A 56,520-nucleotide genomic window follows, 5' to 3' on the forward strand; every position below is an offset into this window, starting at 1 on the left:
GGCGGCCAGCACCCAGCCCCGCTCGATCCAGGCCACCGCGATGTCCTGCCCGATCTCCTCCGTCGCGTCGACCAGGTCCGGGGTGATCAGCGCCCGGGCCGCGGCGATGTCGGAGACGAAGGCGTACCGCTGGCCGACCGGACCGAGCAGCTCGGGCATGTGCTCGCGCTGGAACGGGGTGCTGGGCACCCACAGCTCGAGCACCACCGGGTGCACGCGCTTGCACTGCACGGCCGCGACCACCACGTTGATCCGACCACCGGCCTCGAGGTCGAACACGAAGACCTTCCGCCTGCCGTCGGCGGTGAAGGTCGAGCCGGTGACGACGTCCTTGGCCACGCCGTCGCCGTAGTAGGCCACGGCGCCGCCGGTCCACTGCTTGGGCAGGGCCGGATCGGCCTCGGTGAACTGCCACCCGCGCAACGCCGCCCACCGCCTGCGTTCGCGGTTTCGGGAGGTCAGCCGCGCCCGATCGCGCAGCAGGAACAGGCCGCCCCCGACACCGGCGACGACCGCGACCACAAACCAGAACCACGCGGGAATGCCCACGTAGGGCAGCGTAGTCGCCCGCTGCCCATGTTCAAGATCACGGCCCCGACCACGACCGGTGTGTCGCGAACGGGTTTTGCGAACGGGTTTCACGGGTGGGTCCGGCGAGCGCGCCGCCGGACCCACCCGAGCCGGCCGCTAGGCGCTCGCCCGGGCCACGACCAGGCCCGAGTTGTCGTCCGCGATGTCCACCTCGACGGTGTCCCCGTCGCGGATGTCGCCGGACAGCAGCTGCTTGGCCAGCTGGTCGCCGATCGCCGACGACACCAGCCGCCGCAGCGGGCGGGCGCCGTAGACGGGGTCGAAGCCGTTGAGCGCCAGCCAGTCGCGGGCCCCGGTGGAGACCGACAGGGTGAGCCTGCGCTGGGTCAGCCGCCTGCCCAGCTTCGCGACCTGGATGTCGACGATCGCGGTCAGCTCCTCGGTGGCCAGCGAGTGGAACACGACCACGTCGTCGAGGCGGTTGAGGAACTCCGGCTTGAAGTGCCGCTGCACCACGGCCATCACGGCGTCGTGGCGGCCCCGGTCGTCGAGGCCCGGGTCGGTGATCGACTGGGAGCCCAGGTTGGAGGTGAGCACCAGGATGGTGTTGCGGAAGTCGACCGTGCGGCCCTGGCCGTCGGTCAGCCTGCCGTCGTCGAGGACCTGCAGCAGCACGTCGAAGACGTCCGGGTGGGCCTTCTCCACCTCGTCGAGCAGCACCACGGTGTAGGGCCTGCGGCGGACCGCCTCGGTCAGCTGGCCGCCCTGGTCGTAGCCGACGTAGCCGGGGGGCGCGCCGACGAGCCGGGCCACGGAGTGCTTCTCCGAGTACTCGCTCATGTCGACGCGGACCATGGCGCGCTCGTCGTCGAACAGGAACTCCGCCAGCGCCTTGGCCAGCTCCGTCTTGCCGACACCGGTCGGGCCGAGGAACAGGAACGAGCCCGTCGGCCGGTCCGGGTCGGCGACGCCCGCGCGCGCCCGGCGCACCGCGTCGGAGACCGCGCGCACGGCCTCAGCCTGGCCGACGACCCGCGAGCCCAGCGCGTCCTCCATGCGCAGCAGCTTCTGGGTCTCGCCCTCCAGCAGCCTGCCCGCCTGGATGCCGGTCCACGCGGACACGACCTCGGCGACGTCGTCCGGCCCGACCTCCTCCTTGAGCATCACCGCGCCGGGGGTGGGGGCCGCCGTGGCCGCGGTGGCCACCTCGAGCTCCTTCTCCAGCGCGGGGATGCGGCCGTAGCGCAGTTCGGCGGCGCGGCCGAGGTCGGCGTCGCGCTCGGCGCGCTCGGACTCGCCGCGCAGCGACTCCAGCTGCTCCTTCAGCTCGCGGACGCGGTCGATGGAGCCCTTCTCGTTCTGCCAGCGGGCGGTCAGCGCGGACAGCGCCTCGCGGCGCTCGGCCAGTTCGGCGCGCAGGGCGGCCAGGCGCTCCTTGGAGGCCAGGTCGTCCTCCTTGGCCAGGGCCATCTCCTCGATCTCCAGCCTGCGCACGGCCCGCTCGACCTCGTCGATCTCCACCGGCCGGGAGTCGATCTCCATGCGCAGCCGGGACGCGGCCTCGTCGACCAGGTCGATGGCCTTGTCCGGCAGGAACCGGGCGGTGATGTAGCGGTCGGAAAGGGTGGCGGCGGCGACCAGGGCGGTGTCGGTGATCCGCACGCCGTGGTGGACCTCGTAGCGCTCCTTGAGCCCGCGCAGGATGCCGATGGTGTCCTCCACCGACGGCTCACCGACGAACACCTGCTGGAATCGGCGCTCCAGCGCGGGGTCCTTCTCGATGTGCTCGCGGTACTCGTCGAGGGTGGTCGCGCCGACCATCCGCAGCTCGCCGCGGGCCAGCATCGGCTTGATCATGTTGCCCGCGTCCATCGCGCCCTCGCCGGTCGCGCCCGCGCCGACGATGGTGTGCAGCTCGTCGATGAAGGTGATCACCTGGCCCGCCGAGCCGGTGATCTCCTTGAGCACCGCCTTGAGCCGCTCCTCGAACTCGCCGCGGAACTTCGCACCGGCCACCATCGAGCCCAGGTCGAGCGCGACGACCCGCTTGCCGCGCAGCGACTCGGGCACGTCACCGGCCACCACGCGCTGGGCGAGGCCCTCGACGATGGCGGTCTTGCCGACGCCGGGCTCGCCGATGAGCACCGGGTTGTTCTTGGTGCGCCGGGACAGCACCTGCACGACCCGGCGGATCTCGGCGTCGCGGCCGATCACCGGGTCCAGCTCGCCCTTGCGGGCCCGCGCGGTGAGGTCGACGCCGTACTTCTCCAGCGCCTGGTAGGTGCTCTCCGGGTCGGGGCTCGACACCCTGGCCGAGCCGCGGACCTTGGTGAACGCCTCGCGCAGCGCGTCCGGGGTGGCACCGTGCCTGGTGAGCAGGCTCGCCACGTCACCGCCCTCGGCGGCCAGGCCGACCAGCAGGTGCTCGGTGGAGACGTACTCGTCGCCCAGCTCGGTGGCCAACTTCTGCGCGTGGGTGATCGCCCGCAGCGCCTGCTGCGACAGCTGCGGGGAGGACACCGTGGCGCCGGTGGCCGACGGCAGCGACCGCAGCAGCGGCTCCAGTTCCTTGCGGATCACGGTGGGGTCGACGCCGACTGCGGTGAGCAGCGGCGCGGTGAGCCCGTCGGTCTGGTCGAGCAGCGCGACGAGCAGGTGGCCCGGGCGGATGTCCGGGTTGCCCGCCGCGGAGGCCGCCTGTGCGGCCGTGGAGATCGCCTGCTGTGTCTTGGTCGTCGGGTTGAACGCGTCCATCTCCCACCTCGGTGTCGCACGCTCTTGTCACCACACACAACGTCAGAAAAGTTGAGTCTGTTCCACTCAACTAGAACCAACTCTAGGCCCTCTCCACCCCCACCGGGTGAACAGCGCGGGTATGGCCACCCGAACCCGCTCCGATCACCCAGCGGGGTGACGCGAGCACGCGGTCACCCACATGTCGCAAGCCAGCTATCCACACAAGTAATCCACTTGTCCACAATCCCCAGGTGCTTGTCCACAGGTCGGTGGACAACCGGGGCCGCGGCCCACCGGAACCCGGCACGCGGGTGGTGACCAGCGCCGATCCGCATCACACGGTCAGGTTAACGACGGGTAGCGCGGTCCGACTTTGTGCGCGCGATCACAAGCTCCGCCCCCCGCACTACAGGTCGTTGTTGAACCTGCCGAGCAACCGGGACAGGTCCACGATGTCACGCGTCGACCACTCCGACAGGCTCTCCCGCAGCCTGCGGCGGCGCAGCACCTGCACCTCGGCCAACCGCGCCGTGCCCGTCTCGGTCAACTGGACCAGCCGGGCGCGGCCGTCGGACGGGTCGGGCACCCGCTCGACCAGCCCCAACTCCTCCAGCCGGGCGATCTGCCTGCTGACCGTCGACTTGTCCAGCCCGGTGTGCTCGACGACGTCCGCGGCGCGCAGCGGGCCGATGCCGCTGAGGTGGACCAGCAGCACGTAAGAGGCGCCGTCGAGCCCCGGGTGCACCTTCGCCGCCAGCGCCAGCGAATAGCTGCGGACCCGGCCGAAGAGCTTGGCCAGCTCCCGCTCCAGGTCCTGCGCCGCGACCTCGTGGTCACCCTGCTCAGCCTGCCCGTCCGACACCCCGCGCCCCCTCCCCGCCACCGTGCGCGGAACGCTAACCGGACATCCCCGGCGCCGGGTGCGGGGGTGCGCTTCTCAGCCTGCCACGGCGCGGCTGTGCAGGTACGCCTCGGTCACGTCCACGACCACCCAGCGCTGGACCTCGCCGCCGGTCGGCAGCCCCCACCGCCGCGCCCCCGGCTCGGTCGCGTCGACCACCCGCGCCCGCCCGTTCACCTGGAGGCCGACCGCGCCCCGACCGGTCGCGCCCCGACCCGCGTCCACCATGAGCAGCCCGATGTTCGGGTTGACCCCGAGGTTGCCCAGGCCGGGCAGCGGATCGGGCGCGGCGCACGCGATCCGGCGGTCGTCCAGCACCCGGATGAACCCGGGCGGCCCGGACCAGAGCCCCGAGTCGCACTCGCCCTCGGCGTCGGCGGTGGCCACGAACGCGGTCCGCTGCCGCACCGCGAACTCGACCATCGACCCGGTCAGCCGGTCCCGCCCGACCGCGCCGCGCGGCTGCGGCGGCTGGGGCGGGCGGTGCCCGGACGGCTCGCGGGGGCCCACCGGGCACACCGTGGCGGGCGGCGGTTCCGCCGTGCCGAGCCGGAGCAGGTCGGTACCAGCGGGGCGCGTCTGGGGCATGGGGTCGACGGACACGCACGACACGGTTTCACGGGAAACGGCTGTTGCGTAGCCCACACGACCGATGTACCCCATTGGACGGATGCCCGGGCACGGGCAGTTACCGAGAATGACACGAAGGTGTGATGAGGGCAGTCAACCCGCCAAATCCGGTCTACTGTCCACACAGTCGGGGGATCAATGCGCGAATACCGTGATGACAGCCCTAACGGGCGCCAGAGAGGTGGAATCAACCCCCCGATCATGACAGCGAACGCAATGGTGAGTCCGATCCCGACCTCGCAGGCGCGTACCGAGTCACCCACCGCGGTCTCCACCATGGTGCGCCTGGTCCGCGAGAGCTTCGCGGTGGTCGAACCGGTCTCCGACCAGGTCGGACAGTTCTTCTACGGGATGTTGTTCAGCATCACTCCCTCGGCCAGGGAGATGTTCCCGGCCAACATGCAGGTCCAGCGCTCCCGCCTGCTGCGCGCGCTGGTGCACGTCGTGCAGATGGTCGACCGGCCGGAGGACCTGGTCCCGTTCCTGCGCCAGCTCGGCCGCGACCACCGCAAGTTCGGTGTGGTCAGCTCGCACTACGAGGCGGTCGGCATGGCGCTGATCGCCGCGGTCAAGAAGTTCGCGGGCGACCACTGGACCGACGAGGTCGAGCGCGCCTGGGCCGAGGCCTACACGATCATGGCCCGCGCGATGCTCGACGCCGCGGCCGCCGACGAGGGCCCGGCGTACTGGACCGCGGAGATCATCGACCACGAGCGGCTGGGCTGGGACCTGGCCGTCGTCCGGCTGAAACCGGACTACCCCCTGCCGTACAAGCCGGGCCAGTACGTCAGCGTCGAGGTGCCCCAGCGGCCCCGGCTGTGGCGGTACTTCACCCCGGCCAACGCGCCGCGCGCCGACGGGATCGTGGAGTTCCACATCCGGGGCGTGGAGAACGGCTGGGTCAGCCGGTCCGTGGTGGCGCACGCCAAGGTCGGCGACAAGTGGCGCATCGGCCCGCCGATGGGCCGCATCGGGGTCGACCGGCACGCGGGCCGGGACGTGCTGATGATCGCGGGCGGCACCGGCCTGGCGCCGATGCGCGCGATCATCGACGACCTGGCGCAGTGGGGCGAGAACCCGAGGGTCCACTTGTTCCTCGGCGGTCGGACCCGGACCGACCTCTACGACCTGCCCTACCTGCGGGCGGTCACCGCGACCAACCCCTGGCTGACCGTGACCGCGGTCGTCGAGTCCGAGCAGGACGCGGCGGTGCACGGCCTGGAGCACGGCACGCTAGCCGACGTGGTCACCCGGTTCGGCACCTGGGAGGAGCGCGACATCCTGGTGTCCGGCTCCCCGTCCATGATCCGCTCGACGGTGTCGCGGATGCTGGTCGCGGGTACGCCCCTGGACCGGATCAGCTACGACCCGTTCACCCTGGACTGAGTCACCACCCCAATCGAAGAAGCAGGTGCGGCCGGGTCGCCGTAGCGGTGCCGCGCGCCCCGGGGAACCGGCGGACCCGCGTACCGATACCCGCCGGACCCGGTGTCCGGGCAAACCAGCCTGTATACGGCTTACCTGCGGCAACGGCCACGCAGGCGGCAACCGTCCCTGAGTCCGCTACCCCGACGTCCACCCCCAGGGGTAGGGAGAACCTCAGGGCGGAGTCGGGGGCGTCCCCGATTCCCGGCACCACCCGGCGGACCTAGTTTTCGTGGCATAGCAGGTTTCTCGCCGAGGGGTGTGTGATGGGGCAGCGGAGAGTCGTAGTGGGGGTGGCCGTCGCGGGGGTGGCGGTCCTGATGTCTTCGCTCGGGGCGTGCTCGCTCGCGAACCAGCGGTTCACCGACGACGCGGGGGTCGACCAGACCATCCGCACCGTCCGGATCGCCACGGACGCGGGCGCGGTCACGCTGCGGACCGGCACGTCGACCACGGTGCGGCGCACGGTGTCGTACCGGGACGACAAGCCGGGGGTCACGCACCGGGTCGAAGGGGACGCGTTGGTGCTGGGCTCCTGCCCGGTGCGCCACTGCGAGGTCGACTACGAGGTCGTCGTGCCTGCGGGGGTGTCGATCTCGGGGGAGGTCGACGCGGGCGCGGTCGACCTCGAGGGCGCCTCGGCGGTGAACCTGCGTTCGGGGGCGGGGGAGGTGAAGGTGCGCAAGGTGTCGGGCTCGGTGAACGTCGTGGCCGACGCGGGCCGCGTCGACCTGGTCGGCATCGGGGGCGCGGTCGCGGTGGAGTCGCAGGCGGGGGCCGTCTCCGTGCGGGACGTCGCGGGCGACGCCACCGTGCGCGCCGACTCCGGGAAGGTGGAGGCGCTGGGCATCGCGGGCAAGGTCGACGCGCGGTCCAACGCGGGCGGCGTCGAGGTGCGCACGACCAAAGCGGGGGAGGTGCGGGCGGAGTCGGACTCGGGGGCGATCACGATCACGGTGCCCAGGGGGAGCGGGTACCGGGTCGAGGCGGGCAGCGACGCGGGGCACGTCGACAACCAGATCGGCAACGACACCTCCGCCGCGTACCTGGTGCACGCCACCACCAACGCGGGCGACGTCGTGGTCAGGTTCGGCTGAGCCATGACCAACAACGACGCGTACCGGGGTGACAACGCCCGACCCGTGGTCCACGAGCGGGCCGACGCCGCGCGCAACCGCAGGCGGATCCTGATCGCCGCGCGGGGGCTGTTCGCCCAGCGCGGGGTGGACACCGTGACCATGGACCAGATCGCCGCGGCGGCCGGGGTGGGCAAGGGGACCCTCTTCCGGCGCTTCGGCGACAAGTCCGGCCTGGCCGCGGCGCTGGTCCAGGAGGGGGAGCGGGACCTGCGCGACCGCGTGGCGGCCGGTCCGGCGCCGCTGGGGCCGGGGGCGGCCCCGGCGCGGCGGCTGCACGCGTTCTTCGACGCGTACCTGGGTTTCCTCGCCGACCACCTCGACCTCGTGCACCTGGCGGAGACCGCGCGGCCGGGCACCCGGTACCGGATCGCGGCCTACCGGACGTGGCACGACCACGTCGCGGACCTGCTCGGCCAGGCGCGGGTGCCGGGCGACCGGCGCGCGCTGGCGCACGTGCTGCTCGCCGCCGTCGCGGCCGACCTGCAGCGCGCCGTGCGGGGCGAGGTCCCCGCCGAGCGCATGCGCGAGTCGGTGCTGTGCGTCGTCGACGCGACGCTGGCGCAGGCCGCGCTCAGCGCCACCGGCAGTGCCGCATGCGCGGTGAACATCGCTTCCACCAGCGCGAACGTCCCTCCCGCCGCAGCGGACACCGCCGCGCCCGCGAGCCAGGGAGTGACCGCGCTCACGCCGGGAACACCGAGCCGGGGTGCCGCGTTGTGGGTGCAGGAAGGTTGAGCGGGTAGGGCTCAAGTTCCCAAGCTGAGTCCGGTAGACTCAACTTCAGCGGGCAACCGCACCACAGGCAATCAAGGCATCGGTCAACAGGAGGAAACAATGGCGCGAGCGGTCGGCATCGACCTGGGGACGACCAACTCCGTCGTCGCCGTCCTCGAAGGCGGTGAACCGACGGTTATCGCCAACTCGGAGGGCTCCCGGACCACCCCGTCCATCGTGGCGTTCGCCAAGAACGGTGAGGTGCTGGTCGGCCAGCCCGCCAAGAACCAGGCGGTCACCAACATCGACCGCACGGTCAAGTCGGTGAAGCGGCACATCGGCACCAACTACAAGACCGAGGAGATCGACGGCAAGGCCTACACCGCGCAGGAGATCAGCGCCCGGGTGCTGATGAAGCTCAAGCGCGACGCGGAGGCCTACCTCGGCGAGCCGATCACCGACGCGGTGATCACCGTGCCCGCCTACTTCGAGGACGCCCAGCGCCAGGCCACCAAGGAGGCCGGGCAGATCGCGGGCCTCAACGTGCTGCGGATCGTGAACGAGCCGACCGCGGCGGCGCTGGCCTACGGCCTGGACAAGGGCGCCAAGGAGCAGACCATCCTGGTCTTCGACCTCGGCGGCGGCACCTTCGACGTGTCCCTGCTGGAGATCGGCGACGGCGTCGTCGAGGTCCGCGCGACCTCCGGCGACAACCACCTCGGCGGCGACGACTGGGACCAGCGGGTCGTCGACTGGCTGGTGGAGAAGTTCAAGGCGTCCAGCGGCATCGACCTGACCAAGGACAAGATGGCGCTGCAGCGGATCCGCGAGGCGGCGGAGAAGGCGAAGATCGAGCTGTCCAGCTCGAACAGCGCCAACATCAACCTGCCGTACATCACCGTGGACTCCGACAAGAACCCGCTGTTCCTCGACGAGACGCTCTCCCGCGCCGAGTTCCAGCGGATCACCTCCGACCTGCTCGACCGCACCCGCACCCCGTTCAACAACGTGGTCAAGGACGCCAACGTCTCCGTCGGCGAGATCGACCACGTGGTGCTGGTCGGCGGTTCCACCCGGATGCCCGCCGTGGCCGAGCTGGTCAAGGAGCTGACCGGCGGCCGCGAGCCGAACAAGGGCGTGAACCCGGACGAGGTCGTCGCGGTCGGCGCGGCGCTGCAGGCCGGTGTGCTCAAGGGCGAGGTCAAGGACGTCCTGCTGCTCGACGTGACCCCGCTGTCGCTGGGCATCGAGACCAAGGGCGGGGTGTTCACCAAGCTCATCGAGCGCAACACCACCATCCCGACCAAGCGCTCCGAGATCTTCTCCACCGCGGACGACAACCAGACCACCGTGGGCATCCAGGTGTTCCAGGGTGAGCGCGACTTCGCCGCGGACAACAAGAAGCTCGGCACCTTCGACCTGACCGGGCTGCCGCCCGCGCCGCGCGGCGTGCCGCAGGTCGAGGTCACCTTCGACATCGACGCCAACGGCATCGTGCACGTCAGCGCGAAGGACCTGGGCACCGGCAAGGAGCAGTCGATGACCATCACCGGCGGCTCCGCGCTGCCGAAGGACGACATCGACCGGATGGTCCGCGACGCCGAGGCGCACGCCGAGGAGGACCGCAAGCGCCGCGACGAGGCCGACGTCCGCAACCAGGCCGAGACGCTGGTCTACCAGACCGAGAAGTTCGTCAAGGACAACGAGGACAAGATCCCGGCCGAGACCAAGGAGAAGGTCGGCGCCGCGATCACCGAGGCCAACGAGGCGCTCAAGGGCACCGACATCGCCGCGATCAAGTCGGCGATGGAGAAGCTGGCCACCGAGTCGCAGGCCATCGGCTCCGCGCTCTACTCCAACACCGGCGCGGGTGCCGAGGCCGGTGCGGGTGCGGGTGCGGGTGCCCCGGGCGGCGAGGGCGCGCAGGCCAAGCCGGGCGCCGACGACGTCGTGGACGCCGAGATCGTGGACGAGGACAAGAAGTGACCTTCCCTCTGTCCACGACGAACACCGGCGAGGTGGCGCAGTGAGCGAGCAGCAGGGCGGCCCCGAGGAGCCGCAGGTCGTGGTGAACGACCGACGCCGGATCGACCCGGAGACGGGCGAGGTCCGGGACGCGGTCGAGGAGGTGCCCGCCCCGGCGGGCACCCACGCACCGTCCACACCGGAGTCCGCGGTGGGCGAGCCGGAGATCGATCCGGCCGCCGCGCTGAAGGCCCAGTTGGACGAGCGCACCGCGGACCTGCAGCGCCTGCAGGCCGAGTACGCCAACTACCGCAAGCGGGTGGAGCGCGACCGCGAGGCTGTGGTCGCCTCCGCCAAGGCGCAGGTCGTCACCGACCTGCTCTCGGTGCTCGACGACGTGGAGCGCGCGGCCGCGCACGGTGACCTCACCGGTGCGTTCAAGGCCGTTGCCGAGAAGCTGACCAGCTCGTTGCAGAAGACGGGTCTCGAACCGTTCGGCCACGAGGGCGAGCCGTTCGACCCGTCGGTGCACGAGGCGGTGCAGCACAACACCTCCGCCGAGGTCTCCGGGCCGACGGTCACCGGCGTGCTGCGCCGGGGCTACCGGTTCGGCGACCGGGTCGTGCGCGCCGCGCTGGTCGCGGTCACCGACGCGGACCCGGACGCCGTGGCGGGCACCCCCGCCGCGGCGGGCTGACGAGAGGAGGGGACGTCCGGTGAGTGCCAGGGACTGGATCGACAAGGACTTCTATCGCGAGCTGGGCGTCTCCTCCGACGCCTCGGACGCCGAGATCAAGAAGTCGTACCGCAAGCTGGCCCGCGAGCTGCACCCCGACGCGAACCCGGGCAACGCCGACGCCGAGGCCCGGTTCAAGTCGGTCTCCGAGGCCTACGGCGTGGTCGGCGACCCGGAGAAGCGCAAGCAGTACGACGAGGCCCGCTCGATGTTCGGCTCCGGCGGCTTCCGCCCGGGCGGCTTCGGCGGCGGTGGCGGCTTCGAGTTCAACGACGTTTTCAACCAGCAGGGCGGCTTCGGCGGCGGTGGGGGCGGCGGACTGGGCGACCTGTTCGGCAACCTGTTCAACCGCGCCCGCGGCGGCGGTAGTGGTGGTGGCGGTGGCGGCCGGGCTCGTCGCGGCGCGGACGTGGAGACCGAGGTCCGCATCGACTTCGTCGAGGCGGTCAAGGGCGCCACCGTCCCGCTGCGGCTGTCCAGTCCGTCCACTTGCGACACCTGCCACGGCTCGGGCGCCCGCCCGGGCAGCACCCCGCGCACCTGCGCCACCTGCGGCGGCGTCGGCCTGGTCAGCCGCAGCCAGGGCGCGTTCGCGTTCAGCGAGCCCTGCCGCGACTGCCGCGGCACGGGCCGCATCATCGACGACCCCTGCCCCGACTGCGCGGGCGAGGGCGTCAACACGAAGACCCGGACGCTGACCGTCCGCATCCCGGCCGGGGTGCAGGACGACCAGCGCATCCGCCTCGCGGGCCAGGGCGAACCCGGCTCGGGCGCCGCGGGCGCGGGCGACCTGTACGTGCGCGTGCACGTCACCCCGCACCCCGTCTTCGGGCGCGACGGCAACGACCTGACGCTGAAGGTGCCGGTCACCTTCCCGGAACTGACCCTGGGCACCACCCTGACGGTGCCCACCCTGGACGGCACGGTCTCGCTCCAGGTCCCCCCCGGCACGTCCTCCGGCCGCGTCTTCCGCGTCCGCAACAAGGGCGTCGCCCGGCGGGACGGCCAGGTGGGTCACCTGCTGGTCACCGTCCAGGTGGCGGTGCCCGGCAACCTCGACCAGGGGGCCAAGGACGCCCTGGAGGCCTACGCCACGGCCACCGCCACCCACGACCCGAGGCCTGAACTGACCGCACTGGTGCAGAAGGCGAGGCAATCGTGAACCCGTTCCCCCCCGGCACGGACGAAGACACACCCGTCTTCGTCATCTCGGTGGCCGCCCAACTCTCCGGTCTCCACGCCCAAACCCTCCGCAGCTACGACCGCCAAGGCCTGGTCTCCCCCGGCCGAACCCCGGGCGGCGGCCGGCGGTATTCGGTGCGCGACATCGCCCTGCTGCGGGAGGTGCAGCGGCTGTCGCAGGAAGCGGGCGTCAACCTGGCAGGCATCAAGCGCATCATCGAATTGGAGAACGAGGTCGACGCGCTGCGCGTCCGAGTGGCGGAACTGACGGAGGAACTGGCGGCGGCGTACGTGGCAGCGGAACAGGCCGCGGCGGCGATCCACAAGTCCTACCGGCACGACCTGGTCCCGGTCCGCCAACAGACCGCGCTGGTCGTCTGGCGCCCCCAAAAGCGCGGCTGACCCCAGCCCCGCACAAGGCCCGCTCGCCGTTCGGCAGCGGGCCTTTTCACGCACTCCCCAGCGACCTGCGCGCACTGTCGATCAGCTGCTTGTAGGTCATGACGTCGATCCGGCTGAGGTGGCTCACGTAGGTCCGCAGGGCCTCGTTGACCTGCTGCTCGGTGAACGCCGTGTCGAAGTCGGGCTGCCCCACCACCACGGTCGCGCTCGCCCGACGGGCATCGAGCCCGAACTTCTCCTGGATCAACTGCCGTTGCTCATCGAAGTCCCGCAGGTAGTTGGCCACCTGCGCCACCGCGTCGTGCACCTCCGCCGAGGGCACGGGGTTGTCCCGGGACAGCTTGACCGTCTGCACGTTGGCCCTCGTCAGTTCGACAACGTGCAACACGCCATCCGGACGCACCAGGGCGATATCGACTTCGTTGCCCGGCGACAGCCGACGAACCCCAGCCTCCGCGTGCCACGCACTCGTTGCGTTGACCGTGTACTCAAGCATCCGGACCCTGTCCTGCCCGGAGTTGTCGTACAACCGGTACTTGTTCATGAGATCGTCTTCCAGAACTCGCCCTTCGGCGTAGGCGATCGCGTCAGCGATCCCACTCCGCACGGACAGGAGGTCAGGTTCCCCGCCCCTTGCGGCAGGCAAGACGCCGGAACCAGTTGTTGATCTTAGCCGCGGCTGGGCCCCTGATCAGGTGGACAACGACGAAGAAGCCGGGGCCTTGACCCCAGCGCAACCGTCCCCCAGGGCACGGCTCGCAGCTCACACGTCGTGGGCAAACACCACAGACAGAACGGCTCACACGGAGGCGGCGCGCCGAACTCGTGGGACGAGGGTGGCTCAACACGGGCGGCAAGGTCCTGCACCTCGCCGACTTCCGGGGCAAGGTCCTGCTGCTCGACTTCTGGACCTTCTGCTGCCAGTAGGTCAACTTCTCCACGCGCGAACGGTGCTCACACGCCGCGCTTCAGCTGCGAACCCGGGGCAGCCGTTGCCTTCGTTGCCGAGGATGTCGAGTAGCTCGTCGACGGAACGCGGGTGCTTGCGGTGTCTGGATACCTGTCGCTGAAGAGCGGCTGACACCAGTCGCGGGGCGAGGATCGAGTTGATCTTGGAGGAACTCGTCTTGGTGCACAGCCGTGATGCCGTAGCGGTCCAGCACGTTCTGGGGAATTCCTTCAGGTTCTCGGTCACCAGCGAGGCCGCCGCGCCACGGACAGCCGCCGCGAGGATGTGGCGGTCCTTGGGGTGGTTCTCCATCGCAACGACGAGGTGCTCGTAGCCGGCGACGTTCGCGTCCGGGAAATGGCGGGTCATCTGCTCGATCCGGTGACTCACCTGCGTGTCGGACAAGCCCCGCTTGATGAGGTTCCTGGCCAGCTCGTCCAAGACGCCCCTGGACCACAGTGGGCGGAACAGGCCGGATTCGGCGATGGTCAGCAGCGTGTCACACACGTAGGGCTTGAGGAGGACGCAAGTGTCGAGAAAGGCGGGGTACAAGTCTCACTCGTGGGTGTCGTCATCCAGTGGGGTTCGCTCGAACGGTGCGTCTGAAGGCAGGTCGTACAGACCACCGTCTTCGCCGCTGCGGACCATGCCATCCAGCCCGGAGGCACGTGCTCGCCGAGCGCGTTCCTGGTAGGCGAGCACGTCCGCCAAGCGCACCCTGCGGTGTCGGTTCGGCTGCTCGAAGGGGATGTCCCCGGCTTCGAGCAGGCGCACCAGCGTTGGGCGTGAGACGCCCAGCAGGTGCGCGGCCTCGCTCGTGGTCAGCACCGTGTGCTGCGGCGCTACGGTGATCGCCAGTCCCTGCGACATGGCGACGACGACGTCGCGGAGGATGTCGAAGATTTCAGCGGGGAACTCCAGCGCGGTGCCGTCTGGCGCGGTGAGCGTGGCGGTCCTGCCGCTCGACTGCGTCAACGCCCGCACCCATGGAGACAGGACCTCCGGGCTCGCCGGAGGAAGCACGGTCCGCTCACCCGCGATAGCCGTCATGCTGCCAGCGTACCGCGAAACGAACAAAACGAACGGAAATGTGACGGGTGGTGGGCATCGGAACACGTCGCCCTGAGCTGGTGTTGGATCCGGAGGTGACCACAGCACAACCCCGTCGTCTGTCCCGTGCCCCCGAGTTGGTGGGGCGGGGGTGGCTCAACACCGGGGGCAAGGACCTGCACCTCGGTGACTTCCGCGGCAAGGTCCTCCTCCTGGACTTCTGGACCTTTTGTTGCATCAACTGCCTGCACGTCCTCGACGAGCTCCGGCCGGTCGAGGAGGAGTTCTCCGACGTGCTGGTCACCGTCGGGGTGCACTCGCCGAAGTTCGTGCATGAGGCGGATCCCGTGGCGCTCAGGGCGGCGGTCGAGCGGTACGACGTGCACCACCCCGTGCTCGACGACCCTGACCTGACTACGTGGCAGGCGTACGCCGTCAAGGCTTGGCCCACGTTGGTGGTTGTTGATCCCGAGGGCTACGTGGTGCACATCGCGGCCGGTGAGGGGCATGCGGAGGCTCTGCGCAGGGTCATCGGCGAGGTGGTGGCCGAGCACGAGGCCAAGGGGACGTTGCACCGGGGGGACGGGCCCTATGTGCCGCCGGTGGCGGAGGCTACGGAGTTGAAGTTTCCGTCCAAGGCGACGGTTACCGCGGTGGGGACGCTCTTGGTTGCCGACGCCGCTCACCATCGGGTTGTGGAGTTGGATGGTGAGACCGTTATTACCTCCTACGGGACCGGTGAGCGTGGTCGGCAGGACGGTAAGGCGGCTACGTTCTCCGAGCCCTCGGGGGTTGCGGTCCTTCCGGACGAAGTGGCGCAAGAGGTCGGGTATCACCTCGTAGTGGCCGATACGGTCAACCACCTACTCCGGGGCATCAACACCGACAACGGTGACGTCACGACCATCGCGGGCACCGGTCTTCAGTGGCGAAATGGGCCTACCGACGGGCCTGCCGACGAAATCGATCTCACCAGTCCGTGGGATGTCGTCTGGTGGGAACCTGCTGGTGGAGTGGTCATTGCCATGGCCGGAAATCACACGATCGGGTTGTTCGACCCACGCACCAAGACCGTCTCCCGGTTCGCGGGGACGACCGTCGAGGGGCTCAAGGACGGCCCCGCCGCGGACGCCTTCTTCGCCCAGACCTCCGGGCTCGCCGTCGACGGGGACCGGCTGTGGCTGGTCGACTCCGAGACCTCCGCCCTGCGCTGGATCGACACCGACCGGACCGTGCACACCGCCATCGGCACCGGGCTCTTCGACTTCGGCCACCGCGACGGGGCCGCCGACCAGGCACTCCTCCAGCACCCGCTCGGTGTCACCGTGCTCGCCGACCACTCGGTGGTCGTCGCCGACACCTACAACGGGGCCATCCGCCGCTACGACCCGGCGACCGGCGAGGTCACCACGCTGGCCACCGGGCTGGCCGAGCCGTCCGGGGCGGTCCTGCTCGACGGGGACCTGGTCGTCGTCGAGTCCGCCGCGCACCGGCTCAGCCGCCCGGTCGCCGCCGCGCACCTGGTCGACGGGGCCGCGCACCAGGTGCGCAGGCCGTCGACCGACATCGCGCCGGGGGCTCTCGAGCTGACGGTCGTCTTCACGCCCCCGCCCGGCCAGAAGCTGGACGAGCGGTGGGGTCCGTCGACCCGCCTCGAGGTCACCTCGTCCCCGCCGGGGCTGCTGGTCGAAGGCGCGGGCGTGGGCACCGAGCTGACCCGCCGGATCGTCATCGCCGAAGGGGTGTCCGAGGGCGTGCTGGGGGTTGTCGCACAGGCCGCGAGCTGCGACGACGACGGCACCGAGCACGGCGCCTGCCACCTGACCCGACAGGACTGGGGCGTCCCCGTTCGGGTGACCTCGGACGGGGTGCGACGGCTACCCCTGGTGATGGGCGGTCTGGACGAGGGGGCCTGATTCCGGCGGTTACGATTCTGCGGTGCCGGAACCCAAGCTCGAGATCCAGATGCTGCACGACCGGGTCCTCGTGCGGCTCACCCCCGAGGAGGGCGAGCGGCGCAGCACCGGCGGCATCGTCATTCCGGCCACCGCCCAGGTCGCCAAGCGGCTCGCCTGGGGCGACGTGCACGGTGTGGGTACCAGCGCGCGGACGGTGCGGGTCGGCGACCGCGTGCTGTTCAACCCCGAGGACCAGCTCGAGGTCGAGGTCCACGGGCAGGCCTACCTGGTGATGCGCGAGCGGGACGTGCACGCCGTCGCCACCGAGCGCAGCACCGAACACGGGACCGGGTTGTACCTCTGAGGGGAAGGTGAGCCGTGCCGGACGACCAGAACTGGCCTGGCGGCGCCAGATGGCCGGAGTCGCACGCCGAGCAGACCGACCTGCTGCCGCGCGCGGCGTTCACCGGGATGCTGGACAGCCCGACCGAGAAGATCAACACCACCGGGCTGGGGTTCGGCACACCGCCGGAGCCCGCACCGGAAGCGAAGCAGAAGAGCCTGCGCAAGCCCGCGATCATCGCGGGCTCGGTCCTCGGCGGACTGGCCCTGCTCTACGGCGTCGACCTCGCGCTCAGCAGCGGTGAGGTGCCCCGCGGCACGACCGTCGCGGGCGTCGAGGTCGGCGGGCTGTCCCACGACGAGGCCGAGAGGGCGCTGCGCGAGAAGATCGAACCGCGGCTGACCCAGCCGATCGCGCTCAAGATGGGCGCGGTCGAGGAGAAGCTGGACCCCACGACGTCCGGGCTGAAGCTGGACTGGGCCGCCACCCTGGACCAGGCGGGCGACCAGCCGCTCAACCCCTTCACCCGGTTGACCTCGCTCTTCGGGGGGACCCGCGAGGTCGGCGTGGTCACCACCACCGACAACGCGGCCCTCGACGCCGCCGTCGACGGGCTCAAGGGCAAGGCCGTGCGCACCCCGGCCGAGGGCGGCATCAGGTTCGAGGGCATCACCCCGGTCGCCGTCGAGCCGGTGCTCGGCCAGGAGCTCGACGCGCCGGGCGCCCGCCAGGCGATCCTCGACGGCTGGGTGATCGGCGAGCCGCTCGACCTGCCGGTGAGCACGGTCCCGGTCAAGACCACCACCGAGGGCGTGCACGCCGCGCTCGACCAGTTCGCCAAGGTCGCGGTGTCCGCGCCGGTGACGGTCAAGGGCGAGGGCAAGGACGCGAAGATCGATCCCGCGGTGATCGCGGGCGCGCTCAGCTTCGAACCCGCCGACGGCGGCGGGCTCACCCCGAAGGTCGACAACAACAAGCTCACCGAGGCGGTCCGCCCGCAGCTGGCGTCGACCGAGAAGGAGGGCAAGGACGCGCAGGTCGTCTTCGAGGGCGGCGCGCCCGCGGTGACCCCGTCCGTGGACGGCACGGGCATCAAGTACGACACCGCGTTCGCCCCGATGCTCGAGGTGCTGAAGAAGGCCGACGGCCGCGAGATCAAGGTCGAGTACACCAAGACCCCGGCCAAGGTGACCACCGAGCAGGCCAACCAGCTCGGCATCAAGGAGGTCGTCGGCGAGTTCTCCACCAAGGGCTTCGCCGTGGACTCCGGCGTCAACATCCGCCAGGTCGCGGCCAAGGTCAACGGCGCCATCGTCAAGCCGGGCGAGACGTTCAGCCTCAACGGGTTCACCGGCCCGCGCACCGCGGCGCAGGGCTACGTCGAGGCGGGCGTGATCAAGGACGGCGCCCCCGGCCGCGAGGTGGGCGGCGGCATCTCGCAGTTCGCCACCACCCTCTACAACGCGTCGTACTTCTCGGGTCTGAAGGACGCCGGGCACAAGGAGCACAGCTACTACATCTCGCGGTACCCACCGGCTCGCGAGGCCACGGTGTTCCAGAACCACGACGGCAGCAGCGTCATCGACCTGAAGTTCACCAACGACTCGCAGACCGGCGTGGCCATCCAGACGATCTGGACCTCGTCCTCGATCACGGTGAAGATCTGGGGCACCAAGCACTACACCGTCGAGTCCATCCCCGGCAGCCGCACGGCGGAGACGCCGCCGCAGGAGAAGCCGGGCCCGACCACGGGCAAGTGCACGCCGAGCAACGGTGCCCCGGGCTTCACCACCTCGGACACCCGCGTCCTCAAGGACGTCGCGACCGGCCACGAGGTCCGCCGCGACACCCGGACGGTCAAGTACAACCCGCAGCCGAAGATCGTCTGCGCCCCGGCACCACCCCCGCCCCCGGCAGGCTGATCCCCTGGGAAAAGGGCCACGGACACCGTGGCCCTTTTCCCATGCGCGGATGGTTCCGAGTCGGAGGTCGACAGCGGCTTCCGCCGGTACGACGGCCAGCACGAGCAGGTCCCCGTAGCCCCGACGAATCCGCCCTGGGCGGTGGTGAGCGCCGGATACCGCTCGCCACCGATCACGAGCGTCGCCGTTGTCGGACTCGTCTCGGCGGCGTCGAGGCGAAGGGGGCTCGGGTTTGAGAACGGACGTCCGGTGACATCTCGCCTCTAGTGGGTGACAACTGGAGGAGGGCTGATGGCCACCGCCACTGACGCTGGGCGACGGGCTCGGGATCATGGGACCGTCAAGGTGCTCGGGCGGGTCGGGATGGGGTGCTTCGGGGCGGTCTACGTGATCGTCGCCTACCTCGCCGTCCAGGTCGCGGTGGGCGGGGGTGGCCAGGAGGCTGACCAGACCGGTGCCCTGCAGGAGATCGCGGGGACGTCGTTCGGCGCCGTTGTGCTGTGGGTGCTGGCGGTCGGGTTGCTGGCCTTCGGTGTGTGGCAGCTGCTGATGGCGGGGTTCAGCTTCCAGTGGGTGGACAAGCAGCACAAGCGGATCTTCAAGAAGATCGGCGCGGGCGTGCGCGGTGTCGTGGGCATCTCGCTGGCGATCGCTGCCATCCGCATCGCCACCGGCAGCGGGAGCCAGAGCGGTGACCAGAAGCAGAAGGAGATGACCGGTCAGCTGATGGAGCTGCCCGCGGGTCGGCTGCTCGTCGGCTTCGGCGCCCTCGTGGTCATCGGCGCCGGGGTGGCCAGCATCGTGTCCGGTGTCCGCAAGTCGTTCATGCACGACCTCGACCCCTCCGAGCTGCCCAACGGCTCCCGCCGGTGGGTCGAGCGGCTGGGCATGGTCGGTTACGCCGCCAAGGGCGTCGGCATCGGCATCATCGGCGTGCTCCTCGGCGCCGCGGCCATCGACTCCGACGCGGGCGAGGCGGGTGGGCTCGACTCGGCCCTGCGCACCCTCGCCGAGCAGCCCTTCGGCACCGCGCTCCTCATCGCCGTCGCCCTCGGCTTCGCCGCCTTCGGCATCTACTGCTTCGCCGCGGCCCGCGCCCACCGCACCTAGAAGTGGTACTCCAGGACGTACGCCGCCGCGTCCAGCACCATCTCGTTGACCTCGACAGCCGCGTCGTCGGCCTGGTAGGCGGTCCGGGTCACGTGGATGACCGGGACCGCCTGCCCCAGCCGCAGCACCTCGCGCTCCTCGTGGCTCGGCATCCGCGAGCGGAGTTCCTCGCGGAACCGCACCGGCGCGGACCCGAGTTCGGCCAGCCGGGCGTACGCGCCGCCGGGCCCGGTCTCCGGTTCGGCGATCGCGCTCTCCCGCACCAGCTCGGCCGGGTAGTACGTCCACGCGAGCTGGATCGGCCGCTCCTCGACCAGGTAGACGCGGCGGCGGACCAGGGCGAGGGCGTCCGCGTCGAGGCCGAGCGCCTCCGCCACCCTCGGCGGCGGCACCTCCTCCGCGACCACCAGGTCACTGACCACCGGTGGGCGGTCCGGGTCGTCCGCCGCCCAGACGGATCGCGCCCGGTCCCGGAGTCGACTCGGGCTGACGCGGCGATAGGGCTGGAAATCCCGATCGGTCATGCCTGACAAGGCTCCTCCGATCGGCCCCGAAACCCAAGGAGGCCCGCCACGGGTCGTGGCGGGCCCCTTCGGTCGGGTGGCTCAGAAAGCGGCTTCGTCCAGGTCCATGAGGTCGTTGTCGGCGGCTTCGACGATCTTGCGCGCGGCCGACAGGTCGGGCAGCACGTTCTTGGCGAAGAAGGACGCCACGGCGACCTTGCCCTCGTAGAACGCCTTGTCCTTGCCCGCCGCGCCCGCGTCCAGCTTGGCCAGCGCGATCTCCGCCTGGCGCTGGAGCAGCCAGCCGACCAGCAGGTCGCCGGTGGCCATCAGCAGCCGGACGCTGTGCTGGCCCACCTTGTAGATGCTGCGCGGGTCCTCCTGCGCCGCGGTCAGGTAGCCGACCAGCGCGCCGAGCATGGCCTGGACGTCCTCAAGGCCCTGCTTGAGCAGTTCCCGCTCGCGCTTGAGCCTGCCGTTGCCGCCCTCGGCCTGGATGAACGCCTGGATCTCGCCCGCCACGTGCGCCAGACCCTGGCCCCGGTCGCGGACGATCTTGCGGAAGAAGAAGTCCAGCGACTGGATCGCGGTCGTGCCCTCGTACAGGGAGTCGATCTTGGCGTCGCGGATGTACTGCTCCAGCGGGTAGTCCTGCAGGAAGCCGGACCCGCCCAGGGTCTGCAGCGACTGGACCAGCTGCTCGGTCGCGCGCTCGGAACCGACGCCCTTGACCACCGGGAGCAGCAGGTCGTTGACCTGACCGGCCAGCTTGACCGCGTCCGCGCCGCCCTCGCCGGTCCAGATCTGGTCCTGGAAGGTGGCCGCGTACAGGTACACCGCGCGCAGGCCCTCGGCGTAGGCCTTCTGCAGCATGAGGCTGCGGCGCACGTCCGGGTGGTGGGTGATGGTCACGCGGGGCGCGGACTTGTCCACCATGTTCGGCAGGTCGGCGCCCTGGACGCGCTCCTTGGCGTAGGCCAGCGCGTTGAGGTAGCCGGTGGACAGGGTCGCGATGGCCTTGGTGCCGACCATCATCCGGGCGTACTCGATGACCTGGAACATCTGCGCGATGCCGTTGTGCACCTCGCCGAGCAGCCAGCCCTTGGCCGGGGTGCCGTGCTGGCCGAAGGTCAGTTCGCAGGTGGTCGAGACCTTCAGGCCCATCTTGTGCTCGACGTTGGTCACGAACGCGCCGTTGCGCTCGCCCAGCTCACCGGTCTCGGTGTCGAAGTGGAACTTGGGCACCAGGAACAGGCTCAGCCCCTTGGTGCCCGGCCCGTGACCCTCGGGCCGGGCCAGCACCAGGTGCATGATGTTCTCGGTCAGGTCCTGGTCGCCCGAGGTGATGAACCGCTTCACGCCCTCGATGTGCCACGAGCCGTCGTCCTGCTTGACCGCCTTGGCGCGGCCCGCGCCGACGTCGGAGCCCGCGTCCGGCTCGGTCAGCACCATGGTGGCGCCCCAGCCGCGGTCGATGATGAACTGCGCCCAGCGCTGCTGCTCCTCGGTGCCGTTCTTGTGCGCGATCATCGCGAAGTTGGGCCCCGCCAGGTACATGAACAGCGCCGGGTTGGCCCCCAGGATCAGTTCGGCGGCCGACCACTGCACCGTCGGCGGGAGGCCGAAGCCGCCCAGGTCGTCGGTGAGGCCGAGGCGCCACCACTCGCCGTCCCACAGCGCCTTGTAGGACTTCTTGAACGACTCGGGCAGGGTCGCGCTGAAGGTCTTCGGGTCGTACACCGGCGGGTTGCGGTCGGCGTCGGCGAACGACTCCGCGAGCGGGCCCGAGGCCAGCTTGTTCAGCTCGGCGAGCACACCGCGCGCGGTCTCCTCGTCGGACTCCGCGAGCACGCCCTTGCCCAGCCGGTCCTGGACCTTGAACACCTCGAAGAGGTTGAACTCAAGGTCGCGCACGTTGCTCTTGTAGTGGCCCATCTCGTCGCTCCGTGTCCTCACGCCGGGTGCGGGTTCTCCACCCGCGAGCAGGAGTGCTGCTACTCATCGGTAACAAAAGTGTATTACCGACGGGTAGGGACGGCAAGGCGATTGGTCGGGATCACTCACCCGGGTCACGTCCCGGTGCGGGTCCCCTCGGGCAGCAGCGGCGCGAGGAGCACGCCCGCCTTGAACGCCACCGCGACCGCGTGCGTGCGGTCCCGGGCGGCCAGCTTGCGCAGGATGCTCTTCACGTGGGTGCGCACGGTCTCCACCGACACGTACAGGATCTTCGCGATGGCCTGGTTCTCCAGGCCGTCCGCGATGAGCTGGAGGACCTGGAACTCGCGCCGGGAGAGCTGCTGGAGGTCGGTGTCGACGCCCCGGATGAGCCGCCCGCGCGGCGCGGCGACCGTCCTGGCCAGCGCCGGGTCCATGTAGCGGCGGCTGGTGAACACCGCCTGGATGGCGTCGACCAGCTGCGGCGGCTCGACCGTGCGCGGGACGACCCCGTGCACGCCGGAGGCCATCGCGGTGGCGACGTACTGCGTGGTCCGGTGCGCCTCCCGGACCAGCACGAGCACGACGGCGTCGGGGTTGGCCGCGGTGAGCGTGCTGCTCAGGTGGTTGCGCGGGTCGAGGCCGGAGTCGAGGAGCACGACGTCCGGGCGGTACCGCTCGGCGAAGCCGACCGCGCCCTGCGGGGTGTCGGTCGCGCCGAGCCAGCGCAGCCCGGGGGTGCGCAGGACGAGTGCGGCCAAACCCTCGCGGAACAGCGGGATGCCGTCGACGAGTGCGACGGTCGGCCCACCGTTCTCCCACGGGCTGCCGGTCGCGCCTCGGTGTGCCGTGCTGGGCGGCATGCGTTGGGTTCCTCCCGCCGTTTTCACCCGTCCGCGAGTCCGCCCGGCCACGTTGTGGTGGTTGTGACGTGCGGAATCGAGGTTTCCGGCCACCTGGACCGAAACCTCACTCACACAGGTGATGGGTACTGCTGTGATCTGTGTTACATATATCGCTCCTCGGTTGCGCAGTGTGTCGGTCGGTCGGCTGAGAAGTGCCTGAGAGGTCACGAACCAGCAGGCAGATCGGGCAACGGGTAGGAACGGGCCGCCCCGGCGGATAGGGTCGTGGGTACGCCGGAGTGACCAGTCGAATGCTGAGAGTGGGGGGCTACGTGGAAGCGGGCGCGGTGCGCAATGCGGACGAGTGGTTCCGGCTCATGGTCGAGACCGGCTTGGCCCCCGGGTTGCGGGCGCTCGGCCTGGCGGGCACCGGCCGCACCTTCAAGGTGGTGCGCGACGCGCACGTGGGGCAGGTGTCGATCCTCCAGTCGACCCGCTCCAGCGCGTACTCCACCCGCTTCACCCTGTCGTTGAGCGTCACCCCCACCGACGAGTGGGCGTCACAACTACGCATCCGCCCCTACGCGCTGGCCGCGGGCCACCGCGGCTACGGCTGGCAGGAGCGCATCGGCAACCTGATGCTCGTCGGCGGCGGCGTCCCGATCGGCGACCTGTGGTGGAAGATCGAGGCGGGCAAACCCTTCGCCTCCCTGTCGGACGAGGTGCTCACCGCCGTCCGCGAGTTCGGCATCCCCGCCATCGAGCACCAGATCAGCGCCCGAGTGCACTAAAAGACACAGCGCGAACAATCCGCAGGATATCGACACGGACAAAACAACTCCGCACCCTATCCGCTATCGTCTCCCGCGCGTCGCGTAAAGCCAATGGGCTGGCACCGCAACCCGGCACCGGCCCATTGGTGAAGCATTGTTCACCAGCACCACCACCGAACAATCACAACGCCCGCAGCACCAACCCAACCACGCCACGCCCTAACACAACGCGCCACGCCCTAACACAAACAGCGACCACACTCCACGACACCACGCTGGGTCAAGCCCAATCGCACCGTGGGGTCCGGGGGCTCGGCCCCCGAATGAAATGGCGAAACTACCCGGTCTGCGCATTCCGCAGACATGGGTAGCCCTAGTTGAGCGGATGACGGGAATCGAACCCGCGTATTCAGCTTGGGAAGCTGATGTTCTACCATTGAACTACATCCGCTTGACCGGTCACCCGATCGCGAAGATCGCTCTTCGCAGCCGTAGCTTACAGGTATCGGCCGGACGCGTCACCCAGCGGGGGTCCGGTTAGGGTGGGCGCGTGTTGCTGAGCGATCGTGACCTGCGGGTGGAGCTGGACGCCGGGCGGCTGGGGGTGGAGCCCTTCGACGCGGCCATGGTGCAGCCCTCCAGCATCGATGTGCGGTTGGACCGGTTCTTCCGGGTGTTCAACAACACGCGGTACACGCACATCGACCCCCGGCAGCAGCAGGACGACCTGACGAGCCTGGTCGAGGCGGCCGACGACGAGCCGTTCGTGCTGCACCCGGGGGAGTTCGTGCTCGGGTCGACGTTCGAGAACGTCACGCTGCCCGACGACCTCGCGGGTCGGCTGGAGGGCAAGTCGTCGCTGGGGCGGTTGGGGCTGCTGACCCACTCGACGGCCGGGTTCATCGACCCGGGGTTCACCGGGCACATCACCCTCGAGCTGTCCAACGTCGCCAACCTGCCGATCACGCTGTGGCCGGGGATGAAGATCGGCCAGCTGTGCCTGTTCCGGCTCTCCTCCTCCGCCGAGTTCCCGTACGGTTCCAAGGAAGCGGGCTCGCGCTACCAGGGGCAGCGCGGCCCCACGCCCTCACGCGCCTACCTGAACTTTCACCGCGTCGACACCAAGCGCTGACCGAAGACCTCGCCGCGCACCGGGATCACCAGGGTCGCCGCGAGCGGTAAGAGCGCGCCGATGGTCAACGCCCACGGCCAGTCCACCGCGGTCACGAGCATCGCGAACAGCGGCGCGACCGCCATGGCCAACGCGTTCTGGCCGGTGTTCTGGACGCCCAGCGCGCGCCCCGCCCAGAACGGACCGGCCAGCTCGGCCGTCGCGGTGAAGCCCAACCCGTTGTCGCTGACCGAGAACACCGACACCGCGACGATCGCGACCACCGCGAGCCACGGGCTGACGGCCCCGCCGACGCCCCAGACCAGCAGCGACACCCCGGCACCCAGGGCGATCCAGCGCATCGGCCGGAGCCTGCTCGCGACCCGGTCCGACCACACCCCCGCGCCGATCCGGCCCGCCGCGCCGACGAACTGCACCACGGCCAGCACCACGCCCGCGGTCACCGGGCTCCAGTCCAGTTCGGACACCAGGTAGGTCAGCGCGTACGTGCTCGCCACGAACTGCGGGCCGACCAGCAGCGCGCTCGCCACGTGCACCCGCCACAGCCGCGCACCCCGGTACGGCGACCGGGTCTCCTCGACGTGCTTGGGCGGCTGCCGCGGCGGGTCGACCAGGCCAGCCGCCACGACCACCCCGACGACCAGGCTCAGCCCGGCGGGGATCACCAGGGCCCACTGGTAGCCCCACGACGCCGCGGCGGGCGGCAGGGTCAGCGCGGCGATGCCGACGCCGATCGGGGTGCAGGTCTGCCGGATCCCCATGGCCAGGCCGCGCTCGGTCGGGGCGAACCAACCCAGGACCGCGCGCCCGCTGGCCGCGCTGATCGATGCCGAGAAGCTGCCCGCGACGACCAGCAGCACCCCCATCGCCACCGGACCGGACACGGCCGCGGCGGCCAGGCCCGCGAGACCGGTGCCGAGCATGCCGACGGTCATCACCACGCGCTCGCCGAACCGGTCCGCCGCGGCGCCCCAGGCGATGAGCGCGATGAGCACGCCCAGCACGGGGGCGGCGGCGAGCGTGCCCGCCTCGGTCAGGGACAGGCCCAGCGCCCCGCGCAGGACCGGCAGCAGGAAGGGGAGCCCGTAGACCAGGCTCGACACGGCCGCTTGGGCGGCGACCGCGATTCCCAGGATGACCCAGCGTCGCATGTAGTTAACATAGCTAACGTTTCCCGAATAGCGGAACCACTTTCCCAATGAATGAGAATGGCCCCCGACCTGAGCAGGTCGGGGGCCATCGGGGGTTCGCAGGTCAGGAGGACTTGTCCGCCTCCGGCAGCGGGGTACCCGGGTCGGTCACGTCGGTCGGGGTGTCCATCGGCTCTTGGCCCCGGCGCACGGCCTGGAGCAGGAGCTGGGCGACGTCCACGACCTCGACGTGCTCGGCCGCGAGGCCGTCGGACTGCCGGGCGGTGACGCCGTCGGTCAGCATCACGCGGCAGAACGGGCAGCCGGTCGCGATCTTCGACGGCGCGGTGCCGAGCGCCTCGTCCACGCGGTCGATGTTGATCCGCTTGCCGACGCGCTCCTCCATCCACATCCGCGCGCCGCCCGCGCCGCAGCACATCGAGCGGTCGGCGTGCCGGGGCATCTCGCGCAGCTTCGCGCCCGAGGCGCCGACGAGTTCGCGCGGCGCCTCGTAGACCTGGTTGTGCCTGCCCAGGTAGCACGGGTCGTGGTAGGTGACGTCCTCGGCGACGGGGGCGACCGGCACCAGCCGCCGCTCGCGGACCAGCTTGTTGAGCAGCTGCGTGTGGTGCACGACCTCGTACTCGCCGCCGAGCTGAGGGTACTCGTTGGCCAGGGTGTTGAAGCAGTGCGCGCAGGTCACGACGATCTTGCGGCGGCCCGGTTCGCGGTCCTCGAAGACCGCGTTGATGACCTCGACGTTCTGCTGGGCCAGCATCTGGAACAGGAACTCGTTGCCCGCGCGCCGCGCCGGGTCGCCGGTGCAGGTCTCCTCGGAGCCGAGCACCGCGTACTTCACCTCGGCGGTGTGCAGCAGCTCGGCGACCGCCCGGGTCGTCTTCTTCGCGCGGTCCTCGAAGGCCCCCGCGCAGCCGACCCAGAACAGGTACTCGGTGTCGTCGGCGAGCTCGCCGTCGAAGACGGGCACCTCGAAGTCGAGGTCCTGGGTCCAGGCCAGGCGGTCCTTGGCGTTCTGCCCCCAGGGGTTGCCCTTGTTCTCCAGGTTCTTGAACATGCCGCCCAGCTCGGACGGGAAGTTCGACTCGATCAGCACCTGGTAGCGGCGCATGTCCACGATGTGGTCGACGTGCTCGATGTCCACCGGGCACTGCTCGACGCAGGCGCCGCAGGTGGTGCAGGACCAGAGCACCTCGGGGTCGATGACACCGCCGTCGTCGCCGACCAGCAGCCGCTCGGCCTCGGCGATGGCGAGCACGTCGATGCCCGCGTACGGGTTGTCGCCGGTCAGGCCGACCTCGTCGCCCGCCATGTCCTTCTTGCCACCCGCGAGCAGGTAGGGCGCCTTGGCGTACGCGTGGTCGCGGAGCTGGGTGATGACCAGCTTCGGCGACAGCGGCTTGCCGGTGTTCCAGGCCGGGCACTGCGACTGGCAGCGGCCGCACTCGGTGCAGGTGCTGAAGTCGAGCCAGCCCTTCCAGGAGAAGTCCTCGACCTTGCCCGCGCCGAAGACGTCCTTCTCCGGGTCGGCCTCCTCGAAGTCGAGGACCTGGCCGCCGGAGGTCATCGGCTTGACCGCGCCGAGCGCGACGCCGCCGTCCGCCTCGCGCTTGAAGTAGATGTTGAAGAAGGCGCTGAACCGGTGCCAGGCCACACCCATGGTCATGTACCGGGCGACCACGGCCACCCACACCATCGCGCCCATGAGCTTGATGAACGCCAGCGCCGACACCAGGTCCGGGCTCCCGGGCAGCAGCTCGCTGATCGGGTTGGTGACGAACGCGGCCCAGGTGGGGACCTCCCCGACGCCGGGGAGCGCGGCCTTGCCCGCGCGGACACCGAGGATGCCGATGCCCTCGAGGATGACGACGGCCTCGACGAAGTACGCCTGCCAGAAGTTCGAGCCCGCGAACCGCGAGAGCCGGTCGGCGCGCCGGGGGTGGTTGCGCTGGCGGATGATGACCAGGACGACGCCGCCGACGAGGGTGCCCAGGCCGAGCAGCTCCATGAGCAGGTGCCAGAGGTTCCAGTGGTCGAGGACCGGCCAGCCCCAGGACGGGACGAAGACCTCGCCGTAGGCCTCGAACAGCGCGGCCGAGCCGACGAGGAAGCCCCACATCACCAGCCAGTGCCACGGGCCGACGTGCCGGAACTTGTTCATCCGCGTGTGCGCGGCGAACTCCTTGATGAGGGTCCGCATGCGCGGCCCGAACGGCCCGTTGCGGGTCGCGTCGGGCTGGCCGAGCCGGATGATCGACACCATCCGCGCGACGGTGCGCACGAACATGCTCCACGCCACGAGGCTGACCGCGACCGCGACCAGCCCCAGCGTCCACTGCACGACACCCATGTGGTGGCGACCTTCCGTCGGTTCGGCAACGGGCTCCGCGACCCTACGCCTTCTTACTGGCCAGTAACCGTCTTGGTGAAGCCTAAGTCGGCCAAGTGTGACGCACACGTCGGGAAATATCTGGACGTTCGTTCAGGTACTTTTGCGCCGTGCACGTGCCCATCTTGCTAGCGATCACCACCCCAGGCCGGATATGAGGTCCTACCGGAAGGTGGACGGCCGCCGCCTCCGCGGCGACCAACGGCGGCGGCAGATCACCGAAGCCACGCTGCGGGTGATCGAGCGGGAGGGTGTGGCGGGGGTGTCGCACCGGGTGGTGGCGACGGAGGCCGGGATCCCGCCCGCGTCGATCACCTACCACTACGCGGCCCTGGACGACCTGCTGGAGGCGACCCTGGTCGAGTCGGCGGCGGAACTGGCGGTGGAGGTCCGCGACCTGATCGAGTCGACCCGGATCAAGGGCCTGAGCCCGGCGGGAGCGGTGGCGGAAGTCCTCGCGGAAGCCCTCGGGTCGCGGCGGGGGCGGACGATGGCGCAGTACGAGCTCTACCTGCTGGCCGCGCGCAAACCCGCGCTGCGCTCGGCGGCGCGGCTGTGGCTGGACGTGCTGACAAGCCTGGGACGGCAACCGGACGAGGTCGGCTTCCGCGCTTTCCTCGCCGCCGTCGACGGAGTCCTCATGCAAGGCCTGATCGACGACGAACCCCCGACGGCGGCCGAACTGCTACCGGTGGTCGAGCACCTCCTCGCCCCGCTGCGCTGACCCCAGTTCCACCCCTGGGACGCGCCGCACCCCATCCATGCCTAAGAGCGTGTTTGAGATCTAAGCCGAGTTCGTGACGTCCTTCGAGGCGGGAGTCGCTCCCGGTCTCGACGACTCCGCCACCAGTACCACGTGGCGGCGGCGCCCAGAAGCCCACCAACAGAGTTCAGAATGGCGTCGTCCGCAGTGGTTGCCCGCCCCACAGCGAGCAACCACTGCGCGGCTTCAATAAGAACGGAAACCGAGACGATAGCCATGATCAGGGCTCGCCATGAGCGCATCCTTGGCACGCGCAACGGAAGCAAGGCCGTGATAGGGAAAATCAGCACAAGATTGCCCAACGCTTGCACCCTAGCAGTGTCTCCTTCCGTTCCGGTTTCCACCATGGAAGCCATTTCGGCGCCCGGGACCAAGTTCACCATCGTCCTTCCGGCCAACCCGGAAACTGGCATAGCCACTAGATACAGTATTGGAATCGCCGTACACACGAGAAGGCCGTCCAGGATCGCTGTCCTCCGCGCCTCCGTGGCAGGCATTCTCTTCTGTCGTCTAACCGAAAGAGCCCATACTGAGACAATCGCGATGGACGCGAGCACGAGGAAGGGCACAAACAGGCCGCCAAAGTTTCGCCACAACTGCTGCAACTCACCCTCCGAGAGTTCGACCTGTAGTTGATCCGTCTCTCAGCGTAATAGCAATATCCGAGCGAAGTACTCGGGACGGTCCAGGCTGCTCACCACAGCCAACCAGTTGCCGATGATCCGAAGGTCAGCCGGATGGGGAATCCAGCAAACAAATGTTGGGTGGGTAACTTCGGTTCACCCGTTCAACGCTGCATCCAGCAACGAAGTGCGCCGTCTCAAGCGCGTTCCGCCGCCGCCTTCAAGGTCGCCAGGGTCTGCTCGATGTTGCGCTGGTTGTGGACCGTCCGGTCGGAGACCCCGGTGCCCAGGGCGGTGATCGGGCGGATCCACGCCGGACGGCGGTCCCAGGTCGTCTCGGTGACGCGGCAGCCGCTCGCGGTCGGTTCGATGTCGTACTGCCAGCGGGCTACCGGGATGCCTTTGAAGGTCACGTCGAAGGCGAAGCGTTCGGGGCGGGCGTCGGTGACCGTGGACACCGTGGCCCATTTGCGGGGGCCGTTGACGTTGACGCCCTTGAAGCGGGCGCCGACGCGGGCGGTGGTGACGTCGTCGAGCCAGTGGCCCTTGGCGAACTCCGCCGCGACCCCGGCCAGTGCGGGCAGGTCGCTGACCAGGTCGTACACGCGCTCCGCTGGTGCTCGCACCTCGATGGTGGCCTGGGCGTCCGGTGTGGTCACGTACCCTCCCGCTGCTCTCGCCGAGCCACGAACACTAGCGGGGTGGTCCCGTCCAGACGAGACCTCGTGCTCGACTCCTCCAGCAGGTAGCCGGTCATCTCGTCGCCGATCTCGGCGCGGAGTTCGGCCTCGTGCTCGACCCAGAGGTCGAACAGGCGCAGCCACCGCTCGGTGGTGCCCTCGTGGACGAGGGTGTTCTCCAGGGCGAAACCCGCGGTGTCGAGCAGCGCGGTCCAGTCGGCGTGGGTGTCGCGGGCGGTGAACACGAATCGGCCGCCGGGGCGCAGGATGCGGTGGACCTCCGCCAAGCCCTCGGCGTAGTCGGGGGCGAAGAAGAAGGCGTCCAGGCTGAGCGCACCGTCCACACTGGACGACTCGAGTCCGGTCGAGGCGAAGGTGCCGACCGAGAACTCCGCGCGGCCCGCCAGGCCGAACTCCGGCGCGCGCGACCGGGCGTCCTCGATCCCGGCCGGGCTGAAGTCGACGCCCACCAGCCGCGTGTTCATCGCGCGGGCCAGCCACAGGCCGGGGCCGCCGCGACCGCAGCCGAGGTCCGCCAGGAGCGCGTCCGGGGGCAGCCGCAGCGCCGAGATGGCGGTGCCGAGGAAGAACCACGAGCACGAGCTGTTCGCCGCCACCCCCGGCACGTACTGCTCGCCGAACGCCTCGGCGTAGAGCCGGTGGGTCAGCGGGGCGCGTGCCGCGATGTGGAGGACGTCATATCCGGCGGAGGTATTGGACATGGGTGGACACCTCTCACAAGCTCGTGCTGGTGGTCACCGCAGCGGGACCGCCAAGTCGGGAACGATGCCGGGTGGGGATGAGGGGGTGGGTGGTGGGCGGAAATGAACTCAGGAGGACCTCCGCAGCATTCGGGTGACACCGGCGGCGACCGTCGTGGCGAGGATCCAGCCCAGGGCGATCAGCGCCGCCGATATCCACTGCGACGGCCCGACGACGGTCCACTTGTTCTTGTGCCCGAAGTCCACGATGGGCACCAGTAGGTCCAATGTGTACAGAACCGGGTTCCACACCAGGTGGTCGTCCGCGTTGGCCTCGTGCGGCCGGGGGATCAGCGCGAACCACAGCGTGCCCACGATCAGGAACCCGGACAGCCACGCCAGCGCGCGGGTCGGCCGGTAGCCGTAGCCGACCATCCAGCGCTGCAACCAGCTCCACAGCCGGATACCCGGCGCGGCGAAGCCCGAACCGTCGGCCAGCGCGTTGTAGCGCCTGCGCTGCTTCTCCACCAGCACCGTCGCCGCGTGCTCCTCGTTGCCCGCGGCGCGCAGCATGTGCGCCATCTGCTCGTACGGGCCCGGCCGGTAGACGTCGCGCATGCCGTGCCGCAGCCACCGCAGCCTGCGTTCGACCTCGGCGTCGTCGTCGAGGGCTATCGGGTCGCGCAGCGCGTCGTAGCGGAAGTCCTCCAGCTCGATGCGGCCGTGCGACTGCCAGAACCGCTCGTTGTCGGTCAGGAACGCGCACCGCAGGTGGCGCAGGTCGACCCGGCCGCGCGGGGGCGCGGCGACGTCGAGGCGCAGCTCCGGGGTCTGCACGCCGAACGCGTTGAGCGCCACGTCGTTGTGGCCGTTGCCCAGCACGGCGCCGTGGAAGTTGGTCTCCCGCAACACCTCCGCGCGGCGCATCCGGATCTCCCCCTGGGCGGAGAACGCGGCGTCGCCGTCGGCGCAGATCAGGTCGCGGCCGATGTGCGCGACCCGCAGGTCCAGCGACGGCTTGGGGGAGGCGTCGCGGGCGTAGCTGCCGGGGGCGACCAGCCTGCTGCCGCGCAGGTCGAGGTTGGCGCCGATCCGGGAGCCGGGCAGCAGGATCGAGCCGAACACCAGCAGCGCGCGCCCGTCGAGGTTGCCGCCGACGGAGAACCGGCGGCCCTCGATGGCGTCGCCGCGCCGGTTGCTCAGCACCGCGCGGTCGAGCAGCACGCTGCCCTGCACCTTCACGTCGACCAGCCGGAGCTGACCGGCGATGCGCGCGTCGCGGGCGTCGATGCCGCCGCGGACCTCGGTGCCGTCGAGGTGCACCGCGCGGTCGGCGTACGGCCCGGGCGGCCGGTGCGCCGACCCGACCTGCTCGACGAACGGCTCCGCGCCGCCGGAGAGGTCGACGCGCGCGTGGGAGAGCCGCAGCGAACCGCCGATGTGCGCGTTGACCACGCGGATCGTGCCGGTGCTGGAGAAGTCGCGGTCGAGGTTGACGTTGCCGTCCACCCGGCACCGGTCGGCGACCAGGGTGGCGTTCGGGTCGAAGAACGGGTCGTCCGGCGGGACGGTGCGGGAGTGCTCGGTGCGCGGGGTGAGCCGGGCGCCGCGCAGGGAGAAGTCGCTGTCCACGCGGACGCTGGGCAGGAACAGCGTGCCGTCGCAGCGGAAGGGTTCGCGGCTGTCCGGGTCGACGACCAGGTGCAGGTTGCCGCCGACCTGCATGCCGTTGCCGTTGAGCCCGAGGCCGCGCGGGTTGTGCAGCCGGGCGCCCGCGAAGTTGACGTTGCCGCCGCTGCGCAGGCCCGGGATGCGGATCTCGCCGTCGGCGCGCAGGTTGCGGCCGAGCAGCGCGCCGACCAGTTGCAGCCGGTCGCCGTGGAGCGCGGGGCCGGTCCGGGGCCGCAGCACGGCGCCGGAGAGCACGAGCGTGCCGTGGATCTCGCCGTCGGTCAGGTCGACCGTGCCCGCGACGACGGTCCCGTCGGTGATCTGCACGTCGTTGTCGCTGCGCAGGTTGCGGCCCTGGATGCCGGGTAACCAGCAGTCCCGGAACTCCACGCCCGCCAGCCGCGCCTGCCGCAGGTCCGGCTCGTGCTCGAACCGGCAGCGGACGAACTCCAGCAGGAACGGGAACTCCGCGGCCCGCAGGTCGAGCCTGCCCTCCACGAACCGCCCGGTGACGCTGACGACCGGCGCCGCCGTCGGCTTGCGCCTGCGCAGCACGCCGACGGCGTCCGGTTCCACCGCCCGCCGCACCACCTCGGCGGCGGGCAGCCGAGCCCAGTCCGGTGGCTCCGGGTCGTGCGGGTCGAACCCACCGTCGCGCCCCGCCATGCGCCCCCTCCCTCCACCCCGGGAGTTCAACGCACAGCGGTGACACCGCGTTCCCGAAGGCCTACCCCGGGCTACTCCACCCGGTGGATGGGATCGAGCACCCGAGCGAGGAAGGTCCTGGTGCGCTCGTGCTCCGGCGCGCCGATGACCTGCTCGGCGGGGCCTTCCTCGACCACCACGCCGCCGTCCATGAACAGCACCCGGTCGGCGACCTCGCGGGCGAAGTGCATCTCGTGGGTCACCACGAGCATGGTCATGCCCTCGTCGGCGAGGTCGCGCATGACCTCCAGGACGTCACCGACCAACTCGGGGTCCAGCGCCGAGGTGGGCTCGTCGAAGAGCATCACCTCGGGGCCCATCGACAGCGCGCGGGCGATGGCCACGCGCTGCTGCTGGCCGCCGGAGAGCTGCGCGGGCATGGCGTTGGCCTTCTCCAGCAGCCCGACCTTCTCCAGGTTCGCCAGCGCGACCCGGTTCGCCTCCGCGCGGTCGCGGCCCAGCACCTTGCGCTGCGCCACGGTGAGGTTGTTGAGCACGGTGAGGTGGGCGAAGAGGTTGAACGACTGGAAGACCATGCCGATCTTGCGCCGGGCGGCGTCGATGTCGGAGTCCTCGTGCGTCAGGTCGACGCCGCCGACCACCACGGACCCCTCGTCCGGTTCCTCCAGCAGGTTGACGCAGCGCAGCAGCGTCGACTTGCCCGACCCGGACGGTCCGATGACGCACACGACCTCGCCGGTGGCCACCGACAGGTCGATGCCGCACAGCACCTTCAGGTCGCCGAAGCACTTGGCCAGGCCGGTGACCCGGACCGCGGGTTCGTCGCTCACTTGGTCGCCTCCTCGGGCTGCGCGACCTCGGTCGCCTCCGCCGAACGGATCTTGGTGCCGCCGGTGCGCCGCTCCAGGTACCGCGACAGGTACGACAGCGGGATGGTGATGATCAGGTAGCAGATGCCCGCGACCAGCACCGGCGTCAGGCTCCTGGACTGGTTCAGCTCGGTGCGGCCGAACTGGGTCAGCTCGTACTGCACCTGGCTGGAACCCAGGAACAGCACCAGCGACGAGTCCTTGGTGAGCAGGATCAGCTCGTTGGTCAGCGGCGGCAGGATGATCTTGAACGCCTGCGGGATGACGATCCACACCATCGCCTTGGACTGCGACATGCCCAGCGAGCGGGCGGCCTCGACCTGCCCCTTGGGCACCGCCTGGATGCCCGCGCGGATCGTCTCGGCCATGTACGCCGACCCGACGATGCCGAGCGCGATCATGATCGAGACGTAGCGGTCCAGGATGGTGCCGGGGAAGGCGAGCGGGATGCCGCTGCCGATGGCCAGGATGACCAGCAGCGCGGGCAGGCCGCGGAAGAACTCGACGTAGGCACCGGCGATCCACCGGTACGCCCGCACCGACGACAGCCGCATGAGGGCGACGACCAGGCCGAGCACCAGGCCGAAGCCGAAGCCGAGCCCGGTGTAGATCAGGGTGTTGACCAGCGCGACGGTGATGACCTCGGGGAACATCCCGCCCGCGACGTCGAGGTCGAAGAACGCGTTGGCGACCCGCCCCCAGTCGGCGGCCACCGCGACGACCACGACGACCACGACCAGGACGGCGTACTGGACCGCGCGCACGATGCGGGCGCGCTTGCGCTTGGACATGGCCACGGCGCTGCTCCTCGGGAGAAGTGGTGGGCCGCCGCGCCCGACGGCGGCGGCGACCCGCTAGCGGTGACCCGGTGACCTACTTGTCCCCGGGCTTTTTGCCGAACCACTTCTGGTAGATCTTGTCGTACTCGCCGCTGGACTTCGCCTCGGCGATCGTCTCGTTGATCACCTTGAGCAGCGCGGCGTTGCCCTTCTTCACGCCGATCCCGTACTTCTCGCCGGTGTCGAACTGGTTGACGACCTCGAAGTCGGGGTGGTCCTTCACCCAGTCGAACACCACGCCGTTGTCGTTGATGGCGGCGTCGACGACACCGGTCTCGACCGCGTTGAGCTCCAGGCCGAGGTCCTCGAAGTTGACCAGTTCCACGCCGGGCGCGTTCTTCTGCGCGTACTCCTGGCCCGTGGTGCCGTTCTGGTAGCCCAGCTTCTTGCCCTTGAGCTGCTCGAACTGGCCCGGCGTGCCCTTCTTGGCCACGATCGCCTGGGTGGCCTCGAAGTACGGGTCGGAGAAGTCGAAGTTCTGCTTGCGGGCGTCGGTGATGGTCATCCCCGCAGCGGCCAGGTCGCACTTGCCGGAGCTGAGGTCGACGCCGGACTGGATCCCCTCGAACGGGGTGTCCACAATCTCCTGGGTCGCGTTGAGCTTCTTGGCGACCAGGTCCATCAGGTCGACGTCGAAGCCGATGACCTTGCCGTTCTCCTCGTACTGGAACGGCTTGTACGGCAGGCCGGTGCAGGTGGTGACCTTGCCCGCAGTGATCAGCTGGACCTGGGCGCCGGAGTCGCCACCGGACGCCGGGGTGGTGCTGGAACCGCATCCTGCGGTGACTACGGCGAGTGCAAGTGTCGGAAGCAGAATTGCTACCCGAGAGGGGGATAGACGGAACACTATGTCACTCCTCGTAGCGATTGTGTCGAACCGAGTGTTGGCATCCTGCCATCGGGTGTCCCCGATCGCGATAGATGCGTCGGTCAGTTTCGGGTATCGGTTTGAATGCGGCGCGACGGGTGCGCGCCGCATTCCGCCATTTCCCCGAGTCGGGCCGGGAGGTCTGATCAATCCTCGCGTTAACGGTGGTTATCCTGTTCCGCTCGGCACCGCCACCCCCACCAGCGACTACCCTTCGCGGACGTGGATGGTGATCTGCCGTACGAACGCGTCGTGCCCGCCGACCGGTGGCTCGGCTCCCTGCTCGCCGGTGCCGTCGGGGACGCCCTCGGCGCGCCCGTCGAGTTCCTGTCGACCGCCGAGATCCGGGCCCGGGTCGGCGCCGAGGGGGTGACCGACTACCTGGAGGCCTACGGCGGCCTGGGTCGCGTCACCGACGACACCCAGATGACCCTGTTCACCCTCGAGGCCATGATCCGCGCGCACGTCGGCAAGCGGATGATGTTCTTCGACCAGCAGCCCGCGTCCGTGCTCCAGCACGCCTACCAGCGCTGGTACCACACCCAGGGCACGCCGTGGCACCGCGCGGGCGGCTCCTACGCGATGGAGGCCGAGCCCGACGGCTGGCTGGTCCGCGAGCGCGAGCTGCACCACCGCCGCGCGCCGGGCGCGACCGTACTCACCGCGCTCAAGGGCTTCGCCGACGGCGGCGAGCGCGGCAGCGTCTCCCACCGGCTCAACGACTCCAAGGGCTGCGGCGCGGTCATGCGGGCCGCGCCGTGCGCGCTGTGGTCGGTGGACCCGGTCGACGCGTTCGTGGTCGCCGTGCAGTCCGGCGCCCTCACCCACGGACACCCCAGCGGCTACCTCACCGCAGGCGCCCTGGCCTTCGTGGTCCACCGCCTGCTCGACGGCGTCGACCTGCCCGCCGCGCTCGCCGAGGTCCGCACCGAGCTGCTGACCTGGGAGGACTCGGCCGAGACGGTCGCCGCGCTGGACCAGGCCGTGGCCTTGGCCGAGCGCGGGCGACCGACCCCGGAGCAGCTCGAGCGGCTGGGCGGCGGCTGGGTCGGCGAGGAGGCGCTGGCCATCGGGGTCTGCGCCGCGCTGGTCGCCACCGACCTCCCGGACGGCCTGCGGCTCGCGGTCAACCACTCCGGCGACAGCGACTCGACCGGCGCCATCTGCGGGAACCTGCTCGGCGCGGTGCACGGCCTCGGCGCGATCCCGCAGCCGTGGCTGGACGGGCTGGAGCTGCGCGACGTCATGCTGCGGCTGGGCCGGGACGCGCTGGTCGAGTTCAGCCCGACGAACCCGCTCGACGACCCGACCTGGCGCGAGCGCTACCCGGCCTGGTGAACCGTCTTGCCGGGAACCGACTGACAACCCACGCTCCGTCGTGGACACTGACCCGCGCAGCCGGACCGAGCAGTGGGAGCGCGTGGTGAGCCAGCCGTCATTCGGTGGGGACGGATTCCAGACCGAGCAGGAGCTGCGCCGCTGGTCGGCGGACGTGGCCGCCAAGGCGCAGCGCTACCAGGAGATGCAGGCCGAGGTCGCGCGGGTCGCGGTCACCGAGTCCTCCCGCGACGACGTCGTCCGGGTGACCGTGGACGCCACGGGCGCGGTCACCGACCTGGTGATCAGCGACCGGTCCCGGGAGCTGCCGGGCGCCGAGCTGGCCGGCCTGGTGCTCACCACCATGCGCCGCGCGCAGTCGCGGATCACCGACGAGGTCGCCGACGTCATGACGCGGACGGTCGGCGACGACCCGCAGACGGTGGCCGCGGTGGTCGGGTCCTACCGGGAGAGGTTCCCGGAACCGGAGCCCGAGCCGGAGCGTCCAACCGCGAGCACCGTGGAGGAGATGTCGCTCGGGCACGTCGAGGACAGCGACTCCCCGGCGCGACCCGAACGGCCACGACCGCCGCGCAGGTCCGACCCGGACGAGGACGACGACTGGGGCGGACCGTCCATCTTCAGCTGAAGGAGTCCGGGTGCCCGACGGATACGGCGTCCTCACCGAGGAGCTCGGCGCGCACGCCGGTCGCCTCGACCGCCTCAACGACCGCCTGGAGCAGGCGCTCGAGGCGGCCAACCAGGTCCACCTCGGCGACCAGGCCTACGGGGTGATCTGCCAGTTCTTCGTGCCGATCGTGCACGCGGTGAGCCAGCCGGGCGTCGACTCGATCAGCGAGGCCGCGCAAACGCTTGAGGCCACGGCGGGCGGCGTCCGGGCCACCTCCGGCGGCTACGACAACACCGAGCGCGCCAACACCCAGCCCTTCGCGGGCGGTGCCCGGTGAGCAACCCCCTCGTCGCCGAACGGCAGGACTCGACCCAGTCCTACACCGGCATCGGCCTGGTCGAGTCGGCCGCCGACATCTACAACGGCGTGCAGGACGGCTCCTGGGTCGAAGGCGGGCTCGGGGTGCTCGGCGGTGGCCTCGAAGTGCTGTCGCTGACCCTGGACCCGATCGGCACGCTCGGGCAGTACGCGATCTCGTGGGTGATCGAGCACGTCAAGCCGCTGCGGGACGCGCTGAACTGGCTGGCGGGCGACGCCGACCAGATCGCCGCCTACGCGCAGACGTGGAAGAACGTGTCGCAGGCCGTGGGCGGGGTCGCGGGGGAGTTCGCCACCGAGGTGGCGAACGGCACCTCGGCGTGGACCGGGCCCGCGGCCGACGCGTACCGGGCGAACACGGCCGAGCAGAAGGAGCACATCACCGCGGCGGCGACCGGGGCCGGGACGATCGGCACCGTCGTCGAGGTGGTCGGGGTGCTCGTCGGCGTGGTCCGGGGGATCGTGCGCGACCTGGTCGCGGAGTGCATCTCGACGCTGCTCATCCGGCTGCCGCAGTGGCTGGCCGAGGCCGGGCTGACGCTGGGGCTGGCCACGCCGCACATCGTGGCGTCGGTGGGCGCGCTGGTGTCGAAGTGGGTCGGCCGGATCACCGACGTGATCACCAAGCTGACCCGGTCCGTGGAGAAGCTGCGGCCGATCATGGCGCGGCTGGGCCAGATCTGGGAGATGATCAAGTCCGGGCTGCGCAAGCTGCGCACCGCCTCTCGCGGCGCCGACGCGCCGAACGCGCCGAGCCCGGTGCGGTCCGCGCCCGACCCGGTCACCCCTGCCAACGCCCCCGCTTCGCCGCATCTGTCCACACCAGACACTCCGGCGACGCCGTCGGCGAGCACTACGCCGTCCGGCGCGGCGGACCCGTCGCTGACGCCGAGTTCCACCCCGGACACCCCGTCCTCGGCGACGACACCGAGCGGGGCCGCGAGTCCCACGACCACGCCCAGCGGCGCGTCGACCCCGGTCACGCCGTCCGCGGCCACGCCTCCCGTGTCTTCAGCGACCCCGCCCGCCTCCTCCGCGACCCCGCCGGTCACGGCTCCGCCCGCGTCGTCCGCGACGCCGCACGGCGGCAGTTCGACGCCGACGCCGCACGCGCACGGCCCCTCCGGTCCACATTGGATGGACGAGGTGCGCGGGAAGTTCACCGACCAGGAGTGGGCGGACTTCAAGGGCGCCATGGACAAGCTCGGCGCCGACCCGACCCCCGGCGACGTGCCCGGCGCGGGTCAGCTGACCCCGCACGAGCGCGACCTGATGGCGCGGGCGATGAAGGAGGTCACGGTCGTCGACGGGACGCTGATGCAGAAGGTGATCCCGGACGCCACGGTCGCCAAGTACCTCGACGGCAGCTACACCGACGTCGGCGGGTTCGTCGCCCGCAACCAGGACGCGGGCGTGCTCAACACCCCGGCCGACCTGATCAACGGCAACCGGCTCGACTACACGGGCACGCCCTACGACGTCAACCAGCCGAACATCCACACGCTGGAGTTCCCGGCGTCGGACGCGAGCCTCTACCAGACGCCGGTGGGCGCGCCGTCCGTGCCGGGCGACATCCCGGCGACCGACCCGCGGGTGCTGGGGGCGCGGGACGACATGCTCCAGTCCGTGCGGGACGCGGGGGTGGACCCGAACCGGTACACGTCGTCGGTCAACGACTGGCCGTACACGGGCGCGGGCGTCACCGCGCACCCGACCATGGGCGTGCCGGAGTTCAAGATGACCGACCGCCTCCCGATCCCGGACGGCGCCACGATCAACCGCTACGACGCGGCGGGGAACAAGGTCGTAGTGGCGACGTATGACAGTGTTCTGGGGTGGGTGACTCCGTGAGCTACCAGGGACCGCGCGCCGGTCAGTTCGCCGTCGTGCGCGGCGTGACGCACCCGTGCACGTACTCGCCCAACGACGACCGCGTGATCCTCAAGACCCGGCAGGCCGACAACCCGGACGCGTCCCTGTTCACCTGGCACACGAGCTTCGGCGGCTGGGTGGCGCAGCTGACTTCGCAGGACTGCGACCGGGTGTACGCGGCGCGGACGTACGGGCGCTGGCAGGGACACAGGGTCGCGGTTGACGCCGTAGTGGGCGGGATCGCCTCCGTGACCTACGCCGACAGCAACGGCAGTTGGGCGGGGCAAAACGGCTTCACCCAGGTGGACAAGTACGAGTACCAGGGCGAGGTCCCGGTGGGGGAACTGGCGGACGTCCACGAGGAACAGCGTGACCTGACGTTCAACCGGTGGCGCGACCGCACGTTCGGGGAAGCGCGGTGAGCGGGTCCGTCAGCCTGTCCGCACACGAGCGCGCGCTCACGGCACGGGTACACGCGGTCGTCACCTTGGAACCGAACACGGTGATGGTCAAGGTCCTCACCCCCGGGTCGGTTGAGCGTTACCTGCGGGGAGAAGTCTCGGCTGGCGTAGTTGGCGCCCGGCCGCCATTCGACTACCGCCTCGTCGGCGGCACCGTCGCGCGGTTGCAGGACTGCGCGAACCTCCGCACCCCGCGCGACTTCCACCAGGCCTTCCGGTTGGACTACGCGGGCAGCCCGTTCCACCCGGACGCCCTCGTGCACACCATGGAATTCCCGGCCCAACACCCGGACCGGTACTTCGTCCCCTACGGCGCCCCCGACGACGCCCGCCAACCCGGCTACGCCATGACCGCCGCCGCGCTGGCCGCCGGGGTCGACCCGAACACCGTCCGCACGGAGTTCGCGCCTTGGCCGTACACCGGCACCGGCCTCACCGCGGGCGGCCCACTCGCCCTGCCGGAGTGGTGGCGCCAACCGGGCCTGATCCCCCTGGGCGCCCGGATCGTCGCCCACACCCCCCAGGGCCCCACCCCCATCGCCCACTGGCGCGGCTACTGGCAGAAGGACCCCCGGTGACCCACCAACGCCCCCGAACCGGCCTCTACGCCCTCCTCGACGGCCGCGAGTACGCAGCCGGTCAGCCGGAGAACGGGCAGGTCGCGCTGCACAGCGCGGTCGACCCCCAGGACACCCGGTTCAAGGCCGGTTCCTCGGGCTGGCGGGCGGTGGTCCCGGTCGACGCCTGCGAGCGGCTGGACGAGGTCACCACGCGCGCGAACCACTTGGGGCACGAATGCCTCGTAGTGGGGATCACGCCGGAGGGGTCGGTTGGCCTGTACTACGTCGGCCCGGACAAGACCCGGGCGACGGCGGACGGGTTCGTGCAGATCGATCCGGGTACGTGGGCCAAGAACGTCCCCATCCACGAGATCACCCGTTTCCGGGAGCACCACGTGGACCTGCTGTTCCCGGAATGGGCCAAGACCCACTGACCCGTGAACATGGCTGAGTGGCCGCGGACCGAGGCCGCGGCGGTTCTGGAGCAGGAGCGGTTGCGGGGGCTGGTTGATCCGAACCCGCCACCCGGGTTTGTGCCTCGGACGGCCGCCGGGCTTGATGTGCACTACGGGGACCAACTGAAGGCCGCCGTCTGCACCATCGACCTCGACACCCTCTCTCTCGTGGAGCAATCCACCGCCGAGGGGCCGGAGTCCTTCCCTTACATCCCCGGCCTCTTCGCCTTCCGCGAGCTTCCCTTGCTCCTAGAGGCCCTCGACAAGCTCACCCAGCCCCCGGACGTCCTGGTCTGCGACGGTCAAGGACTCGCCCACCCGCGTCGGTTCGGGCTCGCCTGTCACGCCGGGGTGCTCACCGGCATCCCGTCCCTGGGCGTCGGCAAGAACGCCCTCGGCGACTTCGACCCGCCCGGCCCCAAGCGCGGGGACTGGACGCCGCTGGTCGACCGGGGTGAGGTCGTCGGTCGAGCGCTGCGGACCCAGGACGGGGTCAAGCCTGTCTTCGTATCGATCGGCCACCGCGTGGACCTGGACACCGCCACCGAGTTGGTCTTGCGGCTCGCGCCCCGGTTCCGGCTGCCCGAGACCACGCGGTTGGCCGATCGGCTGTCGCGTCAGGCCTGAGCGTGGGCGTCGAGCAGGTGGGCGACGGCCACGGTGACGCGTTCCGCTTGTTTCACGTGAAGCCATTCGTCCGGGACGTGGGCGTTGCTGTCCGCGCCGAGGGCTCCGGTGATCACGAACTGCGCGTCCGGGTAGCGCTCGGCCAGCAGGCCCATGAACGGGATCGAGCCGCCGAGGCCGACCGTGCTCCAGGGGTTGCCGAAGATCTCCGCCGACAGCTCGTCCAGCGCCGACCGCAGCCAGGGGGCCAGGTCGGGGGCGTTCCAGCCGTCGGCGTGCTCGACGCGGGTGATCTCGACCGTGGCGTCGTAGGGGACGTCGGTGGTCAGGGCGTGGCGGACCGCGGCCAGGGCGGCGGCGGAGTCGGCCGTCGGGGGGAGGCGGAAGCTCAGGGTCAGGGTGGTGAAGGGGCGCAGGACGTTGCCCGCGTCGACCGGCGGCGGGAAGCCGTCCGCGCCGATCACCGACAGCGTCGGGCGCCAGCTGGTGTTCAGCACCAGCTCGACCTCGTCATCCACGATCGGGCGGGTCGAGCCGTGCATCGGGAACGCCGACCGGTACGTGCCCGGGGCCGCCTCGACCGCGACCGCGGCCTCGGCGGCGCGGTTGGCCGGGATCTCGACGTTGCACTCCTTGACCAGGATCTCGCCCGTCGCCGAGTCCTCGACGCGGTCGAGCAGGTGGCGCAGCACCCGGAACGAGCTGGGCGCGACGCCGCTGGCCAGGCCGGAGTGCTGACCGGAGCGCAGCACGCGGACCGTCAGGTCGACCGACGCGAGCCCGCGCAGCGAGGTGGTCAACCAGAGGCGCTCGTAGTCGTTGCCGCCGGAGTCGAGGCAGACCACCAGCGACACGCGACCCAGCTGGTCGGACAGGTGCTCCAGGTACGCGGGCAGGTCCGGGCTGCCGGACTCCTCGCCGGTCTCCAGCAGCACGACGCAGCGGCTGTGCGCGCCGCCCGCCGCGCGGACGGCCTCGATCGCGGCCGTGGCGGCGTAACCGGCGTAGCCGTCGTCCGCAGAGCCGCGGCCGTAGAGCTTGCCGTCGCGCAGGACCGGCTGCCACGGGCCGAGGCCCTCGCCCCAGCCGCCGACCGGCGGCTGCTTGTCGAGGTGCCCGTAGAGCAGCACGGTCCCCTTGTCCGCGCCGGTGGCCGGGACGTCCACCAGCAGCACCGGCGACCGGTCGGGCAACCGGACGACCTCCACGCGGGCGCCTTCGACACCACGACCCTCGATCCAGCCGCGCAGGTGCTCGATCGCGGCGTCGAGGTGGCCGTTGGCCGCCCAGTTCGCGTCGAAGTGCGGGGAGAGGGCCGGGATGGCGATGAAATCCGACAGGCTGGGCAGGATCTCTGCCTCCCACAACTGCCGGGCGGTCTGTGCAGCGACGGTCTTGTCCACGCCGTCGATCCTCCCACCCGCGAGTGGTCACCACCTACCGCGCTCAGCGGATCCTCAGGTGCCGCACGGCAACCTGGCGGCGGTGCGCGACCGGGTCAGTTCCCGCCCCCGGTCGCGCACCACCCGAAGGTGTGACACAGGTCACTGGCGAACCACGGTCGGGGTGAGCCGGTGTCCACAAGGGCCGGCTGAGCTGCCCCGACTGCGCCCTGCTCTGATCACCGAACGTCGGTTGTCCAAGCGTTTTCCCTGCTCAAGCACCCCCTGTGGACAACTTTGGGCGTCCGCGGGCGCACTGCGGCAGGCTCCGCCGTGTCAGGATGTGAGAAGAACGCCGTCAGCGCCGACGGTGGCCAGCGCCCCTACCCAACGGCGGTGGAAACCGGCGGCGCGGCCGTATGCCGTCGCCACGAGCGGCTGCGCGGCACAGACACGAGGAGAACGCGCATGTCGTCCCCAGAACAGTGGACGCACCCGGAGCCCCGGGAAGGCCCCGCCGCCACGGCCGCCGCGCCCACGTCAGAGCAGGTGATCGCGGGATTGCGGGCGACCAGTGAGGGCGGCCCGGAGCTGGTGCAGCTCCTGACGCCGGAAGGCGAGCGGGTCGAGAACCCGGAGTTCGACCGCTACGTCGCCGACGTGACCGCGGACGACCTGCGGTCGCTCTACCGCGACATGGTCCTGGTCCGCCGCGCCGACCGCGAGGGCAACGCCCTGCAGCGGCAGGGGCAGCTGGGCATCTGGGTGCCGCTGCTCGGCCAGGAGGCCGCGCAGGTCGGCGCCGGGCGCGCGCTGCGCGACACCGACATGGTGTTCCCCAGCTACCGCGAGCACGGCGTGGCCTGGTGCCGCGGCATCAGCCCCAAGGACATCCTCGGCATCTTCCGCGGCACCGACCACGGCAGCTGGGACTCCACCGCCAAGCGCTTCCACCCGTACACGATCGTCATCGGCAACCAGGTGCTCAACGCCGCCGGGTACGCGATGGGCCAGCGGTTCGAGGGCAAGGTGGGCGACGCCGACGGCGAGGCCACCATGGTCTTCTTCGGCGACGGCGCCACCAGCCAGGGCGACGTGCACGAGGGTTTCGTGTGGGCGGCGGTCTACGACGCGCCGCTGGTGTTCTTCTGCCAGAACAACCAGTGGGCCATCTCCGAGCCGACCGAGCGCCAGTCCCGGCTCCCGCTCTACCAGCGCGCCCGCGGGTACGGCTTCCCCGGCGTGCGGGTCGACGGCAACGACGTGCTGGCCAGCCTCGCGGTGTCGCGCTGGGCGCTCGACGAGTGCAGGCACGGCAACGGCCCGGTGTTGATCGAGGCGTTCACGTACCGCATGGACGCGCACACCACCACCGACGACCCCACCCGCTACCGGCACTCCGACGAGTTGGAGGCGTGGAAGCTCAAGGACCCGATCGAGCGCGTCCGGGTCAACCTCGTCCGGCACGGCCACGCCGACCAGGACTTCTTCGACTCGGTCCAGGCCGAGGCCGACGAACTCGCGGCCGACCTGCGGGACTTCTGCTTCAGCATGCCCCAGCCCCCCACGAGCCAGATCTTCGACCACGTGTACGCCGAGGCCAGCCCGGTCCTCGACGCGCAGCGCGACGCGTTCCTGGCCTACCACGCCGACTTCGCCGGAGGTGAGCACTGATGGCCGCGCCCGTGATCAACAAGTCCACCCCGGCCTCGTCCGTCCAGTCCCTGACCCTCGGCAAGGCGCTCAACCTCGGTCTGCGCACCGCGATGGAGGCCGACCCCAAGGTCATCGTCATGGGCGAGGACGTGGGCAAGCTCGGCGGCGTCTTCCGAATCACCGACGGCCTGCAGAAGGACTTCGGCGAGCACCGCGTGCTCGACACCCCGCTGGCCGAGTCCGGCATCATCGGCACCGCGGTCGGCCTGGCCGTGCGCGGGTTCCGGCCGGTGTGCGAGATCCAGTTCGACGGGTTCATCTTCCCCGGCTTCGACCAGATCGTCTCCCAGGTCGCCAAGCTGCACATGCGCACCCAGGGCCGGGTCAAGGTGCCGCTGGTCATCCGGGTGCCCTTCGGCGGCGGCATCGGCGCGGTCGAGCACCACTCGGAGTCCCCGGAGTCGTACTTCGCGCACACCGCGGGCCTGAAGGTCGTCGCCTGCTCCAACGCGGTCGACGCCTACTGGATGATCCAGCAGGCGATCCAGTGCGACGACCCCGTGCTGTTCTTCGAACCGAAGCGCTACTACCACTCGGGCTTCATGAAGGCCGAGATCGACACCGAGGCCACCCCGGAGCCGCTGTTCGCGTCCCGGGTCGTGCGCCAGGGCAGCACCGCGACGCTGGTGGCCTACGGGCCGTCGGTGAAGGTCGCGCTGGACGCGGCCACCGCCGCCGAGGAGGACGGGCACTCGCTCGAGGTCATCGACCTGCGCGCGCTGTCCCCGCTGGACCTGGCGCCGGTGTTCGAGTCGGTGCGCCGCACCGGTCGGCTGGTCGTGGTCAGCGAGGCGCCGTCGGAGGCGTCGCTGACCTCGGAGATCGCCGCCCGGGTGCAGCAGGAGTGCTTCTACTCGCTGGAAGCGCCGGTGCTGCGGGTGACCGGCTTCGACACGCCGTACCCGCCCGCCAAGTTGGAGGAGGAGTTCCTCCCCGACCTGGACCGGGTGCTGGACGCCGTCGACCGATCCCTGGCGTGGTGAGCGATGCCTGAGTACAAGAGCTTCCCGCTGCCGGACACCGCGGAGGGGCTGACCGAGGCCGAGATCCTGAGCTGGCACGTGCGGCCGGGCGACGCGGTCACGGTCAACCAGATCATCGTGGAGATCGAGACGGCGAAGGCGGCCGTGGAGCTGCCCTGCCCGTGGGCGGGTGTGGTCACGGAGCTGCACGTCCAGCCGGGGCAGACGGTGGACGTCGGCACGCCGATCCTGACGATCGACGTCGATCCGGGTGGCGCGGCCGCGCCGACCCCGGCCCCGGCCGCCGCCAAGCCCGCCGCGGTCGAGGCACCCGCCGAGGAGGAGATGAAGCCGCTGGTCGGCTACGGCTCCAAGGCGGTCACGGCCAAGCGCCGCGCCCGCAAGGGCGGCGCCCCGGCTTCGGCTCCCGCCGCAGCCCCGGCCGCCGCGGTCTCCGCGCCTGCGGTCTCGGTGCCCGCGGTCCCGGCTCCCGCAGTCCCGGTGCCCACGGCCCCGGCGAACGGGACGCCGCTGCCCCAGCGCTCGGCGGTGCCGGACTCCCCGGCGGCCCTGCTCGACCCACCGGGCGGGTACGTGCCCCTGGCCAAACCGCCGGTCCGCAAGCTGGCCAAGGACCTCGGCGTCGACCTGCGCGCGTTGGCAGGCACGGGCGACCAGGGCGTCATCACCCGCGCCGACGTCGAACGAGCCGCAGCAGGCACCGCGGAAGCCACCCCGGCAGCGGCCCCGGTCCAGGTACCGGGCGCCCGGGAACGCCGCGTCCCGATCAAGGGCGTCCGCAAGGTCACCGCGCAAGCCATGGTCAGCAGCGCCTTCACCGCGCCGCACGTCACCGAGTTCCTGACGGTCGACGTGACCCCGATGATGGAGCTGCGCGCCAAGCTCAAGGACCACCCCCGCTTCCGCGGCGTCCGCCTCACCCCCCTGGCGTTCTGCGCCAAGGCGGTCACCTTGGCCGCCCAACGCACCCCGGAGATCAACAGCTCCTGGGACGAAGCGGCCCAGGAGATCGTCTTCAAGGACTACGTGCACCTCGGCATCGCGGCCGCCACCCCGCGCGGCCTGATCGTGCCCAAGGTCCGCGACGCCGAAACCCTGTCCCTGCGCGACCTGGCCATCGCCCTGGACACCCTGACCACCACCGCCCGCGACGGCAAGACCCCACCCGCCGACATGGTCAACGGCACCTTCACCATCACCAACATCGGCGTCTTCGGCATCGACACCGGCACCCCCATCATCAACCCGGGTGAGTCGGCGATCCTGGCCTTCGGCGCCATCCGCGACACCCCCTGGGTGGTGGACGGCGAAATCAAGATCCGCAAGGTCTGCCAACTGGCCCTCAGCTTCGACCACCGCCTGGTCGACGGCCAACAGGGCTCGGAGTTCCTGGCCGAAGTCGGCACCCTCCTCGCCGACCCGTCCTTCGCCATCACCTACTAGCAGCCACACCCAGGAACGCCCGGCCGAACACCCCGGCCGGGCGTTTCGCATCCCTGCCCGAGTTCCGTTCCACCCGGTACTCGCGATGAGCACGCACGCGGCACCACCGCGAAAACCGGTTCACGTCCCCGCTCCCTGCCGAGTTGCTTCCAAGCTGGACGCGGCCCCGAAAGCCGTAATGACCTCGCCGCGCCGTTCAACTCATCCATGGACGTGTCTTGCAGGACGAGTGCGGCGGGGTGAGCGAGTGCGGCGGCGCAGAGTGGCTCAGGTGGTCTTCTTGTGCTGCTTGTCCCAGTTCCTCACCGCGTGCCCGTCAGGCCCGTCCACAGCTCTGGGCCGCGGCGCGCTGATGCTCGCCATTCCCTTGCTGGGCCTTACCCTCGCCATCATGGACGCCGTCGAGGCGGCCCGAAGAACTTGGGCCCGCAGCAAAGCAGCCTGGTCACGACGAGTACCGGCGTTGGTCCGCGGGCTGGGCTACCTGTACGGCCCACTTGGGCAACGCCCCGCGCCGCTGCGGGAGTCCTCCGCGCTCCGACTCGCGAGCGCTCAGATCGGCGAGGCCGTGCACCACGTCCAGGAATCACGGAAGGCCGCGGCACGATGACGCAGAGCGAGGCGGCAGGCGAAATCCAGGCCTACGCCGACAGCGATGGCGACACCCGCAGACTGGTCGAGAATCAACTCGACCGCGTGCACTGGCAGACCAGGCAGCAGTACTTCCTCCAGTGGGCAGGTTTGATCTTCGGCTTCCTGATCACCTGGCTTTCCTGGCCGGTGCCACGTACCTCATCCAGAGCGGGCACGACGTCGCCGGAACGATCCTGGGTTCGGTGGACCTGGTCGCACTGGTCACCGTCTTCGTCATCGGCCGGAAGGCTTCGCCTGGTCCGACAGGCGGGCAGTGACGACCCCGGGTTGAGGTCAACCGGTTGAGGCGAGGATGGAGAGGCCGTCTTGGAGGGCGCGTTTGGTGGCGGTCAGGCCGTCTTCGTCGATCATGTCTCGGAGGCAGCGGCAGTCGGCGAGGTCGCGGGGGGCGGTGGCGCAGACGTGGACGCCCAGGACGCGGAGGGTGGTGATCAGGTGGGTGGTGTCCGGGGTGCCCGCGCCGACTTCGGTGAGGCGGCGGGTGATCTGGCCCGCGACCGTCCTGGCCACCGCCGCGTTGCCGGGGACCGCCGTGTCCAGCAGGCGTTCCAGTAGTTCTCGGCTCTGGTCGTCGGCGCTGGCCAGGCTGCGGGCCAGTTGGGCGAAGCGCGTGCAGGCCGCGGCCGGTTCGGCGGACAGCAGGGCGGTCCAGGTGTCGTCGTCGACGGCGAAGCGGGCGCGGGTGGCGATCGCGGCCTGCCAGTGCGGTGTGGCGATGCGGCCGCCTTCGGTGCGGGTCGCCGCGCGCATGGGTACGGGGCGGGTCCTCGACTGCTGCGCGGGTACGACCGCCGCCGATCGCCTGCGGAAGAACCTGCCGAGCAGCGCGTGCTCGGGGCAGCGCTGACCGCGCCGCCGCACCGGAGTACGGCAGCGCGTGCCGTCCGGTGTCTTCCTGCTCCCGCAGACCGCCACAGGCCACATGGTGCAGACCCGGCGGGTGGCTGTCACCCGCCGTGCCCCGATCAGGCGAGCGGGCGGCGGCACATCCTCCCCACTCGGCATGCTTTGTCCGAAAAGTGCGGGTCAGCGGCCGGGGAGGTCGAAGTGCGCGATGAGCGTCGCCGCGAACGGCAGGTCGCCCTTGACCCTGACCTTCCCGGTGAGGAACAGCAGGGGCAGGTTGACCTCGCCGGTGAGCGCGCGGAGGAAGTCGGTCGGCGCGAGGGTGATCGTGACGCGGGGGTCGGCGGTGGGGGACCGCCCCGAGGTGCAGGTGCCGTGGTCGATGACGGTTTCGAACCGGTCCTCGACGGCGCCGGTGAACCGCCAGTGGATGACGGCGCGCAGGGTGGCGGTCCGGGTCGGGTCCAGGTGGTCGGACATGCGGCGGAAGACCTCGGTGAACACGACCTGCCGCAGCGCGGGGTGGGCGGTCAGCGCGTCGAGGTGCGCGGGGGTGGTGCGGCGCAGGAACCGGAGGAAGGTGTCGGTGCGCATGGTCGCCAGGTCGACGCCCGCGCGCGCCCGGCCCAGCGTGTCCAGGACCTCCACCAGGCGGACGAACTCGTCCGGGGTGAGCCGCGCCGGGTCGACCGCGTCGGCGAAGGCGTCGAGGTTCACGCGCGCACCCGGATCCCGCCACGGGCCGGGTGTGTGGCCGATAGCATCGTCGGCGGTGTCCGGCGGGCGATCGGATTCCGTCATGCACACCTCCCGAACCTACCGCCGAGTAGGCTACGGGCGGGTAGGTCGGTAGGCAAGAGGGGTCAACGAGCGGAGGTCCGGCGTGAGCGTCGACGAGCGGAGTCGGCCGACACGCGCGAAGCGGCTGCCCCGGGAGGTCCGCGAGCGCCAGATCCTCGACGCCGCCGTCCGGGTGTTCTCCCAGCACGGCTACCACAACGCGTCGATGGACGAGATCTCCGACGTCGCGGGCGTCTCCAAGCCGATGATCTACGCCTACCTGGGGCACAAGGAAGACCTCTTCGCCGCCTGCATCCGCCGCGAGGCGACCCTGCTGATGGAGGCCATCGCGGGCGGCGTCCGCGCGGAACTGCCACCGGACATGCAGCTCTGGCACGGCCTGCGCGCGTTCTTCCGCTTCGTCGGCGCCCAGCGCGAGAGCTGGCGCGTCCTGCACCGCCAGGCCATCTCCCAGGGCGGCCCCTTCAGCGACGAACTGCTGGCCATGCGCAACCGCGCCATCACCCTCGTCGACGCCCTCCTGGTCCGCTCGGCCACCAGCCGCGGCCTGGACGAGACCGCCCGCAAGTCCACCGAGGCCCTGGCCGCCGCCCTGGTCGGCGCGGGCGAATCCCTGGCCGATTGGTGGCTGGACCACCCGGACGTCCCGGAGAAGGTCGTCGCCTCCTGGCTGATGAACCTGGTCTGGATGGGCCTCGGCGACCTCGTCGACGGCTCGGTCTGGACACCGTCCGAGTAGCCCCCGGCCCGCGCCGAGCTCGATCACGACGCGCTCCGGGTCGCCCGCGTAGTCGAACTGGCCGAACTAGCGGTGGGCGTAGAGGTCGCGGAGGAGCGCGACTTCGGCGCCGTGGTGGATGGCTTCCCGGTTGATGTGCAGGACCAAGGTGGCCAAGGGATATTCGGCGTGGGCGCCTTCGGCTGGGCCGCAGGGCTTGGCGAGGTCCGCTTCGGCCAGGCCCCGGACACCGGTGATCCAGTGCGTGTAGGCCTCGTCCAGTTGGGTCAGGGCGCCTTCGGCGGTTCCCGAGTACGGGTGGGTGTTCGGGTCGAACGGGGGTCCGTCGAAGTGGTTGGCGGCGCGGTAGGCGAAGACGCCGACGAGGTGGCCCAGGCGCCAGGCGATGGTGGTCACCGGGGGTGGGGTGGGCGGGTTGGGGTCCCAGTCGATGGCGTAGCCCGAGCCCGAGGGGCGGACCGACCACATGTCGGGGACCGGTTCCCACAGGTACTCGTGGTCGTCGAGGCCGGTCAGGCGGGGGAGGAACTGGTTGGTCCAGTGCCATTCGAGCTGGTCGACCAAGTGCTGTGCCCAGTCCATGGTCTCGGCCCTAGGCGTGGTCCGGGGCGCCCGCAGCGGTGATCGTGCCCGTCAGGTGCGGCTTGCCGCCGCGGAGGCCGTGCACGGTGAACTCCGTGCCGTCGGTGTGGAAGCCGACGCGGTTGGGGAGGAACAGGGGGAGTTTGAACCGCACGTCGACGGTGAAGGTGTGGGCGAGTCGGCCCTCGAAGGCGGCCAGGCAGCGGGCTTTGGTCCACATGCCGTGGGCGATGGCGCGGCGGAAACCGAAGAGGCGGGCGGTGAGGCGGTGCAGGTGGATCGGGTTGCGGTCGCCGGAGACTTCCGCGTACCGGCGGCCGGTGTCGCCGGGGACGTGCCAGGTCGCGGTCGGTTCGGGAGGGGTTTCGCCGCTTGGACCGCTCGACCCGCCGCCGGGCGATCGGCGCAGGTAGGTGCTGGTGTCGTTCCAGACAGCCTCGCCTCGCACGAACACCTCGGTGATGACGTCGAACTGGCTGCCCCTGGGGTGTGCGCGCAGGTTCGCCACGCGCACCCGCAAGTCCAGTGGTTCGTCGACGCGCACGGGGCGGTGTTGGGTGATGCGGTTGGCGATGTGCACCGAACCGATCAGCGGGAACGGGAAGTCGCGGTCGGTCATCAGCTTGACCTGCAAGGGGAATCCGAGCACGTGCGGGTACGTGGCGGGGAGTTCGTCGCTCAGCCGGAAGCAGCAGACGCGCGCGTAGTCGGCGAGGTGTTCGGGGTCGACGCGCACGCGGTGCAGCTCGTATGACCTGTCCGGTAACTCACCGCCCTTCTTGGTGAATCCCATAAGAGCGGCCTTCACGAACAACGGCGCTAACCCGCTCATCACGCCCCCAACAGGCTCTGACCGCACACCCGCACAATGTTGCCGTTGACACCGCTCGATGCCGGGTTGGCGTACCACGCAATGGTTTCCGCGACGTCCACCGGTAGACCGCCCTGCGCCAGGCTGTTCATCCGACGACCGGCCTCGCGCACAAAAAATGGCACCGCAGCGGTCATTTTCGTCTCGATGAACCCCGGCGCGACCGCGTTGACCGTCCCACCGCGCTCGGCGAGGAGTGGCGCGTAGGCCTCGACCATGCCGATGACACCTGCCTTGCTGGTGCCGTAGTTCGTCTGACCGGTATTGCCCGCGATACCCGCGATCGACGACACACCAACGATTCGTCCACCGTCGCGGATGGCGTTTTCGGCCAAGAGGGCGTCGTTGACGCGTAGTTGGCTGGCGAGGTTCACCGCGATCACGGCGTCCCACGCGGATTCCTTCATGTTGACCAGCTTCTTGTCCCGCGTGATCCCGGCGTTGTGCACGACGATGTCGACGCCGTCGTGGCGGGTGCGGAGGTGGTCGACGAGCCGGGTGGGCGCGTCGGCGGCGGTGATGTCGAGTTGCAGCGTCGACCCGCCGACCCGGTTGGCCACCGCGGCGAGGTCGGCGCCCTGCGCCGGGACGTCGAGGGCGACCACGTGCGCGCCGTCGCGGGCGAGCACGTCGGCGATGGCCGCGCCGATGCCCCGGGACGCGCCGGTGACCAGGGCGACCTTGCCCGCGAGCGGCCGGTCCCAGTCGTCCGGCGCGGTCGCGGGGCCGCCGCCGACCCGGATGACCTGGGCGTCGACGTAGGCCGACTTGCCGGAGAGCAGGAAGCGGACGGTCGACTCGACCCGGTCCTCGGCACCTGGCTCGACCAGCACGAGGTGGGCCGTCGAACCGCGGACCAGCTCCTTGCCGAGCGAGCGGACGAACCCTTCGAGCGCGCGCTGGGCGACGCGGCCGGTGGCCCCCTCGGGCGGGGTGCCGAAGATGACCACGCGACCGCAGCGACCGAGGCCGCGCAGAACGGGGTGGAAGAAGTCGTAGAGCGCGCGGAGGTCTTCGGGGACGTCGATGCCGGTCGCGTCGAAGACCAGGGCGGCGTTGGTGTCCCCGCCGCCGGTGTCGACGCCCGCGGTCTTGAGGACGCGCGCGAGCTGGTCGGCGAGCCTGCCGCCGGGCGCGGCGCCGAGCAGCGCGGGGCCGTCGAGCAGCGGGTCACCGGGCCGGTGGCGGCGCAGCGGGGTCGGGTTCGGCAGGCCGAGGCGCTTGACCAGCTGCCGCCCGAAGCCGGAGTTGGTGAACCGCTGGTACCGGTCGGTCATCCGCGTCCCCTTCCACCCGCATCTAACTTACTGGAGAGTAGGTTAGACTGCCACCGCACACCCCGGGAGGTTGGCATGGCACCCAGTCACGTGCGCCGAGTGGCGGTCATCGGCGGGAACCGCATCCCGTTCGCCCGGTCGGGCGGCCCGTACGCGAACGCGTCCAACCAGGACATGTTCACCGCCGCGCTCAACGGCCTCGTCGCCAGGTTCGGGCTCAGCGGCAGGCGGCTCGGCGAGGTCGCGGCCGGGGCGGTCCTCAAGCACAGCCGGGACTTCAACCTCGCGCGCGAGTGCGTGCTGGGCAGCGAGCTATCGGCGGAGACGCCCGCCTACGACGTGCAGCAGGCGTGCGGCACGGGGTTGCAGGCCATCGTCCAGGTGGCGAACAAGATCGCCCTCGGCCAGCTCGACGCAGGCATCGCGGGCGGCGTCGACACGACCAGCGACGCGCCCCTGCAGGTGAACGACGACCTCCGACGGATCCTGATCCGGCTCAACGGTGCCCGGACGCTCGGCGCTCGGCTGGGTTTGCTGGCGAAGTTGCGACCGGGCCACATCGTCCCCGAGATCCCGCGCAACGCCGAACCGCGCACGGGCCTGTCCATGGGCGAACACGCGGCGATCACCGCCCAGCGCTGGGGGATCTCCCGCGAAGCCCAGGACGAGCTGGCGGCGGCGAGCCACCAGAAGCTCGCGGCTGCCTACGACCGCGGCTTCTTCGACGACCTGGTCACCTCGTTCCAGGGCCTGACCCGCGACCAGAACCTCCGCCCCGACTCGACCGCCGACAAGCTGGCCAAGCTGAAGCCCGCCTTCGGCGACACCATGACGGCGGGCAACTCCACCCCGCTCTCCGACGGCGCGTCGGCGGTGCTGCTGTCGACCGAGGAATGGGCCGCGTCCCGACGGCTGCCGGTGCTGGCCTACCTGACCTTCACCGAGACGGCGGCGGTGGACTACGTGCAGGGCGAGGAGGGCCTGCTCATGGCCCCGGCCTACGCCGTCCCCCGGATGTTGAGCCGCGCGGGCCTGACGTTGTCGGACTTCGACTTCTACGAGATCCACGAGGCCTTCGCGTCCCAGGTCCTCGCCACCCTGGCCGCCTGGGAAGACGCCGACTTCGCGAAGGACCGCCTTGGCCTGCCCGAACCCCTCGGCCCCATCGACCGCCGCCGCCTCAACGTCAACGGCTCCTCCCTCGCCGCGGGCCACCCCTTCGCCGCGACCGGCGGCCGGATCGTCGCGACCCTGGCCAAGCTCCTGCACGAACGCGGCTCCGGCCGGGGCCTGATCTCGATCTGCGCCGCGGGCGGCCAAGGGGTGACGGCGATCTTGGAGAAGTAGCGCGGTCTATCTATCTATACTCTCTCAACTAGAGAGCCGTAGAAGCCTGTCGACTCGCGATCGACCGGGTCCCGGTGTGAACGGCCGGGGCGGAACACGCCTGGGGAAATATGGGGGATGGGCTAGAGAGGGGGATACGGTCCGATCGTGGACCCCGTGCGGAATCCGTTCGCGCCCGGAGCGGGGCAGCGCCCGCCCGAGTTGGCGGGGCGGGAGAAGGAGCTTCGGGCGTTCGAGGTCGTCCTGGAGCGGGTGGCCCGGGGACGACCGGAGCGGAGCCTCGTGCTGACCGGGCTGCGGGGTGTCGGCAAGACGGTCCTGCTGGGTGAGCTGCGGTCGATGGCGGTCCGGCGGGGGTGGGGCGCCGGGAAGATCGAGGCGCGGCCGGAGTCGGACCTGCGGCGGCCGCTCTCCGCCGCCCTGCACCGGGCGATCCGGGACCTGGCCGTGCGACACCGGGCACCCGAGCGGGTCGAGCAGGTGCTGGGGACCTTGAAGGCCTTCGCGCTCAAGGCGAACCCCGACGGGGCCAAGCTGCGGGACCGGTGGCAGCCGGGCATCGACGTGCCCGCGACCCAGGGGCGGGCCGACTCCGGGGACATCGAGATCGACCTGGTCGAACTGTTCACCGACGTCGCCGAGCTGGCCCAGGACGTCGGCACCGGGGTGGCCGTGCTGATCGACGAGATGCAGGACATCGGCGCCGACGACATCTCCGCGCTGTGCGCCGCGTGCCACGAGCTGTCCCAGTCCGGCGCGCCCCTGGTCGTCGTGGGGGCCGGGCTGCCGCACCTGCCCGCGCTGCTGTCGGCGAGCAAGTCGTACTCCGAGCGGCTCTTCCGCTACGTGCGCATCGACCGCCTCGACCGGGAGGACGCCGACCAGGCCGTCCTCGTCCCGGTCGACCGCGAGCAGGCCGGGATCACCCGGGAAGCCCTCGACGCGCTGTTCGAGCGGTCCGGCGGGTACCCGTACTTCATCCAGGCCTTCGGCAAGGCCGCCTGGGACGCGGCGGCCGCGGACCCGATCACGGTCGAGGACGTCGCGGTCGCCGCGCCCGAGGCCGAGGCGGAGCTGGCGGTGGGGTTCTTCGGGTCGCGGTACGAGCGGGCGACGCCAGCCGAGCGGGAGTACCTGCGGGCCATGGCCGAGCTGACCGCGGGCAAGGACGAGGGCGCGGCCACCGCGGACGTCGCCGCCCACCTGGGCCGCAAGCCGTCGTCGCTCTCGCCCGCGCGGGACAGCCTGATCAAGAAGGGCCTGGTCTACGCCGCGGAGCGCGGCCGGATCGCCTTCACCGTGCCGCACTTCGGCCGATATCTGCTGGGTATGGACGAGTAGGCCGTTCTCGGGCCCGATAGACCTCTCTAGCGAAATCTGTAGATACCGCTAGCCCGGCATAGTGCTTCCGACCCTGTCCGCTTGCCCGTTGTGCCCTGTTCGGCCGATCACACCCAACCGGACAGCATCCGGTGAGGTCCCGGTCACTGCCGACGATTCATCGGCATGTGCGCCAGTTCACCGGACAAACGCGTGCATT

General features: G+C 70.7%; 54 protein-coding genes and 1 tRNA gene (1 of these 55 cut by a window edge). 29 read left to right on the plus strand and 26 right to left on the minus strand.

The features are described from left to right. The 4 genes from CLV40_RS13520 to CLV40_RS13535 form a co-directional block, all read right to left on the minus strand. On the minus strand, positions 1 to 549 hold the 5' portion of the coding sequence (locus tag CLV40_RS13520; protein ID WP_104479227.1) for a type III secretion system chaperone family protein. It extends 162 nt beyond the left edge of the window; only the first 549 of its 711 coding nucleotides appear in the window; its start codon is at positions 547 to 549; the stop codon falls past the left edge of the window. Between the two features lie 138 nt (positions 550 to 687). After that, positions 688 to 3,285, minus strand: coding sequence for an ATP-dependent chaperone ClpB (gene clpB / locus CLV40_RS13525; protein ID WP_104479228.1), 2,598 nt, complete (start codon positions 3,283 to 3,285; stop codon positions 688 to 690). Positions 3,286 to 3,673: 388 nt separating this feature from the next. Beyond that, positions 3,674 to 4,129, minus strand: coding sequence for a MarR family winged helix-turn-helix transcriptional regulator (locus tag CLV40_RS13530; RefSeq protein ID WP_181043482.1), 456 nt, complete (start codon positions 4,127 to 4,129; stop codon positions 3,674 to 3,676). Between the two features lie 75 nt (positions 4,130 to 4,204). After that, complete coding sequence (locus tag CLV40_RS13535; RefSeq protein ID WP_181043483.1) at positions 4,205 to 4,771, minus strand: pyridoxamine 5'-phosphate oxidase family protein; 567 nt, start codon at positions 4,769 to 4,771, stop codon at positions 4,205 to 4,207. Positions 4,772 to 4,999: 228 nt separating this feature from the next. On the opposite strand from CLV40_RS13535, the gene CLV40_RS13540 reads away from it, so the two are divergent. From CLV40_RS13540 to CLV40_RS13570, 7 genes are all read left to right on the plus strand, one after another. Further along, positions 5,000 to 6,184 carry an FAD-binding oxidoreductase gene (locus tag CLV40_RS13540; protein ID WP_181043484.1) on the plus strand — a complete coding sequence of 395 codons (1,185 nt, stop codon included), beginning with the start codon at positions 5,000 to 5,002 and terminating at the stop codon, positions 6,182 to 6,184. A gap of 305 nt (positions 6,185 to 6,489) precedes the next feature. Next, a complete protein-coding gene (locus CLV40_RS13545; RefSeq protein ID WP_104479231.1) occupies positions 6,490 to 7,320 on the plus strand; it encodes a DUF4097 family beta strand repeat-containing protein in 831 nt (276 codons plus the stop codon). Positions 7,321 to 7,323: 3 nt separating this feature from the next. Next, on the plus strand, positions 7,324 to 8,097 hold the full coding sequence (locus tag CLV40_RS13550) for a TetR/AcrR family transcriptional regulator (protein WP_104479232.1): 774 nt from the start codon (positions 7,324 to 7,326) through the stop codon (positions 8,095 to 8,097). A gap of 99 nt (positions 8,098 to 8,196) precedes the next feature. After that, positions 8,197 to 10,062 (plus strand): molecular chaperone DnaK, encoded by a 1,866-nt coding sequence (gene dnaK / locus CLV40_RS13555; protein ID WP_104479233.1) that lies wholly within the window; start codon positions 8,197 to 8,199, stop codon positions 10,060 to 10,062. Positions 10,063 to 10,102: 40 nt separating this feature from the next. After that, the gene (gene grpE / locus CLV40_RS13560) at positions 10,103 to 10,738 is read left to right on the plus strand and encodes a nucleotide exchange factor GrpE (RefSeq protein WP_104479234.1); all 636 of its coding nucleotides are present in this window, start codon (positions 10,103 to 10,105) and stop codon (positions 10,736 to 10,738) included. A 19-nt stretch (positions 10,739 to 10,757) separates the two neighbouring features. Beyond that, positions 10,758 to 11,939, plus strand: a complete 1,182-nt coding sequence (gene dnaJ / locus CLV40_RS13565) for a molecular chaperone DnaJ (protein ID WP_104479235.1) — start codon at positions 10,758 to 10,760, stop codon at positions 11,937 to 11,939. Beyond that, positions 11,936 to 12,361: a heat shock protein transcriptional repressor HspR gene (locus CLV40_RS13570; RefSeq protein WP_104479236.1), complete on the plus strand. Its 426-nt coding sequence runs from the start codon at positions 11,936 to 11,938 to the stop codon at positions 12,359 to 12,361. Before dnaJ ends, CLV40_RS13570 begins: the two co-directional genes overlap by 4 nt. 46 nt (positions 12,362 to 12,407) lie before the next feature. Here CLV40_RS13570 and CLV40_RS13575 read toward each other — a convergent pair whose 3' ends face one another. From CLV40_RS13575 to CLV40_RS13585, 3 genes are all read right to left on the minus strand, one after another. Further along, on the minus strand, positions 12,408 to 12,968 hold the full coding sequence (locus CLV40_RS13575) for a Shedu anti-phage system protein SduA domain-containing protein (protein ID WP_104479237.1): 561 nt from the start codon (positions 12,966 to 12,968) through the stop codon (positions 12,408 to 12,410). A 321-nt stretch (positions 12,969 to 13,289) separates the two neighbouring features. After that, complete coding sequence (locus CLV40_RS13580) at positions 13,290 to 13,862, minus strand: VapC50 family PIN domain-containing toxin (protein ID WP_219823975.1); 573 nt, start codon at positions 13,860 to 13,862, stop codon at positions 13,290 to 13,292. 3 nt (positions 13,863 to 13,865) lie between these two features. Further along, positions 13,866 to 14,360: a helix-turn-helix domain-containing protein gene (locus tag CLV40_RS13585; RefSeq protein WP_181043485.1), complete on the minus strand. Its 495-nt coding sequence runs from the start codon at positions 14,358 to 14,360 to the stop codon at positions 13,866 to 13,868. 95 nt (positions 14,361 to 14,455) lie between these two features. Here CLV40_RS13585 and CLV40_RS13590 point away from each other — a divergent pair, with 95 nt between their 5' ends. The 4 genes from CLV40_RS13590 (at position 14,456) to CLV40_RS13605 (ending at position 19,633) form a co-directional block, all read left to right on the plus strand. Beyond that, positions 14,456 to 16,276, plus strand: a complete 1,821-nt coding sequence (locus tag CLV40_RS13590; RefSeq protein WP_104479442.1) for an NHL domain-containing thioredoxin family protein — start codon at positions 14,456 to 14,458, stop codon at positions 16,274 to 16,276. Positions 16,277 to 16,325: 49 nt separating this feature from the next. Beyond that, positions 16,326 to 16,622, plus strand: a complete 297-nt coding sequence (locus CLV40_RS13595) for a GroES family chaperonin (protein WP_104479443.1) — start codon at positions 16,326 to 16,328, stop codon at positions 16,620 to 16,622. Between the two features lie 14 nt (positions 16,623 to 16,636). Continuing rightward, positions 16,637 to 18,523, plus strand: a complete 1,887-nt coding sequence (locus CLV40_RS13600) for a VanW family protein (RefSeq protein WP_374065132.1) — start codon at positions 16,637 to 16,639, stop codon at positions 18,521 to 18,523. Positions 18,524 to 18,814: 291 nt separating this feature from the next. Beyond that, positions 18,815 to 19,633: a DUF1206 domain-containing protein gene (locus tag CLV40_RS13605; RefSeq protein ID WP_104479238.1), complete on the plus strand. Its 819-nt coding sequence runs from the start codon at positions 18,815 to 18,817 to the stop codon at positions 19,631 to 19,633. Here the strand turns inward: CLV40_RS13605 and CLV40_RS13610 are convergent. From CLV40_RS13610 to CLV40_RS13620, 3 genes are all read right to left on the minus strand, one after another. Then, positions 19,630 to 20,157: a UTRA domain-containing protein gene (locus CLV40_RS13610; RefSeq protein WP_104479239.1), complete on the minus strand. Its 528-nt coding sequence runs from the start codon at positions 20,155 to 20,157 to the stop codon at positions 19,630 to 19,632. The two genes, CLV40_RS13605 and CLV40_RS13610, sit on opposite strands and share 4 nt — an antisense overlap. Positions 20,158 to 20,238: 81 nt before the next feature. After that, the gene (locus tag CLV40_RS13615; RefSeq protein ID WP_104479240.1) at positions 20,239 to 22,071 is read right to left on the minus strand and encodes an acyl-CoA dehydrogenase; all 1,833 of its coding nucleotides are present in this window, start codon (positions 22,069 to 22,071) and stop codon (positions 20,239 to 20,241) included. Between the two features lie 134 nt (positions 22,072 to 22,205). After that, a complete protein-coding gene (locus CLV40_RS13620) occupies positions 22,206 to 22,934 on the minus strand; it encodes a LuxR C-terminal-related transcriptional regulator (RefSeq protein WP_104479241.1) in 729 nt (242 codons plus the stop codon). A 293-nt stretch (positions 22,935 to 23,227) separates the two neighbouring features. On the opposite strand from CLV40_RS13620, the gene CLV40_RS13625 reads away from it, so the two are divergent. Further along, a complete protein-coding gene (locus CLV40_RS13625; RefSeq protein WP_104479242.1) occupies positions 23,228 to 23,707 on the plus strand; it encodes a DUF4304 domain-containing protein in 480 nt (159 codons plus the stop codon). 362 nt (positions 23,708 to 24,069) lie between these two features. On the opposite strand, the gene CLV40_RS13630 is transcribed toward CLV40_RS13625, so the two are convergent. After that, a tRNA-Gly gene (locus tag CLV40_RS13630) sits at positions 24,070 to 24,140 on the minus strand. A 99-nt stretch (positions 24,141 to 24,239) separates the two neighbouring features. Here CLV40_RS13630 and dcd point away from each other — a divergent pair. Further along, positions 24,240 to 24,821, plus strand: coding sequence for a dCTP deaminase (gene dcd / locus CLV40_RS13635; protein ID WP_104479243.1), 582 nt, complete (start codon positions 24,240 to 24,242; stop codon positions 24,819 to 24,821). Here the strand turns inward: dcd and CLV40_RS13640 are convergent. Together CLV40_RS13640 and CLV40_RS13645 are read right to left on the minus strand one after the other, a co-directional pair. Continuing rightward, positions 24,797 to 25,972 (minus strand): MFS transporter, encoded by a 1,176-nt coding sequence (locus CLV40_RS13640; RefSeq protein WP_104479244.1) that lies wholly within the window; start codon positions 25,970 to 25,972, stop codon positions 24,797 to 24,799. The genes dcd and CLV40_RS13640 overlap by 25 nt on opposite strands. A gap of 103 nt (positions 25,973 to 26,075) precedes the next feature. Further along, positions 26,076 to 28,319 carry a (Fe-S)-binding protein gene (locus CLV40_RS13645; protein WP_104479245.1) on the minus strand — a complete coding sequence of 748 codons (2,244 nt, stop codon included), beginning with the start codon at positions 28,317 to 28,319 and terminating at the stop codon, positions 26,076 to 26,078. A gap of 193 nt (positions 28,320 to 28,512) precedes the next feature. Between CLV40_RS13645 and CLV40_RS13650 the strand changes: the two genes are divergently transcribed. Further along, complete coding sequence (locus CLV40_RS13650) at positions 28,513 to 29,082, plus strand: TetR/AcrR family transcriptional regulator (RefSeq protein WP_104479246.1); 570 nt, start codon at positions 28,513 to 28,515, stop codon at positions 29,080 to 29,082. Between the two features lie 41 nt (positions 29,083 to 29,123). Here CLV40_RS13650 and CLV40_RS40780 read toward each other — a convergent pair whose 3' ends face one another. The 7 genes from CLV40_RS40780 to CLV40_RS13685 all read right to left on the minus strand — a co-directional run bounded on the left by CLV40_RS40780 (position 29,124) and on the right by CLV40_RS13685 (position 36,017). After that, positions 29,124 to 29,618 (minus strand): VanZ family protein, encoded by a 495-nt coding sequence (locus tag CLV40_RS40780; protein ID WP_104479247.1) that lies wholly within the window; start codon positions 29,616 to 29,618, stop codon positions 29,124 to 29,126. Positions 29,619 to 29,941: 323 nt separating this feature from the next. Beyond that, a complete protein-coding gene (locus CLV40_RS13660) occupies positions 29,942 to 30,403 on the minus strand; it encodes an SRPBCC family protein (protein ID WP_104479248.1) in 462 nt (153 codons plus the stop codon). Continuing rightward, positions 30,400 to 31,146: a class I SAM-dependent methyltransferase gene (locus CLV40_RS13665; protein ID WP_104479249.1), complete on the minus strand. Its 747-nt coding sequence runs from the start codon at positions 31,144 to 31,146 to the stop codon at positions 30,400 to 30,402. The genes CLV40_RS13660 and CLV40_RS13665 overlap by 4 nt, the downstream gene beginning before the upstream one ends. A gap of 108 nt (positions 31,147 to 31,254) precedes the next feature. Then, positions 31,255 to 33,462: a hypothetical protein gene (locus CLV40_RS13670; protein WP_104479250.1), complete on the minus strand. Its 2,208-nt coding sequence runs from the start codon at positions 33,460 to 33,462 to the stop codon at positions 31,255 to 31,257. A 71-nt stretch (positions 33,463 to 33,533) separates the two neighbouring features. Beyond that, positions 33,534 to 34,292: an amino acid ABC transporter ATP-binding protein gene (locus CLV40_RS13675; RefSeq protein ID WP_104479251.1), complete on the minus strand. Its 759-nt coding sequence runs from the start codon at positions 34,290 to 34,292 to the stop codon at positions 33,534 to 33,536. After that, entirely contained in the window at positions 34,289 to 35,122 is an 834-nt protein-coding gene (locus tag CLV40_RS13680) for an amino acid ABC transporter permease (protein WP_181043507.1), read from the minus strand. Before CLV40_RS13680 ends, CLV40_RS13675 begins: the two co-directional genes overlap by 4 nt. 82 nt (positions 35,123 to 35,204) lie before the next feature. Continuing rightward, positions 35,205 to 36,017, minus strand: a complete 813-nt coding sequence (locus CLV40_RS13685) for a basic amino acid ABC transporter substrate-binding protein (protein WP_342752265.1) — start codon at positions 36,015 to 36,017, stop codon at positions 35,205 to 35,207. Between the two features lie 243 nt (positions 36,018 to 36,260). Between CLV40_RS13685 and CLV40_RS13690 the strand changes: the two genes are divergently transcribed. The 8 genes from CLV40_RS13690 to CLV40_RS13725 all read left to right on the plus strand — a co-directional run bounded on the left by CLV40_RS13690 (position 36,261) and on the right by CLV40_RS13725 (position 42,339). Beyond that, complete coding sequence (locus tag CLV40_RS13690; RefSeq protein WP_104479253.1) at positions 36,261 to 37,376, plus strand: ADP-ribosylglycohydrolase family protein; 1,116 nt, start codon at positions 36,261 to 36,263, stop codon at positions 37,374 to 37,376. Positions 37,377 to 37,461: 85 nt separating this feature from the next. Then, positions 37,462 to 38,004, plus strand: a complete 543-nt coding sequence (locus tag CLV40_RS13695; RefSeq protein ID WP_219823976.1) for a YbaB/EbfC family nucleoid-associated protein — start codon at positions 37,462 to 37,464, stop codon at positions 38,002 to 38,004. A gap of 10 nt (positions 38,005 to 38,014) precedes the next feature. Then, positions 38,015 to 38,323 carry a type VII secretion target gene (locus CLV40_RS13700; protein WP_104479254.1) on the plus strand — a complete coding sequence of 103 codons (309 nt, stop codon included), beginning with the start codon at positions 38,015 to 38,017 and terminating at the stop codon, positions 38,321 to 38,323. Beyond that, a complete protein-coding gene (locus tag CLV40_RS13705) occupies positions 38,320 to 40,215 on the plus strand; it encodes a hypothetical protein (protein ID WP_104479255.1) in 1,896 nt (631 codons plus the stop codon). The genes CLV40_RS13700 and CLV40_RS13705 overlap by 4 nt, the downstream gene beginning before the upstream one ends. Beyond that, positions 40,212 to 40,658, plus strand: coding sequence for a hypothetical protein (locus CLV40_RS13710; protein ID WP_146108027.1), 447 nt, complete (start codon positions 40,212 to 40,214; stop codon positions 40,656 to 40,658). The genes CLV40_RS13705 and CLV40_RS13710 overlap by 4 nt, the downstream gene beginning before the upstream one ends. Further along, positions 40,655 to 41,275: a hypothetical protein gene (locus CLV40_RS13715; protein WP_104479257.1), complete on the plus strand. Its 621-nt coding sequence runs from the start codon at positions 40,655 to 40,657 to the stop codon at positions 41,273 to 41,275. Before CLV40_RS13710 ends, CLV40_RS13715 begins: the two co-directional genes overlap by 4 nt. Next, positions 41,272 to 41,691 carry a hypothetical protein gene (locus tag CLV40_RS13720; protein ID WP_104479258.1) on the plus strand — a complete coding sequence of 140 codons (420 nt, stop codon included), beginning with the start codon at positions 41,272 to 41,274 and terminating at the stop codon, positions 41,689 to 41,691. Before CLV40_RS13715 ends, CLV40_RS13720 begins: the two co-directional genes overlap by 4 nt. A 9-nt stretch (positions 41,692 to 41,700) precedes the next feature. Next, complete coding sequence (locus CLV40_RS13725) at positions 41,701 to 42,339, plus strand: endonuclease V (RefSeq protein WP_104479447.1); 639 nt, start codon at positions 41,701 to 41,703, stop codon at positions 42,337 to 42,339. On the opposite strand, the gene CLV40_RS13730 is transcribed toward CLV40_RS13725, so the two are convergent. After that, a complete protein-coding gene (locus CLV40_RS13730) occupies positions 42,330 to 43,742 on the minus strand; it encodes a M20/M25/M40 family metallo-hydrolase (protein ID WP_374065133.1) in 1,413 nt (470 codons plus the stop codon). The two genes, CLV40_RS13725 and CLV40_RS13730, sit on opposite strands and share 10 nt — an antisense overlap. A 447-nt stretch (positions 43,743 to 44,189) precedes the next feature. Here CLV40_RS13730 and pdhA point away from each other — a divergent pair, with 447 nt between their 5' ends. The 4 genes from pdhA (at position 44,190) to CLV40_RS37240 (ending at position 48,802) form a co-directional block, all read left to right on the plus strand. Further along, positions 44,190 to 45,395, plus strand: a complete 1,206-nt coding sequence (pdhA, locus tag CLV40_RS13735) for a pyruvate dehydrogenase (acetyl-transferring) E1 component subunit alpha (RefSeq protein WP_104479260.1) — start codon at positions 44,190 to 44,192, stop codon at positions 45,393 to 45,395. Next, entirely contained in the window at positions 45,395 to 46,420 is a 1,026-nt protein-coding gene (locus tag CLV40_RS13740) for an alpha-ketoacid dehydrogenase subunit beta (protein ID WP_104479261.1), read from the plus strand. The genes pdhA and CLV40_RS13740 overlap by 1 nt, the downstream gene beginning before the upstream one ends. Positions 46,421 to 46,423: 3 nt before the next feature. Then, positions 46,424 to 47,863, plus strand: a complete 1,440-nt coding sequence (locus tag CLV40_RS13745; protein ID WP_104479262.1) for a dihydrolipoamide acetyltransferase family protein — start codon at positions 46,424 to 46,426, stop codon at positions 47,861 to 47,863. Positions 47,864 to 48,469: 606 nt separating this feature from the next. Further along, on the plus strand, positions 48,470 to 48,802 hold the full coding sequence (locus tag CLV40_RS37240; RefSeq protein ID WP_146108028.1) for a hypothetical protein: 333 nt from the start codon (positions 48,470 to 48,472) through the stop codon (positions 48,800 to 48,802). On the opposite strand, the gene CLV40_RS13755 is transcribed toward CLV40_RS37240, so the two are convergent. Together CLV40_RS13755 and CLV40_RS13760 are read right to left on the minus strand one after the other, a co-directional pair. After that, on the minus strand, positions 48,791 to 49,432 hold the full coding sequence (locus CLV40_RS13755; protein WP_146108029.1) for a hypothetical protein: 642 nt from the start codon (positions 49,430 to 49,432) through the stop codon (positions 48,791 to 48,793). The genes CLV40_RS37240 and CLV40_RS13755 overlap by 12 nt on opposite strands. Positions 49,433 to 49,543: 111 nt before the next feature. After that, complete coding sequence (locus tag CLV40_RS13760) at positions 49,544 to 50,164, minus strand: SCP2 sterol-binding domain-containing protein (RefSeq protein ID WP_104479265.1); 621 nt, start codon at positions 50,162 to 50,164, stop codon at positions 49,544 to 49,546. A gap of 82 nt (positions 50,165 to 50,246) precedes the next feature. On the opposite strand from CLV40_RS13760, the gene CLV40_RS13765 reads away from it, so the two are divergent. Further along, entirely contained in the window at positions 50,247 to 50,903 is a 657-nt protein-coding gene (locus CLV40_RS13765) for a TetR/AcrR family transcriptional regulator (protein ID WP_104479266.1), read from the plus strand. Between the two features lie 66 nt (positions 50,904 to 50,969). Here CLV40_RS13765 and CLV40_RS13770 read toward each other — a convergent pair whose 3' ends face one another. From CLV40_RS13770 to CLV40_RS13780, 3 genes are read right to left on the minus strand one after another with little or no spacing between them, the layout of a single operon-like run. Beyond that, entirely contained in the window at positions 50,970 to 51,485 is a 516-nt protein-coding gene (locus tag CLV40_RS13770; protein ID WP_104479267.1) for a DinB family protein, read from the minus strand. A gap of 10 nt (positions 51,486 to 51,495) precedes the next feature. Beyond that, positions 51,496 to 52,317, minus strand: a complete 822-nt coding sequence (locus CLV40_RS13775; protein WP_104479268.1) for a MaoC/PaaZ C-terminal domain-containing protein — start codon at positions 52,315 to 52,317, stop codon at positions 51,496 to 51,498. Next, the gene (locus CLV40_RS13780) at positions 52,317 to 53,633 is read right to left on the minus strand and encodes a 3-oxoacyl-ACP reductase (protein WP_104479269.1); all 1,317 of its coding nucleotides are present in this window, start codon (positions 53,631 to 53,633) and stop codon (positions 52,317 to 52,319) included. Before CLV40_RS13780 ends, CLV40_RS13775 begins: the two co-directional genes overlap by 1 nt. Before the next feature lie 75 nt (positions 53,634 to 53,708). On the opposite strand from CLV40_RS13780, the gene CLV40_RS13785 reads away from it, so the two are divergent. Further along, complete coding sequence (locus tag CLV40_RS13785) at positions 53,709 to 54,980, plus strand: acetyl-CoA C-acetyltransferase (protein ID WP_104479270.1); 1,272 nt, start codon at positions 53,709 to 53,711, stop codon at positions 54,978 to 54,980. A 147-nt stretch (positions 54,981 to 55,127) separates the two neighbouring features. Continuing rightward, complete coding sequence (locus CLV40_RS13790; RefSeq protein ID WP_104479271.1) at positions 55,128 to 56,321, plus strand: ATP-binding protein; 1,194 nt, start codon at positions 55,128 to 55,130, stop codon at positions 56,319 to 56,321. The last annotated feature ends 199 nt before the right edge of the window (positions 56,322 to 56,520 follow it).

It is taken from the genome of Actinokineospora auranticolor (assembly GCF_002934265.1).
In the GTDB taxonomy this organism is placed as follows: Bacteria; Actinomycetota; Actinomycetes; order Mycobacteriales; family Pseudonocardiaceae; genus Actinokineospora; species Actinokineospora auranticolor.

What these genes read in the sequence shown, in the direction of transcription:
- clpB (WP_104479228.1), bottom strand. Translation starts at nt 3,285, where the DNA reads ATGGACGCGTTCAACCCGACGACCAAGACACAGCAGGCGATCTCCACG.
- CLV40_RS13540 (WP_181043484.1), top strand. Translation starts at nt 5,000, where the DNA reads ATGACAGCGAACGCAATGGTGAGTCCGATCCCGACCTCGCAGGCGCGT.
- CLV40_RS13545 (WP_104479231.1), top strand. Translation starts at nt 6,490, where the DNA reads ATGGGGCAGCGGAGAGTCGTAGTGGGGGTGGCCGTCGCGGGGGTGGCG.
- CLV40_RS13550 (WP_104479232.1), top strand. Translation starts at nt 7,324, where the DNA reads ATGACCAACAACGACGCGTACCGGGGTGACAACGCCCGACCCGTGGTC.
- dnaK (WP_104479233.1), top strand. Translation starts at nt 8,197, where the DNA reads ATGGCGCGAGCGGTCGGCATCGACCTGGGGACGACCAACTCCGTCGTC.
- CLV40_RS13585 (WP_181043485.1), bottom strand. Translation starts at nt 14,360, where the DNA reads ATGACGGCTATCGCGGGTGAGCGGACCGTGCTTCCTCCGGCGAGCCCG.
- CLV40_RS13595 (WP_104479443.1), top strand. Translation starts at nt 16,326, where the DNA reads ATGCTGCACGACCGGGTCCTCGTGCGGCTCACCCCCGAGGAGGGCGAG.
- CLV40_RS13605 (WP_104479238.1), top strand. Translation starts at nt 18,815, where the DNA reads ATGGCCACCGCCACTGACGCTGGGCGACGGGCTCGGGATCATGGGACC.
- CLV40_RS13610 (WP_104479239.1), bottom strand. Translation starts at nt 20,157, where the DNA reads ATGACCGATCGGGATTTCCAGCCCTATCGCCGCGTCAGCCCGAGTCGA.
- CLV40_RS13615 (WP_104479240.1), bottom strand. Translation starts at nt 22,071, where the DNA reads ATGGGCCACTACAAGAGCAACGTGCGCGACCTTGAGTTCAACCTCTTC.
- CLV40_RS13620 (WP_104479241.1), bottom strand. Translation starts at nt 22,934, where the DNA reads ATGCCGCCCAGCACGGCACACCGAGGCGCGACCGGCAGCCCGTGGGAG.
- CLV40_RS13625 (WP_104479242.1), top strand. Translation starts at nt 23,228, where the DNA reads ATGCTGAGAGTGGGGGGCTACGTGGAAGCGGGCGCGGTGCGCAATGCG.
- CLV40_RS13640 (WP_104479244.1), bottom strand. Translation starts at nt 25,972, where the DNA reads ATGCGACGCTGGGTCATCCTGGGAATCGCGGTCGCCGCCCAAGCGGCC.
- CLV40_RS13645 (WP_104479245.1), bottom strand. Translation starts at nt 28,319, where the DNA reads ATGGGTGTCGTGCAGTGGACGCTGGGGCTGGTCGCGGTCGCGGTCAGC.
- CLV40_RS13650 (WP_104479246.1), top strand. Translation starts at nt 28,513, where the DNA reads ATGAGGTCCTACCGGAAGGTGGACGGCCGCCGCCTCCGCGGCGACCAA.
- CLV40_RS40780 (WP_104479247.1), bottom strand. Translation starts at nt 29,618, where the DNA reads ATGCCTGCCACGGAGGCGCGGAGGACAGCGATCCTGGACGGCCTTCTC.
- CLV40_RS13665 (WP_104479249.1), bottom strand. Translation starts at nt 31,146, where the DNA reads ATGTCCAATACCTCCGCCGGATATGACGTCCTCCACATCGCGGCACGC.
- CLV40_RS13670 (WP_104479250.1), bottom strand. Translation starts at nt 33,462, where the DNA reads ATGGCGGGGCGCGACGGTGGGTTCGACCCGCACGACCCGGAGCCACCG.
- CLV40_RS13680 (WP_181043507.1), bottom strand. Translation starts at nt 35,122, where the DNA reads ATGTCCAAGCGCAAGCGCGCCCGCATCGTGCGCGCGGTCCAGTACGCC.
- CLV40_RS13725 (WP_104479447.1), top strand. Translation starts at nt 41,701, where the DNA reads ATGGCTGAGTGGCCGCGGACCGAGGCCGCGGCGGTTCTGGAGCAGGAG.
- pdhA (WP_104479260.1), top strand. Translation starts at nt 44,190, where the DNA reads ATGTCGTCCCCAGAACAGTGGACGCACCCGGAGCCCCGGGAAGGCCCC.
- CLV40_RS13740 (WP_104479261.1), top strand. Translation starts at nt 45,395, where the DNA reads ATGGCCGCGCCCGTGATCAACAAGTCCACCCCGGCCTCGTCCGTCCAG.
- CLV40_RS13745 (WP_104479262.1), top strand. Translation starts at nt 46,424, where the DNA reads ATGCCTGAGTACAAGAGCTTCCCGCTGCCGGACACCGCGGAGGGGCTG.
- CLV40_RS37240 (WP_146108028.1), top strand. Translation starts at nt 48,470, where the DNA reads ATGACGCAGAGCGAGGCGGCAGGCGAAATCCAGGCCTACGCCGACAGC.
- CLV40_RS13760 (WP_104479265.1), bottom strand. Translation starts at nt 50,164, where the DNA reads ATGACGGAATCCGATCGCCCGCCGGACACCGCCGACGATGCTATCGGC.
- CLV40_RS13770 (WP_104479267.1), bottom strand. Translation starts at nt 51,485, where the DNA reads ATGGACTGGGCACAGCACTTGGTCGACCAGCTCGAATGGCACTGGACC.
- CLV40_RS13775 (WP_104479268.1), bottom strand. Translation starts at nt 52,317, where the DNA reads ATGAGCGGGTTAGCGCCGTTGTTCGTGAAGGCCGCTCTTATGGGATTC.
- CLV40_RS13780 (WP_104479269.1), bottom strand. Translation starts at nt 53,633, where the DNA reads ATGACCGACCGGTACCAGCGGTTCACCAACTCCGGCTTCGGGCGGCAG.
- CLV40_RS13785 (WP_104479270.1), top strand. Translation starts at nt 53,709, where the DNA reads ATGGCACCCAGTCACGTGCGCCGAGTGGCGGTCATCGGCGGGAACCGC.